46 protein-coding genes and 2 pseudogenes (1 of these 48 cut by a window edge) are annotated in these 57394 nt (G+C 72.8%); 19 read left to right on the top strand and 29 right to left on the bottom strand.

The features are described 5' to 3' along the window. Positions 1–235 precede the first annotated feature (235 nt). The 5 genes from ACFYYB_RS19725 to ACFYYB_RS19705 all read left to right on the top strand — a co-directional run bounded on the left by ACFYYB_RS19725 (position 236) and on the right by ACFYYB_RS19705 (position 4493). Positions 236–1084 (top strand): ABC transporter substrate-binding protein, encoded by an 849-nt coding sequence (locus ACFYYB_RS19725; protein ID WP_389436470.1) that lies wholly within the window; start codon positions 236–238, stop codon positions 1082–1084. After that, positions 1051–1881: an amino acid ABC transporter permease gene (locus ACFYYB_RS19720; RefSeq protein ID WP_374213292.1), complete on the top strand. Its 831-nt coding sequence runs from the start codon at positions 1051–1053 to the stop codon at positions 1879–1881. The genes ACFYYB_RS19725 and ACFYYB_RS19720 overlap by 34 nt, the downstream gene beginning before the upstream one ends. A 7-nt stretch (positions 1882–1888) precedes the next feature. Beyond that, positions 1889–2767, top strand: a complete 879-nt coding sequence (locus ACFYYB_RS19715) for an amino acid ABC transporter ATP-binding protein (RefSeq protein WP_389436469.1) — start codon at positions 1889–1891, stop codon at positions 2765–2767. A 234-nt stretch (positions 2768–3001) separates the two neighbouring features. Then, a complete protein-coding gene (locus ACFYYB_RS19710) occupies positions 3002–4135 on the top strand; it encodes a mechanosensitive ion channel family protein (RefSeq protein ID WP_389436468.1) in 1134 nt (377 codons plus the stop codon). A gap of 106 nt (positions 4136–4241) precedes the next feature. Then, complete coding sequence (locus tag ACFYYB_RS19705) at positions 4242–4493, top strand: EF-hand domain-containing protein (RefSeq protein WP_266875230.1); 252 nt, start codon at positions 4242–4244, stop codon at positions 4491–4493. A gap of 72 nt (positions 4494–4565) precedes the next feature. Here ACFYYB_RS19705 and ACFYYB_RS19700 read toward each other — a convergent pair whose 3' ends face one another. The 4 genes from ACFYYB_RS19700 to ACFYYB_RS19685 all read right to left on the bottom strand — a co-directional run bounded on the left by ACFYYB_RS19700 (position 4566) and on the right by ACFYYB_RS19685 (position 8213). Beyond that, entirely contained in the window at positions 4566–5804 is a 1239-nt protein-coding gene (locus ACFYYB_RS19700; protein WP_389436467.1) for a cytochrome P450, read from the bottom strand. A 24-nt stretch (positions 5805–5828) separates the two neighbouring features. Then, positions 5829–7223: an NAD(P)/FAD-dependent oxidoreductase gene (locus tag ACFYYB_RS19695; protein ID WP_389436466.1), complete on the bottom strand. Its 1395-nt coding sequence runs from the start codon at positions 7221–7223 to the stop codon at positions 5829–5831. After that, on the bottom strand, positions 7216–7461 hold the full coding sequence (locus ACFYYB_RS19690) for a ferredoxin (RefSeq protein WP_389437215.1): 246 nt from the start codon (positions 7459–7461) through the stop codon (positions 7216–7218). The genes ACFYYB_RS19695 and ACFYYB_RS19690 overlap by 8 nt, the downstream gene beginning before the upstream one ends. A 107-nt stretch (positions 7462–7568) precedes the next feature. Then, complete coding sequence (locus tag ACFYYB_RS19685; protein ID WP_389436465.1) at positions 7569–8213, bottom strand: hypothetical protein; 645 nt, start codon at positions 8211–8213, stop codon at positions 7569–7571. A 134-nt stretch (positions 8214–8347) separates the two neighbouring features. Between ACFYYB_RS19685 and ACFYYB_RS19680 the strand changes: the two genes are divergently transcribed. From ACFYYB_RS19680 to ACFYYB_RS19670, 3 genes are read left to right on the top strand one after another with little or no spacing between them, the layout of a single operon-like run. Then, positions 8348–8815 (top strand): hypothetical protein, encoded by a 468-nt coding sequence (locus ACFYYB_RS19680; protein WP_389436464.1) that lies wholly within the window; start codon positions 8348–8350, stop codon positions 8813–8815. A gap of 53 nt (positions 8816–8868) precedes the next feature. Further along, positions 8869–9042, top strand: coding sequence for a helix-turn-helix transcriptional regulator (locus tag ACFYYB_RS19675; protein WP_389437214.1), 174 nt, complete (start codon positions 8869–8871; stop codon positions 9040–9042). Then, positions 9039–10010 (top strand): NAD(P)-dependent alcohol dehydrogenase, encoded by a 972-nt coding sequence (locus ACFYYB_RS19670; protein WP_389436463.1) that lies wholly within the window; start codon positions 9039–9041, stop codon positions 10008–10010. The genes ACFYYB_RS19675 and ACFYYB_RS19670 overlap by 4 nt, the downstream gene beginning before the upstream one ends. Here the strand turns inward: ACFYYB_RS19670 and ACFYYB_RS19665 are convergent. The 6 genes from ACFYYB_RS19665 to ACFYYB_RS19640 form a co-directional block, all read right to left on the bottom strand. After that, a complete protein-coding gene (locus tag ACFYYB_RS19665; protein WP_389436462.1) occupies positions 10000–11022 on the bottom strand; it encodes a VanW family protein in 1023 nt (340 codons plus the stop codon). The genes ACFYYB_RS19670 and ACFYYB_RS19665 overlap by 11 nt on opposite strands. Positions 11023–11137: 115 nt before the next feature. Beyond that, a complete protein-coding gene (locus ACFYYB_RS19660; RefSeq protein ID WP_389436461.1) occupies positions 11138–12385 on the bottom strand; it encodes an MFS transporter in 1248 nt (415 codons plus the stop codon). Continuing rightward, the gene (locus tag ACFYYB_RS19655) at positions 12382–13830 is read right to left on the bottom strand and encodes a GH1 family beta-glucosidase (RefSeq protein WP_389436460.1); all 1449 of its coding nucleotides are present in this window, start codon (positions 13828–13830) and stop codon (positions 12382–12384) included. The genes ACFYYB_RS19660 and ACFYYB_RS19655 overlap by 4 nt, the downstream gene beginning before the upstream one ends. 79 nt (positions 13831–13909) lie before the next feature. Next, complete coding sequence (locus tag ACFYYB_RS19650) at positions 13910–14476, bottom strand: DUF305 domain-containing protein (protein WP_389436459.1); 567 nt, start codon at positions 14474–14476, stop codon at positions 13910–13912. Beyond that, complete coding sequence (locus ACFYYB_RS19645; RefSeq protein WP_389436458.1) at positions 14452–15822, bottom strand: DUF1996 domain-containing protein; 1371 nt, start codon at positions 15820–15822, stop codon at positions 14452–14454. Before ACFYYB_RS19645 ends, ACFYYB_RS19650 begins: the two co-directional genes overlap by 25 nt. Before the next feature lie 109 nt (positions 15823–15931). Next, on the bottom strand, positions 15932–17650 hold the full coding sequence (locus ACFYYB_RS19640; RefSeq protein ID WP_389436457.1) for a discoidin domain-containing protein: 1719 nt from the start codon (positions 17648–17650) through the stop codon (positions 15932–15934). A 395-nt stretch (positions 17651–18045) separates the two neighbouring features. Between ACFYYB_RS19640 and ACFYYB_RS19635 the strand changes: the two genes are divergently transcribed. Then, a complete protein-coding gene (locus ACFYYB_RS19635) occupies positions 18046–19038 on the top strand; it encodes a LacI family DNA-binding transcriptional regulator (RefSeq protein ID WP_389436456.1) in 993 nt (330 codons plus the stop codon). A gap of 33 nt (positions 19039–19071) precedes the next feature. On the opposite strand, the gene ACFYYB_RS19630 is transcribed toward ACFYYB_RS19635, so the two are convergent. The 9 genes and pseudogenes from ACFYYB_RS19630 to ACFYYB_RS19590 all read right to left on the bottom strand — a co-directional run bounded on the left by ACFYYB_RS19630 (position 19072) and on the right by ACFYYB_RS19590 (position 29221). Then, a complete protein-coding gene (locus ACFYYB_RS19630; RefSeq protein WP_389436455.1) occupies positions 19072–19911 on the bottom strand; it encodes a PaaX family transcriptional regulator C-terminal domain-containing protein in 840 nt (279 codons plus the stop codon). A gap of 62 nt (positions 19912–19973) precedes the next feature. Further along, positions 19974–20717: an Asp/Glu racemase gene (locus tag ACFYYB_RS19625; protein WP_389437213.1), complete on the bottom strand. Its 744-nt coding sequence runs from the start codon at positions 20715–20717 to the stop codon at positions 19974–19976. Between the two features lie 150 nt (positions 20718–20867). Then, complete coding sequence (locus tag ACFYYB_RS19620) at positions 20868–21782, bottom strand: fumarylacetoacetate hydrolase family protein (RefSeq protein WP_389436454.1); 915 nt, start codon at positions 21780–21782, stop codon at positions 20868–20870. Positions 21783–21881: 99 nt separating this feature from the next. After that, positions 21882–22994 carry a cupin domain-containing protein gene (locus tag ACFYYB_RS19615; RefSeq protein WP_389436453.1) on the bottom strand — a complete coding sequence of 371 codons (1113 nt, stop codon included), beginning with the start codon at positions 22992–22994 and terminating at the stop codon, positions 21882–21884. Continuing rightward, positions 22991–24040: a carbon-nitrogen hydrolase family protein gene (locus ACFYYB_RS19610; RefSeq protein ID WP_389436452.1), complete on the bottom strand. Its 1050-nt coding sequence runs from the start codon at positions 24038–24040 to the stop codon at positions 22991–22993. Before ACFYYB_RS19610 ends, ACFYYB_RS19615 begins: the two co-directional genes overlap by 4 nt. Positions 24041–24058: 18 nt before the next feature. Continuing rightward, the gene (locus ACFYYB_RS19605; RefSeq protein ID WP_389436451.1) at positions 24059–26350 is read right to left on the bottom strand and encodes an FAD-dependent monooxygenase; all 2292 of its coding nucleotides are present in this window, start codon (positions 26348–26350) and stop codon (positions 24059–24061) included. After that, a pseudogene (locus ACFYYB_RS19600) lies at positions 26341–26751 on the bottom strand (acyl-CoA thioesterase); the annotation flags it as partial. The pseudogene ACFYYB_RS19600 and the gene ACFYYB_RS19605, both read right to left, overlap by 10 nt. Before the next feature lie 162 nt (positions 26752–26913). Then, a pseudogene (locus tag ACFYYB_RS19595) lies at positions 26914–28569 on the bottom strand (AMP-binding protein); the annotation flags it as partial. Positions 28570–28732: 163 nt separating this feature from the next. After that, on the bottom strand, positions 28733–29221 hold the full coding sequence (locus ACFYYB_RS19590) for an ATP-binding protein (protein WP_389436450.1): 489 nt from the start codon (positions 29219–29221) through the stop codon (positions 28733–28735). 275 nt (positions 29222–29496) lie between these two features. Between ACFYYB_RS19590 and ACFYYB_RS19585 the strand changes: the two genes are divergently transcribed. Beyond that, positions 29497–30456: an alpha/beta hydrolase fold domain-containing protein gene (locus tag ACFYYB_RS19585; RefSeq protein WP_389436449.1), complete on the top strand. Its 960-nt coding sequence runs from the start codon at positions 29497–29499 to the stop codon at positions 30454–30456. 73 nt (positions 30457–30529) lie between these two features. On the opposite strand, the gene ACFYYB_RS19580 is transcribed toward ACFYYB_RS19585, so the two are convergent. From ACFYYB_RS19580 to ACFYYB_RS19560, 5 genes are all read right to left on the bottom strand, one after another. After that, a complete protein-coding gene (locus ACFYYB_RS19580) occupies positions 30530–31918 on the bottom strand; it encodes a hypothetical protein (RefSeq protein ID WP_389436448.1) in 1389 nt (462 codons plus the stop codon). A 547-nt stretch (positions 31919–32465) separates the two neighbouring features. Then, positions 32466–32630 (bottom strand): hypothetical protein, encoded by a 165-nt coding sequence (locus tag ACFYYB_RS19575; RefSeq protein ID WP_389436447.1) that lies wholly within the window; start codon positions 32628–32630, stop codon positions 32466–32468. A 132-nt stretch (positions 32631–32762) separates the two neighbouring features. Continuing rightward, positions 32763–33770 (bottom strand): LacI family DNA-binding transcriptional regulator, encoded by a 1008-nt coding sequence (locus ACFYYB_RS19570; protein ID WP_389436446.1) that lies wholly within the window; start codon positions 33768–33770, stop codon positions 32763–32765. Positions 33771–33871: 101 nt separating this feature from the next. Beyond that, the gene (locus tag ACFYYB_RS19565) at positions 33872–35422 is read right to left on the bottom strand and encodes a carboxylesterase/lipase family protein (RefSeq protein WP_389436445.1); all 1551 of its coding nucleotides are present in this window, start codon (positions 35420–35422) and stop codon (positions 33872–33874) included. A gap of 210 nt (positions 35423–35632) precedes the next feature. Further along, entirely contained in the window at positions 35633–36355 is a 723-nt protein-coding gene (locus ACFYYB_RS19560) for a phosphatase PAP2 family protein (RefSeq protein WP_389436443.1), read from the bottom strand. A 1170-nt stretch (positions 36356–37525) separates the two neighbouring features. Here ACFYYB_RS19560 and ACFYYB_RS19555 point away from each other — a divergent pair. The 5 genes from ACFYYB_RS19555 to ACFYYB_RS19535 all read left to right on the top strand — a co-directional run bounded on the left by ACFYYB_RS19555 (position 37526) and on the right by ACFYYB_RS19535 (position 45117). Next, complete coding sequence (locus ACFYYB_RS19555) at positions 37526–38785, top strand: MFS transporter (protein WP_389436442.1); 1260 nt, start codon at positions 37526–37528, stop codon at positions 38783–38785. Between the two features lie 218 nt (positions 38786–39003). Further along, a complete protein-coding gene (surE, locus tag ACFYYB_RS19550; RefSeq protein ID WP_389436441.1) occupies positions 39004–39930 on the top strand; it encodes a 5'/3'-nucleotidase SurE in 927 nt (308 codons plus the stop codon). 89 nt (positions 39931–40019) lie between these two features. Beyond that, on the top strand, positions 40020–41651 hold the full coding sequence (locus tag ACFYYB_RS19545; RefSeq protein WP_389436440.1) for a carboxylesterase/lipase family protein: 1632 nt from the start codon (positions 40020–40022) through the stop codon (positions 41649–41651). 302 nt (positions 41652–41953) lie between these two features. Continuing rightward, positions 41954–43627: a hypothetical protein gene (locus tag ACFYYB_RS19540; RefSeq protein ID WP_389436439.1), complete on the top strand. Its 1674-nt coding sequence runs from the start codon at positions 41954–41956 to the stop codon at positions 43625–43627. A 17-nt stretch (positions 43628–43644) separates the two neighbouring features. Next, entirely contained in the window at positions 43645–45117 is a 1473-nt protein-coding gene (locus tag ACFYYB_RS19535; RefSeq protein ID WP_389436438.1) for a hypothetical protein, read from the top strand. Positions 45118–45173: 56 nt separating this feature from the next. Here the strand turns inward: ACFYYB_RS19535 and ACFYYB_RS19530 are convergent, their stop codons facing one another. After that, positions 45174–45956 carry a lysophospholipid acyltransferase family protein gene (locus ACFYYB_RS19530; RefSeq protein ID WP_389436437.1) on the bottom strand — a complete coding sequence of 261 codons (783 nt, stop codon included), beginning with the start codon at positions 45954–45956 and terminating at the stop codon, positions 45174–45176. Between the two features lie 76 nt (positions 45957–46032). Between ACFYYB_RS19530 and ACFYYB_RS19525 the strand changes: the two genes are divergently transcribed. After that, positions 46033–46296: a phosphopantetheine-binding protein gene (locus ACFYYB_RS19525; RefSeq protein ID WP_389436436.1), complete on the top strand. Its 264-nt coding sequence runs from the start codon at positions 46033–46035 to the stop codon at positions 46294–46296. Positions 46297–46305: 9 nt separating this feature from the next. Beyond that, positions 46306–46998, top strand: a complete 693-nt coding sequence (locus ACFYYB_RS19520; RefSeq protein ID WP_389436435.1) for a nucleotidyltransferase domain-containing protein — start codon at positions 46306–46308, stop codon at positions 46996–46998. Between the two features lie 86 nt (positions 46999–47084). Here ACFYYB_RS19520 and ACFYYB_RS19515 read toward each other — a convergent pair whose 3' ends face one another. Continuing rightward, positions 47085–48023 carry an ion transporter gene (locus ACFYYB_RS19515; RefSeq protein ID WP_389436434.1) on the bottom strand — a complete coding sequence of 313 codons (939 nt, stop codon included), beginning with the start codon at positions 48021–48023 and terminating at the stop codon, positions 47085–47087. 228 nt (positions 48024–48251) lie between these two features. Here ACFYYB_RS19515 and ACFYYB_RS19510 point away from each other — a divergent pair, with 228 nt between their 5' ends. After that, complete coding sequence (locus tag ACFYYB_RS19510) at positions 48252–49577, top strand: CoA transferase (RefSeq protein WP_389436433.1); 1326 nt, start codon at positions 48252–48254, stop codon at positions 49575–49577. 241 nt (positions 49578–49818) lie between these two features. Here the strand turns inward: ACFYYB_RS19510 and ACFYYB_RS19505 are convergent, their stop codons facing one another. Beyond that, complete coding sequence (locus ACFYYB_RS19505) at positions 49819–51846, bottom strand: putative Ig domain-containing protein (RefSeq protein WP_389436432.1); 2028 nt, start codon at positions 51844–51846, stop codon at positions 49819–49821. Positions 51847–52418: 572 nt separating this feature from the next. Here ACFYYB_RS19505 and ACFYYB_RS19500 point away from each other — a divergent pair. Next, on the top strand, positions 52419–55313 hold the full coding sequence (locus tag ACFYYB_RS19500; RefSeq protein WP_389436431.1) for a LuxR C-terminal-related transcriptional regulator: 2895 nt from the start codon (positions 52419–52421) through the stop codon (positions 55311–55313). 55 nt (positions 55314–55368) lie between these two features. Here the strand turns inward: ACFYYB_RS19500 and ACFYYB_RS19495 are convergent, their stop codons facing one another. Further along, entirely contained in the window at positions 55369–56814 is a 1446-nt protein-coding gene (locus ACFYYB_RS19495) for a glyceraldehyde-3-phosphate dehydrogenase (protein WP_389436430.1), read from the bottom strand. 83 nt (positions 56815–56897) lie between these two features. After that, on the bottom strand, positions 56898–57394 hold the 3' portion of the coding sequence (locus tag ACFYYB_RS19490) for an NADPH-dependent FMN reductase (protein ID WP_389437212.1). 163 nt of this gene lie beyond the right edge of the window; 497 of the gene's 660 nt are visible here — the last part of the coding sequence; its start codon lies beyond the right edge, outside the window; its stop codon occupies positions 56898–56900.

The following is a 57394-nucleotide window of genomic DNA, read 5'->3' as shown; positions in this document are numbered from 1 at the left end:
GGCATGACGACGGGGCGGGTCCGTACGGACCCGCCCCGTCGTGGGAGGCGGACGGAGTCGTGAGAGATGGACGGACCGGCGTCCCCGGCGTTCGGGCGATCATGGCCGGATCCGCCCTGGCGTCCCCGGAACGCATGGCGGAAGATCCCTCAGCGGGCACTGCCCGTGGCTTACGATCGCCGCGGACGATCCCGTTCCGTGATCGCCGCTCGACCCGCACTCGTGGAGGTCAACCGTGTTCCGGACGGCCAGAGGAAACCGCAAGCACCCCGCAGGCCCCCGAATCCGCGTGGTCGCCGCGGCCGCGGCGGCGGGTGCGTTCCTCGTCGCGGGATGCTCCTCGGGCGACGACGGCCCGAGCGAGGCGGCCGGCGGGGTGCCCGTCGTGGAGAAGGGCAAGCTGACGACCTGCACCCACCTGCCCTATCCGCCGTTCCAGTTCGAGAAGGACGGCAAGGTCGTCGGTTTCGACGTGGCCCTGGTCGACCTGGTGGCGACCCGGCTCAAGGTGGAGCAGAAGATCCTCGACACGCCCTTCGAGAACTTCAAGACCGGTGCCTTCCTGAACTCCGGCGAGTGCGACCTCGCGGCCGCCGGCATGACGATCACCGACGAGCGCAAGAAGAACGTCGACTTCTCCGTCCCCTACTTCGACGCCACGCAGGCGCTGCTCGCCACCAAGAAGAGCGGCGTCACCTCGCTCGCCGACCTCAAGTCGAAGAAGAAGAAGCTGGGCGCCCAGGCCGAGACCACCGGCGAGAGCTACGCCAAGGCCCAGGGCTTCGACCCGGTCGCCTTCGAGAGCTCGGACGCGGTCATCAACGGGCTGCGCACCGGCCAGGTGGACGCGGTGGTCATCGACTACCCCGTGGTCCAGGGCTGGCTCAAGGACCCCAAGAACGCGGCCGAGTTCACCCTCGGACAGAACATCGAGACGGGCGAGCAGTACGGCTTCTCGGTGAAGAAGGGCAACACCGCCCTGGTGGCCGCGATCGACAAGGCGATCACCGACGCCAAGGCCGACGGCACCTACAAGAAGCTCTACGAGCAGTGGATCGGCCCGCTGCCCCAGACCACCCCGTGACCTCCCGGCTGACCCGGCGCCAGCGCCGCCGGGTCTCGCAGGGACTGCAGTACGCGCTCTTCGTCGCGGTCCTGGTGCTGATCGCCGTCTCCGCGGACTGGGGCAGGCTGCAGAACCAGTTCGCCCAGAAGGACCTGGCGCTGCGGCTCTTCCCGGAGATCATCACCACGGCCCTGCGCAACACGGTGATCTACACGACGTCCGGGTTCCTCCTGGGCCTGGTCCTCGGCCTGGTCATCGCCATGATGAGACTGTCCTCCGTGGCCCCCTACCGGTGGGTCGCGAGCGTCTACATCGAGCTGTTCCGGGGGCTGCCGGCCCTGCTGATCTTCATCTTCGTGGGCGTGGCGGTGCCCCTGGCGTTCCCCGGTACGGAGATCCCCGGCGGAACGTACGGCAAGGTCGCGATCGGTCTGGGACTCGTGGCCGCCGCCTACATGGCGGAAACGATTCGGGCCGGCATCCAGGCCGTACCCAAGGGGCAGATGGAGGCGGCCCGTTCGCTGGGCTTCTCCCACGCGCGCGCCATGGTCTCGATCGTCATCCCGCAGGCCTTCCGCATCGTCATCCCGCCCCTCACCAACGAACTCGTCCTGCTGTTCAAGGACTCCTCGCTCGTCCTGTTCCTCGGTGTGACGCTCTCGGAGCGCGAACTGACGAAATTCGGGCGGGATCTCGCCAGCCAGACCGCCAACTCCACCCCGATCCTGGTCGCGGGCCTGTGCTACCTCCTGGTGACCGTGCCACTGAGCTTCGTGGTGCGCCGCCTGGAGGCCCGCGCGGACAAGGCCGTGTGAGGTAGACATGCCACAGGAGGCTCCAGCGGTGGACAGCACGGCCACGGACGGCCCGGAGATCGAGATCCGGGGACTGCACAAGTCCTTCGGAGCCCACCACGTCCTGCGCGGCATCGACCTCGACATCGCCCGCGGCGAGGTGGTGTGCGTGATCGGGCCATCCGGCTCGGGGAAATCGACACTGCTGCGCTGCGTGAACCTGCTCGAAGAGCCCAGCGAGGGCCGGGTCTTCGTCGGCGGCACCGAAGTCACCGACCCGGACGTCGACATCGACGCCGTACGCCGCCGCATCGGGATGGTCTTCCAGCAGTTCAACCTCTTCCCGCACCTGAGCGTGCGCGACAACCTCGCCCTGCCCCAGCGCCGCGTCCTGGGCCGGGGCAGGGCCGAGGCCGAGGCCTTGGCCGAGAAGAACCTCGCCCGTGTCGGCCTCTCCGACAAGTCCGGCGCGTACCCCGCCCAGCTGTCCGGCGGCCAGCAGCAGCGGGTGGCGATCGCCCGAGCCCTGTCGATGGGGCCGGAGGTGATGCTCTTCGACGAGCCGACCTCGGCACTGGACCCCGAACTCGTCGGCGAGGTACTGGCGGTGATGCGGGTCCTGGCGGACGAGGGCATGACGATGATGGTCGTCACCCACGAGATGAGCTTCGCCCGCGAGGTCGCGGACCGGGTCGTCTTCATGGACGGCGGAGTCGTCGTCGAGCACGGGCCGGCCGCCCAGGTGGTGGGGGATCCCCGCGAGGAGCGGACCAGGGAGTTCCTCAACCGGATCCTGGACCCGGCGGCGACCGGAGCACCCGGTGTACCCGAGGCGCCCGGAGCCCCTGGGGCGCCCGGAGCCCCCGGGGCCGGCGGCGAAGGCGGGCAACAGGGCGGCGGCGCCTGACCACTCCGAGCACCTGACCACGTCGGGCATCCGCCGGGGCCCACCTGCGCCACCGTCTTGATCATGGGGCAGGATGGCACCCCGTTCCGTACGCGCACGCGTGCGCGAACGCGGCCCCACGCACGACGAACTGACAGGTGACAAGGTGATCAGGCCCACACCCACACCCCTCATCCGGCGGCCCGCAGGCACAGCCGCCGCCGCCCCGGTCCGGCGAGTGACGGAGGGCGTCCGTTGACCCGGGACCTCGTCCTGCACGACTGGCTTATCGCGGGCATAGCCCTGGCCGCGGGCGGACTCGCCGGACTGCTCCTGCGCGCCCTCGTGCGGTGGCTGGCCAAGCACGCGCTCAGGACCCGCTGGAGCGGCGACGACATCATCGTCGACGCGCTGCGCACCCTCGCACCCGCGGCGGCCGTCATCGCCGGCGCTGCCGTGGCCGCCTCGACGCTGCCCCTGGGCCCGCGGGTCTCCGGGTGGGTGAACCAGTCGCTGACCGCACTGCTGATCCTCGTGGCCACCGTCGGTGCGGCCCGCGTCGTGGCCGGACTCGTCCAGTCCGTGGCCCAGGCGCGGACGGGAGTGGCCGGATCGGCCACCATATTCGTCAACATCACGCGCGTCCTGGTGCTCGCGATGGGTCTGCTCGTCGCCCTCGAAACCGTGGGCGTGTCCATCGCGCCCCTGCTCACCGCACTCGGCGTGGGTGGCCTCGCCGTCGCCCTGGCGCTGCAGGACACCCTCGCCAACCTCTTCGCGGGCGTCCACATCCTCGCCTCGAAGACGGTGCAGCCCGGTGACTACATCCGTCTGACGAGCGGCGAGGAGGGATACGTCGTCGACATCAACTGGCGCAACACCGTGGTCCGCAACCTGTCGAACAACCTGGTGATCATTCCCAACGGGCGGCTCGCGCGCACCAACATGACCAACTTCACCCAGCCCGAGCAGCAGTTGTCGATCATGGTCCAGGTGGGAGTGGGCTACGAGAGCGACCTGGAGCACGTGGAGCGGGTGACCCTCGAGGTGGTCGACGGGGTGATGGCGGACATCAACGGCGCCGTTCCCGACCACGAAGGAGCCGTGCGCTTCCACACCTTCGCGGACTCCCGGATCAACTTCACGGTGATCCTCGGCGTCGGCGAGTTCAGCGACCAGTACCGGATCAAGCACGAGTTCATCAAGCGGCTGCACAGCCGGTTCCGGGCGGAGGGCATCTCGATCCCCGCCCCCACGCGGACGGTCGCGCTCCACCAGCAGGACCTGCGGTCCGAGCCGCTCGCAGGGGTCCCTCCGCTCTCCCCCGTGCCACCGGTCCCGCATCAGCGCGAGGCGCCCGTCACGGCCCTGGCGGAGGGCGTGCGGTAGCGGGGGACACCGGCGCCGGGGGGCGGGGAGGCGGGTCATAAGCTGACGCCCCGGGGCCCGCGCCCCGTCGTCGCCCGCACAGCGCCGCCCATCGAAAGGACCTGTCATGAGTGAGAAGGCCCGCAAGCTCTTCGACGCGCTCGACCTGAACAGCGACGGGGTGCTGACCAGGGTCGAGGTGATCACGGCCCTGCGCAGCAAGGGCCCCACCCTCGCGGCCCAGGGCGATCTGCCCTTCTGGGCCGTGGGCGACGTCGACACCTCCTCGGCCCTCTTCGACCGGGCGAACGCGGACGGCGACGACGTGCTGACCTTCGAGGAGTTCGAGCGCGAGGTCGACCGCCGCTTCGGCTGGTAGCCGCGAGCGGGCCCCGGACCAGGGACGGTCCGGGGCCCGCTCGGGCCTGCTCAGGGCCTGCTCAGTGCCGGTTCAGGCGCGGATCCCGTCGCAGGCGATCCGCAGGTGCCGGGGCCCGCGCAGCACCGCGTTCTGCCGGTAGGGCGGCGGATCCTCCAGCAGCCGGGGGTTCTCCAGCCGCCGGGCCAGCTCGGTCAGCGCCAGCTGGGCCTCCAGCCGTGCCAGCGGGGCGCCGAAGCAGCTGTGGATGCCGCTGCCCAGCCCCAGGTGCTGGATGTCCTTGCGGTACGGGTCGAAGCGGTCCGGGTTCTCGAAGCGGTTCGGGTCCCGGTTGCCGGAGGCCAGGATCAGCCACATCGAGGAGCCCTTCGGAATGGTGATCCCGCCGACCTCGATGTCCACCAACGGCGTTCGCTGCGGCAGCAGTTGAACCGGCGGCTCGAACCGCAGCAGTTCCTCCACCAGCGGCACGGCGAGGCCGGGCTCCTGTCGCAGGTTCGCCAGCACGTCGGGGTTGCGCAGCAGGGTCAGCATCCCGTTGGTGATCAGGTTGACCGTGGTCTCGTGGCCGGCGATCAGCAGCAGGGCCGCCGTGCTGAGCAGCTCCATCGTGGACATGGACTCGTCCGGGCCGTGTCCCACGGCCAGTTGGGAGAGCATGTCCTCGCCGGGGTCCTTCCGGCGCTGCTCGATCAGCCCGGCCAGGTACATGCCCAGTTCCATGCGGGAGTCGTGGGTCTTGCGCTGCCGCTCGGCCGGATCCGCGTCCGGATCGGGGTCCAGGCTGGCGGCGAGGGTGTCGGCCCAGACGTGGAACTTGGGCTCGTCCTCGCGCGGTACGCCGAGCAGCTGGCAGATCATCGTCACCGGGAACGGGTACGCGAACTGGTCGACCAGGTCGATGTCCTCCGTGTTCCCGAGGTTGTCGATGAGACCGCTGACGATGTCCTTCAGCCCGCCCCGCATCCCGTCCACGCGGTGCGGGGAGTGCGGCGGCCCGAAGGGCCGGTTGGTCATCCGGCGCAGCCGGTCGTGCTCCGGCGGGTCCAGCTTCAGGAAGCTCGGCGGCAGCGCCGTCTCCTCCGCCTCCCCGCCCTCGGCCAGCGGGTCCCCGGCCGTGGCGGCCAGGTTGCGGGCGTCGGAGCTGAGCCGCGGATCGTGCAGCAGGCTCTGGATGTCGTAGTAGGTGCTGATGACGTAGGGGCCGGTCCCGTCGTGGAAGACGGGGGTCTTGCGCAGCTCCTCGTACAGCGGGTACGGGTTCGCGCGGCTGGAATAGTCCAGGATCTGGCTCAGGATGCCGTGGGCCATGAGGGTCCTCCGGGAACGTGCGGGTCAGTGCCCGGCGGGGGTGAAGGTGGCGATCCGGCGGTCGGCCGGCGAGTACCCGCTGAGGGTGATGGTCGGGCCGTGCGTGGGCACGGAGGGGTCGGGGAAGTCGGCCGGGATCGGCCGCTGCCCGTCGGGGCGGCGGTCCACCGTGGTGAACGGGGGCGGGAACGGCGCCGTGCACTCGATCTGCTTCTCGTAGAACTGCAGCCAGCGCCCGTTGTCGAAGGTGACGGCCCCGATGATCCGGCCCTGGTAGCCGTAGACCCCGGTGAACCGGCGCTCGGCCCGGGATCCCTGGGTGATCATGATCTCGGTGCCCATGGAGGGAACGCCGACGGACTTGATGTTCACCCCGAACTGGGAGGACCAGAAGGCCGGCACCCACAGGTGCGGCCGACGGTCCGTGCTCTCGCTCATCATGTTGTGGGCGGCTGTCTCGGCCTGCGCCACGGCGTTGCCCCAGTGCTCCAGGGAGAGGAACTGGTAGCCGAACAGCGCGTGCGGGGAGCGGGCCACGTCGCCCGCCACGTAGATGTCGTCGGTGACGATCCCGCGCAGGTCGAAGGCCCGGCAGCCCGCGTCGCAGGCGATGCCGCGCGGACCCGCGCCGAGCCCGGAGCCCATCAGCCACTCGGTGTTGCGCTGGGCGCCGAGCCCGACGACCACCACGTCGCATTCCAGCGTGGTGCCGTCGGAGAGGTGCGCGGCGCGGACCCGTCCGGTGGAGTCGCCCTCCAGGGCGGTCACCGAGATCCCGGTCCGCAGGTCCACGCCGTTCTCCCGTTGGAGTTCGGCGGCCACGGCCCCGATCACCCCGCCCAGGGCGCCGACCAGGGGACCGTTGCCGCGTTCGGCGACGGTGACCTCCAGTCCGCGTTCGCGGCACGCCGAGGCGATCTCGGAGCCGGTGAACCCGGCGCCGATGACCAGCACCCGGCGCGGTCCCGCGGCCAGGGCCCGGGCCAGGCCCGCCCCGTCCTCGCGGGTGCGCAGGGTGAAGACCCCGCCGAGCTCGCCCTCGGCCTCGTTCGGCCAGGGCCGGGCCCGGACCCCGGTGGCGATCAGGAGTCGGTCGTACGGGACCTCTTCGCCGTCGGCGAGCTTCACCGTGCGGGCCGCCATGTCGAGCCCGGTGGCCGCGACGCCCAGGCGCCATTCGGCGTCGATGTCGCGACGCCGGGGGAGCCGGGTGCCCTCGGCGTCGGCCTTGCCCAGCAGCACCTGCTTGGACAGCGGCGGCCGGTCGTACGGTTCGTGGGGCTCGTCGCCGATCAGGGTCAGCGAGCCGGCGAAGCCCTTTTCCCGGATGACCTCGGCGGCCCGCAGGCCGGCCAGCGAAGCGCCGACGACCACGATCCGGCCGGAGCGCTTGAGCTGGTCCAGGGTGGTGTCAGCCATCGGAGGCCTCCCCGTGGGAGGCGGCGGCAGGGGCGGTGGAGGCCAGGTCCAGTTCGTCCACGAGGATCGCCTGCACGGGGCAGGCGGCCGCGGCCTGGAGCACGCGCTCGCGCTGGGCCGCCTCGGCCTGCGGATCGTAGAGCAGTCCCTCGTCCCCGTGCATCGCGAAGACGTCGGGGGCGAGGAAGGCGCACTGCGCGTATCCCTGGCACCGGTTGAGATCGACGACGAGCCTCAGCACAGTGTGTCCTTTCGGCGCCCCCCTGGGCTTTCCGAACCAGCCTGCGCGCGATGGTGCTAAGGAGCGCGTCAGGTACCGCCATCGGAGTGATGTGCGGTGGCCCCTCAGGGGGCGGGCCGGGAGCGGCCCCGGCCCGATCGCAGGATGTACACGCTCACGAGCAGGGCCCAGGCCGGGAAGACCAGCTCGGACCAGGGCAGGGAGGACCCCGCCACCAGCAGCACCAGGCCGGCGAGGTACCCGGTCAGGGCCAGCGGGCGCGGGAAGGCGCCGAGCCGGCGGCCGATCGTGGAGGTCGCGAACACGAACACGGCGGCCATCCGCATCCCGTACGTGGTCAGCAGCGTGTAGGCGAAGTGGCGGCCGAACTCCTGGGGCTGATCGGCGTCCAGCACGGTCCCCGCGGCCGCGGCGGCGCCGAAGAGGCAGGCGACGAAGACGATCCCGCTGCCCAGGAACACGCTGGCGACGAACCGGTCCTCCGCTTCGCCGGAATGCTCCCGCAGCGCGCCCATGAACCACAGGAAGGCGATGCCCGCGAAGGGGACCAGCTCCAGCGCTGTGGTCACCGCGTCCCGCTGCCCCGCGGTGACCTCGATGTCGGCCGCGCCGCCTCCCTCCGGCAGGGCGATCCGGGCCAGCACGATGGCCGCCGCCATGAGGGCGGCGAAGAGGATCCCCGCGAGCCCCGCCGCCCTGGGGGTGCTCAGGCTCTGTACCGGGGCCGTCCCCGGTGCTTCTGGTCTCATCCGTCCAGCAAGCCCGGGGTACGGCCGTGGTGCCAGCGGGGCCGCGCGCCCGGGTGACACGGGGCCCGGGCCGCACCCACGAAGGCGGATGTAAGAAATTGTTGACACGAGGTATGGATCCTTTTACCTTCGTGATGTCAAAGTTCTTTTACACGGGAGCAGGTGCGGTCGTGGCCTTCGAGGAGAAGCGCGCATGGATCATGGGGGTGGTCGCGATCGTCGGGTACGCGGTCTACCTGGCCGTCGTCCTGGGCCGGTCGGGCGACGGGACCCCCCTCGCGGAGGTCCCGTACATCACTCCGCTGCTCTGGACGGTCGGCGGGGCCATCGCAGCCGCGATCCTCCTCAACATCGCGGCGGCGCTGACCAGGCCCGGCGAGGCCGACGTCAAGGACCAGCGGGACAAGGAGATCGGCCGCATCGGCGAGCACGCCGGGCAGTCCTTCCTCGCCATCGGCGCCGTGGCCGCGCTGATCCTGTCGATGGCCGGTGCGGACCGCTTCTGGATCTCGAACGCCCTCTACCTGGGCTTCGTCCTCTCGGCGGTGCTCGGCTCGGCCGTCAAGCTCGCCGCCTACCGCCAGGGGTTCCAGTCGTGGTGAAGCCGACCGGCATCACGAACCGGATCAGGATCCTGCGCTTCGAGGCCGGGGAAATGACCCAGGCCGAGCTGGCGGAGCGCATCGGCGTGACCCGCCAGACCGTCATCGCCATCGAGAAGGGCCGCTACTCGCCCTCGCTGGAGACGGCCTTCAGGATCGCGCGCGTCTTCACGGTGTCGCTCGAACAGGTATTCCAATACGGAGATCAGGAAGGGATGGCGCCGTGAAGGCGATCGTGCAGGACGGGTACGGCTCCAGCGAGGTGCTGGAGCTCAGGGACATCGAAACGCCGATACCGGGCAAGGGGGAGGTGCTCATGGCGGTCAGGGCCGCCGGCCTGGACGCGGGGGTCTGGCACCTCATGAGCGGCAAGCCCCACCTGCTGCGGCTCCTCGGGTACGGGCTGCGCGCGCCCAAGGTTCCCGTACGCGGCCGGGAGGTCTCCGGGCGGATCGAGGCGGTCGGCGAGGGGGTGAGCGCCTTCGCGGTGGGGGACGAGGTGTTCGGCATCTGTGAGGGATCCTTCGCGCAGTACGCGACCGCGCGGCAGGACAAGCTGGCGCTCAGGCCCGCGGGGCTGCCCCTGGCCGAGGCGGCGGCCCTCCCGATCTCCGGGCTCACCGCCCTCCAGGCACTGCGCGACGCGGGGCGCGTACGGCCGGGGCAGCGGGTCCTGGTCATCGGCGCCGCGGGCGGGGTCGGCACTTTCGCGGTCCAGCTGGCCAAGGCGTACGGAGCGCACGTCACCGGAGTGTGCAGCACCACCAAGACGGAGCTGGTGCGGGAGCTCGGCGCGGACGAGGTCATCGACTACACCCGCGAGGAGTTCACGGACGGCGTACGCCGCTACGACCTCGTCCTGGACATCGCGGGCAACCGCCCCCTGTCCGTCCTCCGGCGGGCCCTGACCCCACGCGGGACGCTCGTGATCATCGGAGGCGAGGGCGGCGGCCCCTGGCTGGGCGGCATGGGCCGGGTCCTGTGGGCGGCGCTGCTGAACCCCTTCGTCCGGCACGGCCTGAAGGGCTTCGTCTGCGCCGAACGTCAGGCCGACCTGAAGATCCTGGGGCGGCACGTCGACGACGGCACCCTGTCCCCGGCCGTCCACCTCACCTGCCGGCTCGCCGAGGCCCCCGAGGCCATCGACCGGCTCCACCGGGGCGAAGCACGCGGCAAGATCCTGATCACGCCCTAGGCGTGGGTGCCGTTCCGGTGTCGGAGGGGGCGGGTGCGGCGGTCGTACCGGGCGCGGGGGACGTCACGGACGGAGCGGGCGCCGCGGGAGCCGACGGGGTCCCGGGGGAGCCCGACGGGCTCCCGCCCGGAGTGGCCGTGGGGGATTCCGGAGCGCAGACGATCTCGTCGCGCGGGGTGTAGTGCGTACGGAAGGTCTCGCGGCCGACCTCGTGGCCGCCCCGGACGAAGACGCGGTCCACGGAGACGTCGAACCCCTCCAGCGGGGTCTGCGGCTCGCAGGTGGGGCCGGTGACGGTGCGCTTCACCGGAGGCGTGATGTGGGTGCGGGGGCCCTTGGTCGCGCGTACGTCGTCGTACTGCTTCGTGCCGAGCAGGGTGACGGTCACCGAATCGGGAGTGGACGAGGCCCGGACGGTCACGGGGTGCCCCGAGTCGTTCTGCCAGCGCAGGTCGAGCGTGCCCCAGGCGACGGTGGCCTCGCGGCCTTCCGGGTACCGCTCGATGTAGAAGGAGTGCGCCCCGTGCTCCACCGGCTTCAGGCCCGCGAAGAACATGGCGTTGTACATGGTCGTCGCGACCGCGGAGACCCCGCCGCCGGGAGATTTCACGTAACGGCCGTCGTTGATCATGATGCCGTCGACGAAGCCGTTCTCCTTGGTCCGCTCGCCCACCGCCTGGTTGAAGCTCCAGATGTCGCCCTGCTCGACGACGGCGCCGTTGATCAGTTCCACGGCGCGCGCGATGTTGTGGGTGCGGTAGGGCGCGGCGGGATAGGCGACGGTGAAGGTGGAGAGGACCTGCTGCCCGACGGCTGGCGGGGTGGCTGGCGGGGCGGTCGCCGGGGAAGTCGCCGGGGCGGTCGCCGTGGGGCCGGTCGTCCGGTCGGGGGCGGGCGTGCCCGCTGCTGCCGCGGAGCCGGCGGTGAGGCCGCCGAGGCCGAGCACGGCGGCCGTGCCGGCCGATATCAGGGCGATCCGCGTGGTGGCGGCACGGCCGTGGGGGCGTCGCATGTCTCTCCCTGTCGCTTCGGAAACCGAACCACCCAAGTTTGGTCTAAATCGGACCAAAAGGGTGAGAAATGTGCCGGGTCTCACGATGCGGAGGGCCACAGTGGACCACGGAGGGCTACAAAACCGAGCGGATCCGCCTGACCAGCAGCGAGCCCGCCAGGGCCAGCGCTCCCGCCAGTGTGTACAGGGCCGTGTAGCCGCCGAGGTGGGTGACCACCGGGGCCGCGATCACCGGGGCCAGCACCTGCGGCAGCGCGTTGGCGATGTTGATGACGCCCAGATCCTTACCGCGGTCCTCGGCGGTCGGCAGCACGTCCGTGAGCAGGGCGAAGTCCACCGCCGTGTAGACGCCGAAGCCGAGGCCCAGGACGAGCGAGGCGACGACCGCGCCGGTCCAGGTCTGCCAGACGGCGAGCAGCAGTGTGGCCGCCGCGATGACGAGCCCCGACCGGATGACGTAGGACTTCCGGCGGCCGCTGCGGTCGGACCGGATGCCGCTGATCACCACGGTGGAGAGCAGGGTGAGGGCGTTGAGCGCCGTCAGGATCAGGACGCCGGTGTCCGCGTCTCCCCGGTAGCGCACGGCGTCGGTGAGGTAGTAGAGCAGGTACATGGTGCTGATCGAGTACGAGAGGTTCATCAGGAAGCGGGTCAGCCAGGCCCAGCCGAAGTCGGGATGGCGCCGCGGGTCGATCCAGAACCCGGCCAGGAAGCCGCGCCACCGGAAGACCGGCCGGGCGGCCGGGGCGAGCACCGAGTCCCGCCGCATCAGGACGTACGGCACGGCCGCGAGCACCGAGAAGGCCGCGCAGGCCAGGTAGCCGGCGGTGATTCCGCCCGCGACCGTGGCCAGCGCCGTGCCCACCAGGATGCCGATCACCTGGGAGACGCCGAGCCAGCCGCCCACCAGTCCGCGCTGCCGGGCCGGAACCTGGTCGGGGACCGCCGCGGTGAGGGCGGCGAAGGCCGCGTTGAGGGCGAGCTGCACCAGGCACCAGCCGGCGATCACCACCGCGAGGCTCTGCGCGAGCCCGAGGACCACCAGGCCGGCCGCCCCGCCCGTCACCCCGGCGACCACCCAGGGGATGCGGCGGCCCGCGCGCGCCGTCGTACGGTCGGACAGCGCTCCGAAGACGGGATTGGCGACCATCGAGACGGCCGCGCCGAGGCCCGTCACCAGGGCGAGGGTGGACGCCTTGTGGTCCGGGGTGAGTTGCTCGGCCTGACGGGCCAGCAGTAGCTGGAGCGGGCCGAACCAGCCCACCCACACACCGAGGTTGGCGAGGGACAGCGCACTCACCCACCGGCCGCCGGGCGGCACGGCGGTCTCCTCCCGCGCCGAGGCCTTCGGTCCGGCGGTCATCTGCCGCTCTTGATCAGGTCGCGGTACCAGGCGTACGACTCCTTGGGGGTCCGGGCGAGGGTCTCGTAGTCGACGTGGACCAGGCCGAACCGCTGCCGGTAGCCCTCCGCCCATTCGAAGTTGTCGAGGATCGACCAGATGAAGTAGCCGCGCACGTCGGCCCCTTCGGCGATCGCTTCGTGCAGGGCGCGCACGTGGCCCTCGTGGTAGGCGATCCTGCGGGCGTCCTCGATCCGGCCCGTGCCCGGATCCGGCCCGTCCCCGTACGAGCAGCCGTTCTCGGTGATGTACAGCGGCGGCAGCCGGTCGCCGTAGCGCTCGCGCAGGGTGGCGAGCAGTTCGCGCAGGCCGTCCGGGACCACCGGCCAGTCGAAGTCCGTGCGCTCGTACCCCTCGATCTCCCGGAAGCCGAAGGGGAGGCCGGAGGGGATCTCGATCCCGCCGAAGGCGGAGGTCCCGGCCGGGGTGGGGGCGCCGACGAGCATCGGGTTGTAGTAGTTGACCCCGTACCAGTCCAGTGGCGCCGAGATCACCTTGAGGTCCTCGGCCACCGGTCCGGGCAGCAGGGACTCCAGCCCGTCCGGGTAGGCGCCGGTCAGGATCGGGTCCGCGAAGAGGCGGTTGGTCAGGGTGTCGTACAACGCGGCCGCGGCCCGGTCCTCCTCGCTCTCGCCGGCGGCCCACACCGGGCTGTGCGAGGCGGCTATGCCGATGTGACGGGCGCCGGCCGCGCGCAGGGCCTGTACGCCCAGACCGTGGGCCAGGAGCTGGTGGTGGGCGGCGGGCAGGGCGTCGAAGACGAGCTGCTTGCCCGGGGCGTGTTCGCCGAGGCCGTAGCCGAGGAGGGTCACCTCCGCGGGCTCGTTGATGGTGATCCACATGGGCACGCGGTCGGCGAGCCGCTCCGCGACCACCGAGGCGTACGCCGCGAACCGTTCGGCGGTGTCGCGCTCCAGCCAGCCGCCCCGCTCCTCCAGGGCGAGCGGGGTGTCCCAGTGGAAGAGGGTGGGCACCGGATCGATCCCCGCGGCGCACAGCTCGTCGACGAGCCGGTCGTAGAAGTCCAGCCCGGCCCGGTTGACGGCCCCGTGCCCCTCGGGCAGGACCCGGGACCAGGAGACGGAGAACCGGTAGGCGTCCACGCCCAGACCGCTCATCAGGGCCACGTCCTCGCGGTAGCGGCGGTAGTGGTCGGTGGCCACCTCCGCGTGCGAGCCGTCCTTGACCCGGCCCTCCTCCCGGGTGAAGGCGTCCCAGGAGGAGGGCCCCCGGCCGTCGGCGGTCGGGGAGCCCTCGATCTGGAAGGCGGAGGCGGAGACCCCCCAGCGGAACCCGGCCGGGAATCGGGGCGCGGCCGGGGTGCGGGGCGCGGGCGCTGCGGAGGGCGTGGGTGACGCGGGCGGTACGGAGGGCGTGGGTGACGCGGGCGGTACGGGCGCGGGCATGCGGACTCGCTTCGGTCGGGGACGTTCACGGCACTTTCGGGTCCCCGGACCCGCCCTGTCAATGGAAAGTGAACAATTCTCAACTTTTGCCGGAGCGTGCCGCGTCGAGCAGGGCGAGCTCCTCCGAGCCCGCCTTCTCCAGCTCCCCGGCGAGCTCCCGCGCCTCCCCGGCGCCGCCCGAGGCGCGCTCACCCCCGCAGAGCAGCAGGGACTGGGTGAGGTGGGCGCGCAGCGCGGCGGCGAAGACCCGGTCGAATTCCTCTCCAGAGAGCGCTCCCGCCCCGCGCAGGGTCTCGGCGGACACCATGCCCGGCATGTCGTGCCCCTCGTGCGGACGGGTGTCGGGCGCCCCGGACCGGGCCAGCAGCTCGCGCAGCCGGGTCAGTTCGGCCTGCCGCCGGTCCGCCGCCCGCTGCGCGAACCGGGCCAGCGCCGGATCCCCGGCCCGTCCCGGCGCCAGGTCCGTGAGCAGGCGGGCCCGCTCGTCCATGGGGATCATGAGCTGGATCCAGGCGATGTCGGTGGGGTTGAAGGCCGCCGCCCGCGGCGTCCCGGCCACCGGCTGCGCGCCGCAGCCGGCGACCAGGAGCGCCGCGAGCAGGGCCCACGCGGGCCGCCGGGTCAGAACGTTCCGGCGGAGTTGCACTTGGCGCTCTGTACGACGCAGTCCTTCACGCGCTGGCCCAGGGCCGCGTTCTCCCAGGCGTTGAAGAAGTCGCCGTGGATGGAGGAGGCCATGCCCGAGGACAGCGTGAGTCCGTCCGGGCTGCCACTGGTCGGGTAGCCGATCACGAAGGAGACCGAGGGGATGGCCACGGGATAGGCGCCGGAGCACTTGCCGCCGACCGTGGTGAAGGAGACGTGCGACTTGTGGTCGGGGCTGTCGAGGTGCTTGCCGTCCCAGCAGTCCGGGAAGACGAGCTGGTACACGAGCTTCGCGGTCGGTGCGCAGACCGGCCAGTTGCCGTCGGCGCTGCGGCCGGTCTCGCCGCCCTCGCCCGCGCACCAGAACTGGTTCACGGAGCCGGCCGGAGTGGGCACCTGGGACTTGGCGTTGCCCGCGATCATCCGGAATCCCTGCGGGAACGGCACCGTCGCCGTGGGGTCGGGCAGCCGGGAGCCGTAGTAGACGATCATGCCCTCGGGCTCCACGGCCCTGCCGTGGTCGTAGAGGGTCGGAATCCAGTAGCTGGAAAGGTCCTTGGCGGGGGTGCAGCTCGTCGCGGTGTGCGAGGCCAGGGACTCCGCCGTGCTGAAGGCGTCCGTGCTGCGGTTGCCGAAGAAGCTGTGCATGTGGGAAGCCCCCGGCAGGCCCGGAGCCACGATCGGGTCGTCGGGCTTGGAATGGCTGTAGACGCAGGTGGCGTTGAACTCCGGCACCCGGACGGCGTTCGCGGGCACCGGGGCGGGGGTCATCGCCCGGAACCCGGCCAGTTGGGCGTCCCACTTCGCCTGGTCGACCTTCACCCAGCCCGGCGAGGAACCGGCGCCGAACGAGAACCAGTTGATGTTCACGAAGTCCCCGGCCCCGCCGCCGCGCAGGACCGCGAAGAGCGTTTGCGGGCCTGCGGGATGGGTGGCCACATCGGCGGTCCGGGTCGACCAGGTCTGCCAGCCGCCGGTGGCGGTGATCTCGAACTGCGCGAGCAGCGGGCCCGTCACGGACCCGGTGCGCAGCTCGACGGCTCCGGGTCCGCCGACCGCCGAGGCCACCCGGGCCGACACGCTCAGCGGGCCGGAGGCGCCCAGGTCGATGTTGTCGAAGCGCATCCAGTCGCCGTTGGCCAGGTACGCGGCGTTCTGCCCGCCGCCGGTGTCGCCGGTCGTTTCGAGCTGTACGCCGGACTGGGCCGCGTACGACTCGGCCTGCACGAGCACCGTGTCCGCGGCCCGGGCGGGCGCGCTGGTCACCGTGGCGCCGAGGCTCGCGGCCAAGGCGGTGGCCAGGGCGCCCGCGAGAAGGGCGTGGAGCGTGAACCGAGGTTTTCGCATGACGATTCCTTGCCTGCCGATGAGGTGGGGGGAGGGAGGAACGGAGGAAGGGGCAGGGGGCGGGGGGCTGTCCGGTGGAGGAGCGGGCGGACCGGGCAGCCCCCGCCGGTCACTGGTAGACGCGCACGTAGTCGACGAGCATCCGGGCGGGGAACGGCGTGGTGGCGTCCGTCGGACCGGGCCAGTCACCGCCCACCGCGAGGTTGAGGATCATGTACGAGGGGTGGTCGAAGACCCACGGCCCGCGGGAGCGCTCCACCTGGTCCTTGTCGAGGGTGAAGACGGTCCGCCCGTCCAGGCTGTAGACGATGCCCTTGCTGTTCCAGTCGGCGGCCCAGACGTGGTAGTCGGCGGAGAAGTCCGCGTCCCCGGGCAGCTTGTACGGGCCGCCGATCCCGCCGCCGCCGTTGTAGGCGGGGGCGTGGACGGTGGAGTACGAGGTCTTCACGTCCTTGCCGAGGACCTCCATGATGTCGACCTCGCCGTTGTACGGCCACGGCCGCCCGGTCAGGAAGTCGCCGCCCATCATCCAGAACGCCGGCCACAGCCCGTTGCCCTTGGGCACCTTGATCCGTGCCTCGACGCGCCCGTAGGTGAACTGGAACGTGGCCCCGGTGTTCATCCGCGCCGAGGTGTACTGGCAGGTGGTGCTGCCGGTCAGCGGGTCGGGCGGGCAGCCCTTGCCGGGAGTGGCCTGCTTGCGGGCCTCCATGACGAGGTGGCCGGCGCCGTCCGTCGCGGCGTTCTGGTGGTCGGTGTAGTACTGCAGCTCGCCGTTCTGCCCGGTGCCCGGATCCGCCCGCCACTTGGCCGGGTCGGGCGTGCCGGCCGCGGGGCCGTCGAACTCGTCGCTCCACACCAGCCTCGGCGGGTTCGCGGGGTCCGGCGGGAGCGGCGGGGGAGTCACGGGCGCGCCGCCGGTGCCGTACACCTGGAACTCCCACAGGGAGTATCCGTACGGGGTCGCGCGCTCGGTGCCGTACATCCGCACGTACCGCCCGGAGCCCGAGACGGTCAGGGTCTGCTTGAAGCCCGTGCCCGCCGTCGTGGAGTAGACCGGGGTCCAGGCGTTCCCGTCCGGGGAGACCTGGATCTGGAAGGACTTCGCGTAGGCCGGGTCCCACTGGAGGACCACCTTGCTGATCTGGGCGGGGGCCCCGAGGTCCACGGAGATCCAGCCGGGATCCGTCCAGCCGGTGGTGGGGCTGGTCGCCCAACGGGAGGCGGGGTCGCGGTCGAAGGCCCTGGCCGGGGTGCACTCCCAGCAGTTCCCGTCGGCCTGCGAGGAGGAGGCCGCGCCCGTCCTGCCGTACGAGAGGAGCGCGTCACCGCCGCCGCCACCGGTGCCGGGGGTGCCGTAGACCTGGAACTCCCAGAGGGAGTAGCCGTATCCGGTGGCGCGCTGGGTCCCGTACATCCGGACGTAGCGGCCGGCTCCGGAGACGGTCAGGTTCTGGGTGCCACCGGCGCCGGCGGTCGTCCCGTAGAGCGTGGTCCAGTTCGCGGCGTCGTCCGAGACCTGGATCTGGAATGCCTTGGCGTACGCGGCCTCCCAGATGAGGGAGACCCGGCTGATCGTGGCCGCGGACCCCAGGTCCACCTGGATCCACTGCGGGTCCGCGAAGGCGCTGGACCAGCGGGTGCCGCCGTTCCCGTCGACGGCGCTCGCGGGGCTGTAGCCGGGCTCGCTGCCGGAGACGGTGACGGACCGGCCCTGAGACAGCAGGGATTCGGCGGCGCGGGCGGGGGAGGCGGGGAGGGTGCTGAAGGTGAGCAGGGTGAAGGCGACGGCGAAGAGTAAGCCGAGGCGGCGCAGCGACGGAGGCAAGGGGGCTCCTGGAAACGAGGGACCACGAGGGACCACGAGGGGGGAAGCGGAGCGGAAGGGCGAGAGAGCGGGGGAGCGGGGGAGCGCTCCCTGAGGGGTGAGGATGGGGCGGCCCCACAGGACTGTCAAGGTGTCCCGTCATCGGGTGGATACACGGACGACATCGGTTCGTCCACCGATGGAGCGCTCTCTCGGTACCCGCCCACCCCGAGGTGATCCGTGCTGACCAGGGAGGATCCCGGGCGGGTGATCACCTGTCTCCCGGCGCTGACAATCCACAGAGAAACAGGGACTGTTGACAGTCGATCAGGCTCCGGTCCACCATCGCCGGAGAACGCTCCCCGCGGACCGTCCGTCCGACCCGGCGGCGCGCCCGCCGAACGGAACGGGCCGCAATGAGAAGACCCACGCTGGAAGTGGTCGCCGCCCGGGCAGGCGTGTCCCGGTCGAGCGTCTCCCGTGTAGTCAACGGGGAGGCCACGGTCGCGCCCGAGATCCGTGAAGTCGTCATGCGGGCCGTGCGCGAACTGGGCTACGTTCCCAACGCCGCCGCCCGCAACCTGGTCACCCGCCGGACCGACGCGGTGGCCGTGGTCGTCTCCGATCCGCCCCAGGGCGTCGTCTCCGACGACCCCCTCTTCTCCACCGTGGTCCGCGCCGTCAGCCGGGAACTGGAGGCCGCCGGAAAACAGGTCGTGCTCATGCTCGCCGAATCCGACCGGAGCCGGGCCCGGGTCGAGGAGTACGTGGCCGGCGGACACGTGGACGGCGTCATGCTCGTCGCCCTGCACGGAACGGACCCCCTGCCCGCCGCCCTGGCCAGGACGGGCCTGCCGGTCGCCTCGTTCAACCGGACCTGCGCCCCGGACGTGCCGTACGTGGAACTGGACAACGCCGCCGGCGCCGCGCTCGCCGTACGCCACCTCCTGGAACGGGGCCGGCGCCGGATCGCCACGATCACCGGACCGCTGGACCTCTTCGAGGCCCGCGAGCGCCTCGAGGGCTACCGCGCCGCCCTGCGCGGCACCGGCCGCCGGTCCATCGTGGCGCTGGGCGATTTCACCCGCGCCTCCGGAGCCGAGGCGATGCGGCAGCTGCTGGAGGACGACCCGGAACTGGACGCGGTGTTCGCGGCCAACGACCTGATGGCCATCGGCGCCCTGCGCACCCTGCGGCAGGTGGGCCTGCGGGTCCCCGAGGACGTGGCCGTCGTCGGCTTCGACGACATAGAGGCGGCCTCCTACACCGTCCCCGCCCTCACCTCGGTGCGCAGCCCCATGGCCGACCAGGCCAGGGCCACGGTGCGGCTGCTCCTGGGCCTGATCGAGGGCGGCTCCCGGGAGCGGGTGGTCATGCCGAACGACCTGGTGGTCCGGGAATCCTCCTGAGGGAGCGCTCCCGGACGGTCCGGCGGGCGGGGGTCAGACCTCCCCGCCGGCCCCGGAACCCGTCACGTCCTGTACGTGCCGCAGACCCGGCCCCGCCAGGACCTCGTGGAGCTGCTGGAAGACCTGCCGGGCGCCCACGGCGTTCCAGTCCGCGGGGAGCAGTTCGGCGGGCAGGCCCGGATCGAGATAGGGCAGCCGGCGCCACTCGGTGAGCATCGGCACGTAGTGGCGGAAGGCCTCGGCGGCGTCGATGCCGTCCTGCCGGGCGAGCTTCGCCGCGACCGGCGCGTACGACCCGGTGAAGGTGGCGTACTGGGCCTGGATCGCGGGGAAGTCCCACCAGGAGCTCACCGCCTCCGGCAGGTCGCTGAACGCGGCGTAGTCGGCGGCGGCGAACAGGTGGACGTACTCGCTGAGCCCGAGCCGGACGAGCATGTCGCGCGCGTCCTCCAAGAGCCGGCCCGGCGCCAGCCACACGCCGGGGGCGATGTTGCCGAAGCCGAGCCAGGTCAGCCTGGTGCGCAGCTGGTAGCGGTGTGAGCGCTCGGACTCCGGGACGGAGAAGACCGCCATGGCCCAGCCGTCCGCCAGGTCCGCCGGCTCGAGGCTGGCGAAGATGCGCCGGTCACCGGCGTCGAACACGGGGTGGACGGCCGGGCTGAGCCGGTACCCGGTGGCGCCGCGGCGCTCCGGTTCGAGAACACCCTTCTTCTTGAGCCGGGAGATGGCCGAGCGCACGGCCTGGCTCTCCACGCCGAGCTCCGACATGAGCGTGATCAGGTCGGCGACGGAGATCCAGCCGCCGCTCCCGCGCACGAAGGCCCCGTAGACCGTACTGATCAACGAGCTGGGCCTGAGGGGGCTGTCCGGCATGATCACCTTCCCGTGGTGTGGGTGGTGATCCTATCGAGGGGCGGCGGCCGGGCCGCCTCCGGTCACCCCTCGGCCCCCGTCCGCGGGTGCAGGGGGGCCTCCGCGTAGGCGCCGGAGAGGAGGTGGCCGGCGCCGGGGGACACGGCCGGCAGGCCGAGGGAGCGCAACATCTGGTGGGCGGTGCAGACGGCCGCGGAGACCACCGGCTTGCCCAGCAGCTGCTCGGCCTCCTCGATGGCGCCGAGCGAGGGCATCTGCACGCAGGCCGACAGGACGACCGCGTCCGCGTCGGCGTAGTCCAGGGCGCGGGCCAGGCCGGGGAGCCTGGCCGGGTCGTGGGCCGCCACGTCGAGGTTGTTCGGGATCTCCAGGGCCTGGTGGTCGATGACCTCGATGCCCTCGTGGGTGAGGTAGTCGACGACGGTCTGCGTGAGCGGGCGCATGTACGGGGCCAGCAGGGCCACCTTCCTGGCGCCCATCGTGTGCAGCCCGTGGACCAGGGCGCCGGCGCTGGTGACCACGGGGGCCGGGGCCCCGTTCTCCACGGTGCGCGTGTGCAGGCGTTCCTCGGAGGCGCGGTGGTAGCCGAGGCCCATGCTCATGATGGCGACCAGACAGGCGTATCCGAGCACGTCGACCCGGGCGTCCGAGAGTTCCACGGCGCAGCGGTCGGAATCGGCGTCCATGGCCTTGAGCTGCTCCGGCGTCACGTGCGTCATGCGCATGCGGCTGGAATGGAAGGTGAAGCGCTCGTCGGGCGCGATCTCCATGCGGGCCCGCAGGATCGCGGGCACTTCGGTTTCCATGGTGACGTTGGAACTCGGGACGATCTGGCCGATGCGGTAGGTACGGGGCGGCACGGGGGCTCCTCGGTGCTGTGCTGTGCTGTGGCGGGGTGTCGGGGGTGTGCTGCGGGCCGCGGGGTAGGTCGCGGCGGAGGCCGTCGTGGGGCCGGATCAGCGGGCGTCGACGACGGGGTTGGCGAGCGTTCCGATGATCTGGACGGTGGCCTCGACGGTGTCGCCCGGCACGAGGAACTCGGGCGGGACCATGCCGGCCCCGACACCGGAGGGGGAGCCGGTCGCGATGACGTCACCGGGCTCCAGGGTCACGCCCGAGCTGATGTCGGCGATGAGCCGCGCGATGGGGAACAGCATGTGGCGGGTGTTGGACTTCTGCTTGGTGACCCCGTTCACCCGCAGTTCGAGGTCGAGGTCCATCGGGTCCGGCACCTCGTCCGCGGTGACCACGGCCGGGCCGAAGGGGGCGTAGGAGTCCTGGCCCTTGGAGAAGAACCACTGCCCCGAGCGGCGCTGGTCGCGGGCGCTGATGTCGTTGACGATGCTGTAGCCGAAGATGTGGCCGTACGCCTCCTCCTCGGTCACCCGGAAGGCGGTCCTGCCGATCACCACCGCGAGCTCGCACTCCCAGTCGAGCTGCGTCGTGAGGTCCGCGTTGTGCAGGATCGGCGCCCCCGGCCCGGTGACGGCGGTGGCGGGCTTGCTGAACAGCACCGGGCGCGGGGGCAGGTCCTTGTCGGTGTCCAGGCTCCGGCTGGACTCCTCCACGTGCTCCACGTAGTTCAGCCCGACCCCGATGATCTTGCCGGGGCGCAGCGGGGCGCGCAGGGTGACGTCCTGTAGCCGGTGGACGGCCCCGGCGGGCCGGTCCGCGGGGTCGCCGGCCAGCAGGCGGGCGGCCGCCTCGAGGGCGGGGGCGCCGGCCCGGACGAAGGAGAGCAGGTCGGCGGGGAGTTCGACGCCCGCGTGCCGGGCGAGCGTCGCGAGGTCGTACACCAGGCCGTCGGCCTGGGCGCCCAGGCGGTCGGCGGCGGCGGTCATCGGCGCGGTCGTGTAGGTCACCAGTCGCATCGGTGGCTCCTAGAAGAGAAGGGCGTTGTGGGGTGCGGCGGGGTGCGCCGCCGCACCGGGACCGGTGTCAGGGCCGGCGGTCCGGTGCGGCGACGCGGCTCAGGAGGCGGGCTGGTGCCCGCCGTTGTCGGGGTACGCCTCTTCGCGGTGGAAGCCGAGGGAGCGCATCACGGGGAAATCGTTGAAGGAGAACAGGCAGGCGTCCTCGGAGGGATCGAGGTTGCGGTGCTCGTGCCAGGCCCAGGACGGGACGCAGAACACGTCGCCCTGCTTCCACTCGAAGCGCTGCCCGGCGATCACCGACACCCCGTGGCCCTTGGCCGCCGTGTAGATCACCGACCCGGTGTGGCGGTGGGCCTTGGTGGCCTCGTCCGGGCGCAGCAGCTGCATGTGGGCGCTCATCGTGGGCATCACCGAGCCGCCGGTCACCGGGTTGGTGTACTCCGCGATGACACCGTCGTACGGGGAGCCGCCGGTCGCCGAGGCCAGGGCGCGCAAGGCCTCGTAGGTCTGCTCCCACGGGTAGGCCAGCAGCGGGGAGTAGGGGCGGGTCCACTTCTGCGAGCCGTACGGGAGCAGGTTCGCGGCGTAGGTCAGGACCGAGGAGTTCACCACCTTCCCCGGCCGCTGGTACAGCTCGGGGTGGACCTCGTAGAACCCGGCGTCCAGGGCGTTGACCAGCGGGATGTCGAGGCCGTCCTGCCAGATCACCGGGGCGTCGGCGGAGTCGTTGCCGTGCTCGTGCCATGTGCCGTTCGGGGTGATCGCGAAGTCGCCCGGGCCGACCTTCAGCTTCTGGCCGTCCACGATCGTCCACGCCCCGGTGCCCTCGTGCACGAAGCGCAGCGCCGCCGCCTGGTGGCGGTGGGCGGTCATGGCCTCGCCGGGACCCATGATCTGCAGACCGGTGTAGAGCAGTCCGGCGGCGGCGCTGACGTCCCGGCGGCCGGGGTTGACCAGCATCACGACGCGGCGGCCCGCGTCGTCGGCCCGGACCAGGCCGAGCGCCTTGTGGACCAGCGGCCGCAGCTCCTCGTAACGCCACAGCACGGGAACGGACTTGGGCTGCGGGTACCAGGGCTCGATGTCGTTGGCCACCGTCCACAGCGCACCCGCCTCCAGGGCTTCGAGCTCGCCGTAATAAGCGGTGAGTTCAGGGGTGTCGGACACCCGGGCGCGGCCGAGCGCGGTGTCGTCCTGGTCGGTGGTCATGCGTCCTCCTCGGGGGTGGCGATGGGGCCGGGAACGGGGGCGGCGGTGTGCGGGACCGTGAAGGTGACCGGCTGCCGCGGCCGGTTGTCCACTTCGAGACGGAAGACGTCGAAGCGGTTGTAGTGCCCGGTGATGTCGTGCATCTGCTTGGGCTGGATGCACCGGTTCAGGTCGATCTCGGCGTAGACGATGCCCTCGACGTCGACGAGCGGCTCCGTGACCGGGCGGCCGTCGGGGCCGAAGATGCCCGACAGGGCGCTGCGCGGCCGGGCGAACAGGGCCCGGACCGCCTCGTCCTCACCGGCGACCGCGTCGACGATCTCGGGGGAGACGGTGGAGCAGGCGACGACGGAGAAGACCTTGCCCTCGAAGCTGTGGGCCGCGGTGCGGACGGCGATGGCCTCGGCCATGTCGTAGTCGGTGGGCGCCACGGGCAGGGCGATGTAGCAGGCCGCGTGCACCAGTTCGCCCTGCGCCAGGAGCGTGAAACGGGCCAGGGTGTTGGTGTTCTCCCCGCACGCGAGGGCGCCGACCGGGCCGACGGGCGTCTGGTGGACGCGCAGGGAACTGCCGTCGCCGCCGGTCCAGGTGAGCTTCTCCGCCCAGGTGGGCACCAGCTTGCGGTGCACGCCCAGCAGCTCGCCGTCGGGACCGATGGTCAGCAGCGTGTTGTAGAGCACGCCCAGGCTGTGCGGGGCGCGTTCGTTGACGCCGATGACCAGGACGACCCCGTACTGACGGGCCGCCGCGCGCAGGGTGTCGACGTGCGGGCCGGGGACGTCGATGGAGGCGCGCTGCAGGCGCTCGAACCAGGGCGAGCCCTGGACCGGGTTCATCGTCCAGTTCCAGTACGGGTATCCGGGGACGAACGCCTCGGGGAAGACGACGAGTTCGGCGCCCTTCCCGGCCGCCTCCGCGATCAGGGCGACGGCCTTGTCGACGGTGGCGGCGGGATCGAGGTAGACGGGGGCGGCCTGTACGGCGGCCGCGGTGAAACGGGGCAGGTCGTTCGGGGGGCGGGTGTTTCGGGTCTCGCGGGTGTCCATGGGCTTCGGCCGTTCCGTTCAGAGGGCCGGCGCGGCGACGCGCGGCAGCCATCGCTGGTGCACCGGTGCGGCGGGCCGCCGCAGCAGTTCGAGGCGGGGCGGCACCCGGTCGGTGCGCGCCGCCGGCGGCCGGGCGCTGCCGGCCCGCCAGGACCGGGCCCACGGCGCGGCCGGTCCGCGGTACCCCTGGGCCGCGGCCGCGTGCAGGGTCCACAGGGGGTCGTGGAGCTGGGCGCGGCCCACGGCGCACAGGTCGGCGCGGCCCGCCAGGATCACCGAGTTGACGTCGTCGTAGGTGGAGATCGCACCGACGGCGATGGTCGCCACCCCGGTGGTGTTGCGGATCAGGTCCGCGTACGGGGTCTGGTAGCTGCGGCCGAAGGCCGGCCGCTCGTGGGAGACGACCTCGCCGGTCGAGACGTCGATGGCGTCGGCGCCCGCCGCGGCCAGGGCGCGCGCGATGTGCACGGCGTCCGCCTCGTCGAGGCCGCCCTCGGCCCAGTCGGCGGCCGAGATCCGGACCAGGAGAGCCTTCCCGGCCGGCCACACCGTCCTTACCGCGCCCAGCACTTCGAGCGGGAAGCGCAGCCGGTTCGCGACCGGACCGCCGTACTCGTCGGTCCGCCGGTTGGTCAGCGGGGAAAGAAAGCCGGACATCAAATTGCCGTGCCCGTACTGGAGTTCCAGGACCTCGAAGCCGGCCCGGTCGGCGCGCTCGGCCGCGCGCACGAAGTCCCTGACGACCAGGTCCATATCGGCGCGGTTCGCCTCCCGGGGCACCTGGCCGCCCTCGGCCCAGGGCAGCGGGGAGGCGGCGAGCAGTGCTCCGCCGGCGGCCCGGCGGCCGGCGTGGGTGAGCTGGATGCCGAGACAGGTGTCGGACTGGCCGTGCGCGAAGGCGGTGATCCGCCGCCAGGCGGCCTCCTGCTCGTCGGTCCACAGGCCGGGGCAGCCCGCGTCGGTCCGGCCGTCGGCGCTGACCGCCGTCATTCCGGCGAGGACCAGGGCCGCGCCGCCGAGCGACTGGGTACCCAGATGGACGAGGTCGAAGTCGCCCGGGACTCCCTCGACGGCCGTGGACAGGGCGATGGGCGGTACGACGATCCGGTTGCGCAGGCGCAGGCCGCCGAGCCGGAAGGGCCGGAACATGGGCGGCACCGGCGCCGAGGCGTTGACGGCGGTGGTGAACTCCTCGTCGCGCACCCGCAGGTTGTCGTAGGTGACGCGGCGGCTGCGGGTCAGCAGGTTGAAGGCGAACTGGTGCGGATCCTGGCCGGTGTAGCGGTCGATGTTCTCGAACCACTCCAGGCTGGCCTGCGCCGCCCGCTGGGTGGACTCCACCACGGGCCTGCGCTCGTCCTCGTAGGCGGCCAGCGCGCTCTCCACACCGGGGTGCTCGTGCAGGCAGGCGGCCAGCGCGAGGGCGTCCTCCATGGCGAGCTTGGTGCCGGAACCGATGGAGAAGTGGGCCGTGTGGGCGGCGTCCCCGAGCAGCACGGTGTTGCCGTGGCGCCAGGTGCGGTTGCGCACGGTGGTGAAGCGCAGCCACTTGGAGTTGTTGGGGATGAGCCGGTGGCCGTCCAGGTGCTCGGCGAGGATCTGCTCGCAGCGGCGGATCCCCTCCTCGTCACTGGCGCCGGGCGCCGGGTCCGCCCCGGCCGCCCCGGCGAAACCGCCGCGCTGCCAGGTCTCCTCGTCCATCTCGACGATGAAGGTCGAGCGGGTGTCGTCGTACGGGTACGCGTGCACCTGGAGGGTGCCGAAGTCCCGCTCCTCGACGATGAAGGTGAAGGCCTCGAAGACCTTGTCGGTGCCCAGCCACATGTAGCGGCCCGCGCGCTCGTCGAGATCGGCGCCGAAGGTGTCGGCGTAGGCGGCCCGGGTGGCCGAGCGCACGCCGTCGCAGGCGACCACCAGGTCGTACTCGGAGGCCAGTTGCCGCGGCGAGGGGGACTGCGTGCGGTAGCGGACGTCCACCTCCAGGGCGGCGCAGCGGTCCTGGAGGATCTGCAGCAGCCGGCGCCGGCCCAGCGCGGCGAAACCGTGCCCGCCGGAGGTCAGGGTCCGGCCGCGGTGACGGACGTCGATGTCGCTCCAGCGGGCGAACTCCGCCGACATCGCGGCGTGTACGACGGGATCGGCCTGGGCGATGCCGTCGAGGGTCTCGTCGGAGAAGACCACCCCGAAGCCGAAGGTGTCGTCGGGAGCGTTGCGCTCCCAGACGGTCACCTCCCAGTGCGGGGAGATCTGCTTGGCCAGGGCGGCGAAGTACAGGCCGCCCGGCCCGCCTCCGATGACTGCTATGCGCACGGGGCGCCTCCTCGGTTGTTCTCGATCAGTTCGGGGGCCTGCCGGCCGGCCTTCGTGAGCACCTCGCGGACCTCGGCGGGCCAGGGAGCGCTCCCGGTGGCGCGGGCGGCGGAGTGGGCGATGACCATCCGGCCGGTGGCTGCCTCCGTGCCTTCGGAGCCCTCCGTGCCGTCGGCGCCCTTCGGGCCCGGTTCACCGCGGACGGTGAAGGCGTAGTGGAGGGAACTCGCGCCGACCTTGGTGACGCGCAGCTCCGTCCGCACGGCCTCGCCGAACCAGAGCCGGGCCCGGTAGTCGGCCTCGAAGTGGACGCGGGGCGTGCTGCCGAAGAGGTGCGACAGGCCCAGGCGGCGCAGCAGCACGGCCTCGGCCGCCTCGACCCAGCGGATCACGGTGGAGTGGTGGTAGTGGCCCGCGGCGTCGGTGTCGGTCCACTCGACCCGGCGCTCGACGACGACGCTGGGCAGGTCCGGCACCCGCGCCTCGGGACACCCGGCGGAGCACCCGCCGTCGTCCGCTTCCGCTGCGGCGGCAGCGACGGGAACGGGGACGGGGGCGGCCTCGGCCGGTTCCCCGCCCCGGGCGCGGAGTTCCCCGCGCCGGAGCTTGCCGGTCTCCGTACGGGGAAGCTCGGTGACGAACTCCACCGCACGCGGGTACTTGAACGGGGCGATCGTCGCCTTGACGTGCTCCTGGAGCTCGCGGACCGTCTCCGGGACGTCCGGGACGCCCGGGCGCAGCACCACGTAGGCCTTGACGAGCATGCCGCGGCGTTCGTCGGGGACCCCGACCACACCGCAGTCCGCCACGTGGGGATGGTCGGCCAGCGCCTTCTCGACCTCGGGACCGGCGATGTTGTACCCCGAGGAGACGATCATGTCGTCGCTGCGCGCCACGTACCAGAAGTAGCCCTCGGCGTCGCGGACGTAGGTGTCGCCCGTGATGTTCCAGCCGCCCCGGACGTACGTGGACTGGCGCGGGTCGTCCAGGTAGCGGCAGCCGGTGGGTCCGGTGACGGCCAGGAGACCGGGCCGGCCGTCGGGAACGGGTTCCCCGTTCGCGTCCACCACGGCGGCCCGGTAGCCCGGTACCGGCCGGCCCGTGGAGCCGGGCCGGATGTCCTCGTCGGCCGCCGAGATGAACACGTGGAGCATCTCGGTGGCGCCGATGCCGTCGATGATGCGCAGCCCGGTGGCGGCGTGGAACTCCTCCCACACGGCTGCGGGCAGGGGTTCGCCCGCCGAGACGCAGCGGCGCAGCCCGGCGAGCCGGCCCGCCGCACCCGCGGCCAGGATCGCGCGGTAGGCGGTGGGCGCCGTGAACAGGACGGTCACCCCGTGTGCGGCGACCAGGTCGGCCAACTGCTGCGGCGTCGCGGACTCGACGAGCAGGGTGGCGGCCCCGACGCGCAAGGGGAAGACCACCAGCCCGCCGAGCCCGAAGGTGAACGCGAGCGGCGGGGTGCCGGTGAACACGTCGTCGGGCCGCGGGCGCAGGACGTGCCGGGAGAAGGTGTCGGCGTTGGCGAGCACGTCCCGGTGGAAGTGCAGGGTCGCCTTGGGGCGCCCGGTGGTGCCGGAGGTGAAGGCGATCAGGGCCACGTCGTCCGCGGCGGTGTCCACGGTGGTGAAGACACCGGCCTTGGAGGCGCAGCGGACGGTGAGGTCGTCCTCGCCGGAGCCGCCGTACGCGAGCACCCGCGGGGCCGTGTACTCGGCGCCGCCCGGTTCGGCATCGGGGGTGAAGCCGACCGCCGCCTCGATCTCCTCGAGGTAGCGGTGGTCGCATAGGGCGACGGCGGGTTGGCTGATCCGGCACAGCGCGGCGATCTCGGTGGCGCGGAGCAGCGGCACCGTGGTGACGGCCACGCCACCGGCCTTGAGCACGCCGAACCAGGCGGCGACGAGCCAAGGGGTGTTCGGGCCGCGCAGCAGTACGCGGTTGCCGGGGACGATGCCCAGGTCCTCGGTGAGCACCTGGGCGACCTGGTCGGCACGCTGCCGCAGTTCGCCGTAGGTCCAGCGTTCCTCGGCGGTCAGCAGACAGGGGCGGTCGGGGCCCCAGCGCTCGACGGCGTCGTCGAGGAGGCTGCGGGCGCAATTGAGCCGGTCCGGATAGTCCAACTCCGGCAGGTCGAAGTGGAGTTCGGGCCAGAGGTCGAACGGCGGGAGCCGGTCGCGGCAGAAGGTATCGGCGTGCGCCGAAGGGGAGAGCTCCATGGGGCGGCACCTCATTCAGGGAGCAGCGGGGGAGATGGGGCAAGTATCTCGATAAATTGGCGGCCGTCAATTCCTCGCCATATTCATGTGAGCCAATCGTCCCCCCGACCGGTCTTCTCGCCCCCCTCGCCCCCCCTCGCCCCCTCGGCCCCGCTGGGTTCCGTCAGGCGGCCGGCACGCGCACGCGCACGGATTTGCCGAACTCATCCGCCTGGACGCTGAGTCGGCCGCCGACCTCGGTGGCCATCAGGTGCACGATCAGCAGGCCGCGCCCGTCCTCGGAGTCCTGGTCCACCTCGCCCCGCGGGTGCGGCAGCCGGGGGAGCGAGGGGGATCCGTCGGCGACCTCCAGCAGGAGCCAGCCCCCGCGCAGGGAGACCTCGACGCGCAGGCGGCCCGCGCCGCCGGCGTGCAGGACGACGTTCCCGACCAGCTCGCTCGCGGCCAGCAGCAGGACGTCCGCGATCTCGGCGGACACCTCCCAGCCCTCGAGTACCGAGCGCACGCGGGAGCGGATCAGTGGAACGGTCGCCGCGGTGGGCTCCGCGGCCCAGCGGCCGAAGCCGCGGGCCCGGGGGGCGGGGGCGGTGACGGGGGCGGGGGTGTCCGGGCTCGCGGTGGACCGGATGGCGGGGGGCGTGGAGGTGAGCATGGCGTGCTCCCGGAGGGGAAGGCGACGACATTTGCGCGGTGGCTCGTGTAACTGCCGGGGAACTGAGACTGCCCGTGCTCTTGTGGTCTGCGGAAACGCGTCGCTAGAGTCGTGATTACACGTGTAACACGCTAGGCCTCCTCCCGGGCCCGCGCAAGCATTTCGGACATACGTTACGAAGCCTTGTCCGTACCGCTCGCGAGGCCGGGGCCGGATCCGCCGACCCGCACCTGGACCCGTCGGCCCCCTGGGCCGAGCAGATTGGAAGGGCCGCAATGACCCAATCGCCCCCCGCCGCGATCGATACGGTGGACATGACCTGGCCGCCGCCGCCGTTCCGGACCCCCGTGTCCCCCGTCGTGGACGCGGACGGGGTCCGCCGCTTCGAGGGGATCACCTACGCGACCTCGCCCGGCTACCGTCCCCGGCTGCTCGACGTCCACGTACCCGCAGGCGAGGGCCCCTTCCCGGTGGTGGTGTGGATCCACGGCGGCGGCTGGCTGGACGGCGACCGGCGCTACCCGCCGCCGACCGTGCCCGTCGAGCTGCTGCACGGGTCGGTGCTGGGGGCGGGGCTGGCCCTCGTCTCGATCGACTACCGGCACAGCCTGGAGGCCCCCTTCCCGGCCCAGCTGCACGACGTGAAGGCCGCGATCCGCTACGTCCGGCAGTTCGCCACCGAGCTGGGCCTCGACCCTGACCGGCTCGGTGTCTGGGGCGAGTCCGCCGGTGGCCACCTGGCGGCCCTCGCCGGGGTCGTCGGCGCGGACACCCCGGACGCCGCGGCGCTGGAGGGCACCCACGGAGTGGGCGCCGGCGACACCGCCGTACGGGCCGTCGTCGACTGGTACGGGGTCTCCGACCTGGTCACCCTCTCCGAGCACCCCATGCCGGCGTTCCCGCCGCTCCCCGGCGGAGACGAGTTCCCCGACCCGTACGAAGCCCTGCTGGGCGCGTCCGTCGCGGAGAGCCTGGAGCTGGCGCGGGCCGCGAGCCCGGTCACGTACGCCGTCGAGGGCTCCGACCCGCCGCCGTTCCTCCTGGTCCACGGAACCCTCGACGGCCTGGTCCCGTACAGCCAGAGCGAGGAACTCGCCGCGGCCCTCACGAAGGCCGGGGGCGAGGTGCTCCTGACCCCGGTGGAAGACGCGGACCACATCTTCCTCGGCTCGCCCGACATCGGCCGCATCGTCGCCGACAGCGTGGCCTTCCTCGCCCGCCACCTGGGGGTCTGAGGCTCGTAGGGGGGAAGCGACGGCCCCGGCCGCGGCACCTGCCGCGGCCGGGGCCGTCGTCGCCGGAGCGCCGTCAGTCGGTGCAGCCGGGGACGGCCGCGGCCGGGCCGCAGTTGTTCGGGCGATTGGCGCGGACGGCGTCACCCTTCAGCGTGAGGACCCCGGAGGCCTTGAAGATGCCGCCGCCGTCACCCGCCCGGTTGTGCGTGAGGGTGTTCTCCTCCAGCGTCGTGCTGCCCAGCCCCTCGGGCCCGCCGGCAGCGTAGAGGCCGCCGCCCTGCGCGGTGCCGCCCTTCGCGACGGCCGTGTTGCGCAGGACCTTGTTGCGCTTGGCCGTCAGGCTGCCGCCGTCAGGATTGTCGAGGCCGCCGCCCTGAGCCGTGCCGCCCGGTGCGTCGGCGGTGTTGCCGGTGATCTGGCTGTCGGCCAGGTCGAGTGTCCCGAAGGGGCCCACCCGGACGCCGCCGCCGCGCGCGGTCCCGTTCTCCGCGACGGCCCGGTTGCCGCTGATCTTCACCCCGGTCACGGTCATCAGGGCGTTGTTGGCGATGCCGCCGCCCTGGGCCGTACCGTGCGGGCTGTCCGAGGTGTTGTCCGTGATGCCGCCGCCGGTGATGGTCATCCGGCCCGGCTCCGGGATGCCGTTGGAGACGGCGGCGCGCGCGAACCCGCCCCGCGCGAAGGCGCGGTTCTTGCTGACGACCGTGTCCCGAACGGTCGTCTCCGCGAAGCTGATGATGCCGGCCCCGAACGCGAAGCTCTGGGTGTTCTCGGTGACGGTGGCCGTGTTCCCGGTCAGCCGGGAATCGGTGACCGTGAGCGGACCGTCGTTGGCGATGGCGCCTCCCGCGGCGCCGCTGCCGAGGTCGGAGCCGCTGTAGATGACGTGGTTTCCGCTCACCTCGGTCCCGCTCACGCTGCCGGTGCCGGGGTTGTCGATGCCGCCGCCCTGGGCGAACACGTCCGAGCGGGACGTGTTCCCGGTGATCTTGCTGCGGGTCACGCTCATCTTTCCGGTGTTGGAGATGCCGCCGCCGCAGGCCAGGCCCGGCGGGTCGGGGAAAGCGGGGCAGTCCGTGGCGAAGCCGCCGCTGATCGTGGTGCGGTCGAGCGTGAGGTTCCCCGCCGGGCCGACGAGCAGGATCCGGAACTTCGGCACCTTGTGCCCTCGCTCGTCCCGCTTGATCGTGGCGCCGCGCCCGTCGATGCTGATTTCGCTGGTGATCACCGGCAGCCCGTTGCCGGGATTCACCGGGTCCGGAGCCGTCAGCTTGTACGTGCACGCGTGCGCCAGCTGCAGGGTGTCCGGCCCGGGCGAGCCGTTCGCGGTGGTGATCGCGGCGACCAGATCGGGAACCGAGCAGGGAACCTGCACCGTGGCGGCGTGGGCGGCCGGGGCGGGGACCGCCACCAACGCGCCCGCCACGAGGCCGAGGACGGCCGGGACATGCCGACGAGACATCGGGGGGACTCCTCTTTCTGCGCTCCGGGACCGGCCGTCAGGGCGCCGCGGCCGACCGAGCCCAGCCGAACACGGGCGCCCGCGCTCGGCTCCCCGGCTTGATCCATACAGGCGCGCGGACCCCCCGGACGGAGCACGAGGACGTACGGACATGAGATGAGGTACGGACATGAGGTGACGTCCTGACATGAGATGACGTACGGACATGAGGTGACGGCCTGACACTTCGCCGCGCCGCGGCTGGTTCCCCTCGAGAAGAAGACGGGAGCGCTGGAGCGGCCGCGGAGTGCCGAATCGTGGAGCGTCATGGCAGCATCGACGGATGATCAACGCCGAGGACCTGGTCGGCAGGCGTCTGCTGAAGGTGACGACGTCCTGGCACCACTACCAGGAGACCGAGCCCTCCCTCCTGCACATGTGGCTCCACATGGAGGGCCTTGGCCCCGTCCGGTTCCACACACCGGGCGACGGGTTGTCCATGGAGATCGACCAGCCTCACGGCCCTTACGGCATGGACGAATACGGCCACACCACGGTCGAGGACGACCTACCCGACTTCCCCATGGCCCGGTTCGTCGGCCGGCGGATCCTCTCCGTCCGGGAGATCCACTACCAGCGCGACCACTACGACTTCGCCATCGGCGTCACCGTCCGGTTTCCCGGCGGCACCATCCGCATCCTCAACCTCGCGGACGAGATCGTCTTGGCCCACGACCAGCACCTGGCCCGGTTGAGGCGCATCTCCACGAGGCGGCGACGCACACGATCCGGGACGCCTCGCCGTGAGTCGGCACGAACTCGGGGGCCGGTCCGGCCGGTCCCCGAGTTCGTCGGTGGGCGGTGCTCAGGTGGTTTCGCGCTGGACCAGGATCGCCTCTATGTCCGGTACGGGCGCCGTGGTGCCCGTTTCGATCAGGTCGTGCACGGCGTCGGCGACCATGGCCGGGGAGGCCAGTTGGAGGCGGATCGAGGTCAGCGGGGGTTCCTGGAGCGCGGAGAGGAGCAGGTCGTCGGAGCCCATGACCGCCACGTCCTGCGGTACGGAGATCCCCTCGGCCCGTAGGGCGTGGAGGAGCAGGGCGGCGTACTCGTCGTTGTACGCGAAGACGGAGTCCAGCCCGAGGCTCCGCCAGCGCCGGGCCAGCGCGGTCGCGGACTCCCGGGTGTAGGCGAGTTCCACCGGAGTCACCGTGGCCATGTGGCGGGCGGCCACCGATTCGGCGCCGGTGAGCCTCGGCTCGGCGAAAAGGCCGAGGCCGCGTTCCTGGGGCATGACCACGCCGATACGGGTCCGGCCGCGGGCGATCAGGTGCTCGGCGGCGGTGCTCCCGATGAGGGCGTGGTCGAAGCCGATGGTGTGCACGCCCGGCACGGGGCGGGCGGCGAAGGCGATCAGCCCCCGTACGCCGGCGCGCCGGAGCAGATCGGCGGCCTGCGCCGTGAGGCGGTCGCCGTCGAGGGCGATGACGGCCGCCGGCCGCAGTTCGGCCCAGGCGCGGGCGGCGTCGAGGGAATTGTCGAACCGTCCGGCGTGCAGGACCGCGGTGTAGCCGTGCCGCTCCAGCTCGCTGTGCAGGTCGTCGACCCAGTCGCTGACGAGGCGGCCGACCGCGGAGATCGACGAGGGCATCAGGACGAGGTTGCTGCGGCCGGCGCGCAGGGACCGGGCCGCGGCGTGCGGTACGTAGCCCAGCTGCCGCGCGGCGTCGAGGACGCGCGCGCGGGCGGCTTCGCCGACGCGGTGGCCCTGGGTGTCGTTGAGGACGAAGGAGACCGTGGCGCGGGACACCCCGGCGAGGCGGGCCACGTCGGCGCTGGTCGGGGACGCCTGAACAGGAGTGTCTTTTGCCATGACGTCGATCGACGCTCCTCTTGATCGGCTCGATCCTTCCCTTCGAAGGTTACACGAGTTAGATCAAGGGAGCGCAGGCCCGCCCGGATGGGCGGGCAGGCCTATTCGGGCTGCGAGAGCGCTCCCTCGTGCAGGCGCAGGGAATCCCCGGCGAGGTCGTCGAGCACGCCGACCACGGTGTCGAAGCGCATGGTGGTGCGGGTGTCCTTCTCGTACGGGTTCCAGGTCGGCATGGCCGGATGGTTCGGGTCGCCGGTGCGGACGAAGGCGATCCAGGCCTCGTGCATGGTGTGCGCGAGCCCGTCGCGGACGGCGGGGTCGAGCCCGGCCGTCAGGGGAGCGTGGGTCCACTGGTCGAAGTTGGCGAAGGCGAAGGGAAGTTCGAGGCAGTGGGCGGCTCCGAGCCGGCCGTCATGGGCGGCTGCCGGGAGGTCGAACTGATAGGCCCACACCGGATGCCCGGACGCGGCCCGCGCCTCGGCCAGCCGGAGGGCGGGCACGCGGAAGAGTTCATCGGTGATGAGGTCCATCAGGACGCCGGCGGGCCCGCCCCCCGGGCGGGCGCGCTCGTACGCCGCGTACGCGCCGGGGGCGGCTTCGGGGCCGAAGGTGTCCGCGATCCGGGCGGTCACCTGCTCCCGGTCGGCCGCGGCGTAGGCCTCGTTCAGGGCGAATCCGAAGTTGGCCTCCTCCCGCGTCCAGCCGATCATCACCTCGATGTCCGCGGCGGCGCCGTCCAGCAGGGCCCGGGCCGGGTGGCGGGGCAGGGTGACGCCGTCGATCACGGGCAGGAACGGCGTGGGCCAGTACCCCCACCGCGTCGTCAGGGCGAAGAGCCCGCCCATGGCGGCGATCAGCTCGGGCCACGGCAGGGTGCGCAGCTCGGCGAGGGTCTTGACCCCGGCGAGCTCCAGGTACGCGGTGGTGCGCTCCCGGTAGGCGTCGGGGGTGGGCAGGTCCAGCCCGAACGGCGGGCTCATCAGGATCACCCGGCGGATCAGTCCTCGGGCCTCGGGCAGTCCGGCGAGGGCGGCCGTGGACACCGCGCCGCCCGACTGGCCCGCGACGGTGATCGCGTCGGGGTCGCCGCCGAAGGCGGAGATGTTGTCCCGTACCCAGCGCAGGGCGGCGAGCTGGTCGCTCAGCCAGTGGTTGGCGCCGGAGCCGTCGGGCTCGTCCTCGGTGCCGGTGAGGAGATAACCGAGCGGACCGATGCGGTAGTTGATGCTGACGACTACCAGGTCCCCGTCGCGGGAGAAGGTCGCGCCGGAGTAGTTCGGCAGTGACCCGGAGCCCGAGACGAAGCCGCCGCCGTGGATCCAGACCAGCACCGGTCGGCGGGCGTCGTCGACCGCGGGGGTCCAGATGTCGAGCGTCAGGCAGTCCTCGTCGAAGGGCGGCGAACCGTGCCCGCCGAGGACGGGGTCACCGCCCTCCATGTACATCTGCGGGGCGCTGGGCCCGTCGGCGGTCGCGTCCCGGGCACCGCTCCACCCCGGATGCGGCCGCGCGGGCCGCCAGCGCAGCTCGCCGACCGGGGGTGCGGCGTAGGGAACGGCCCGGAAGACGGTCAGCCCGTCCTCGACCGAGCCGAGGAGCGAGCCCGCGGGCGGATGCGCCATGGGGTGACCGGGGCCTGGGGTGGGTGCCATGAGTCGATCCTTCCTGGTCCGCGCGCCGAACGCGTGCCGACCCGTCGAGAATATGGCGGAAATTCGCCGATCGTCAATGTTTCGCGATAATCGGGTTGGCTGGTCGGGCCCCGCGAACCGGCGAGGGCGGGCGGCCGTGCCTGTTGCGTCCGGCCGCCGCGCCCGTGGCCAAGTGGGCGGGGAATCCCTCCCTTGCGGGAGGGGAGGGCGTCACATCCAGAGGGTGTCGGACGCCATGCGTTCCGCCTCCGTCTCCAGCAGGGGCGCGAACGCCCGCCACAGGAGCAGGCAGGCGCCCACGGCCGCCAGGGCGCCCGCGAAGGTGTCGCTGAGCCACTGGGCGTGCTGCCAGGTGCGGCTCCACATCATGGCGCCGGTGTAGGCCCCGCCGAACAGCCACCACCAGCGCCGGCCGCCCGGCGGGAACAGCACCACCGCGGCGGCGATCACCAGGGCCACCGCACTGAAGACCTGGCCGGACGGGTATGAGCCGTCGTTGACCAGGGTCCAGGTGTGCGGAGGGCGCGGCCGGTCGGCCAGCTGTTTGAGCGGCAGCACCACCAGCATGTTGGCCACGACGGTCGTGGCGAAGACGAAGAGTGCCGACCGCCAGCGCCCGTACATGCACAGGCAGCCCATCAGCAGCAGTGGAACGACCGTGCCCAGCGGCCCGCCCAGGCGGTCGAGCACGGTGGCGAACCCGCTGGCGGTGTCGGCGGGCGAGCCGTTCAGCGAAGCGGCCCACGTGTCGTCGAGTCCCTGGAAGAAGAGCCGTTCGTCCAGGCGCAGGAGCAGTCCCGTCAGCGCGGACAGCAGGGTCAGCGCCACACCCCAGGCGAGGGCGTGGCGGGGTGGAGCCGCGGGGACGGGGCGCCGGGGCGGTCGGGCGGGGAACGGTGGCTGGGTGACGGTGTGGCCGGGGGAACCGGACATGGCGGAACCTTTCGCGGCCGCCTCCCGGGGTGATGGGCCACCTGGGGAGACGCCGGACGGGCGCGAGGCGCGGGGACGGAGGGGGCGGGCGCGGCGAAGCCGACGCGCGGGGAGCCGGATGGTGGTGAGGGGGCGCGGCGAAGCCGACACGGGGAGCGGGGAGCGGGGAGCGGGGAGGGGGGAGGGGGGAGGTGGGGACGGGCGTTGCGAAGTCGACGCGTGGGGAGTGGGGGCAAGCGGGGAGGGGCGCGCCGGGGTCGACGCGCGCGGAGCGGGGGTGCGGAGGGGGCGGGCGTGCTGAAGCCGCCATGTCGAGCGGGGGTGTGCGGAGGATCCGGGTGGCCCGGCCCTCGGGGCGGTGAGCGGCCCGGCCGCCTGGGCCACTCGAGCCGCCCGGTGTTTCGGGCGCCCGGTGGTGTTCGTACGGCCCAGTCCCTCGGGACCCCGAGCGGACCGGCCGGCTGAGGCGCGCGAGCCGCGAGCCGCCCGGTGTGTCCGAGCGCCTCGTGGTGCCCGTAGGGCCGGTGAGGCCCGAGCTGCTCCGGGTGGCCCGCCGCCCGGAGTGCCGCCCTGGGTGGGCCGGCCGGGTGGTCGCCGAGCCGGAGGGGTGGGTGGGCTCCGGCCGGGGGTGGTGGCTGGGTCGGTGCGGAGTATTGCGGAAGCGTGACCGCCGCCACAAGGGCAAGAGGGTTCTCGGCCGGGTCGGAGTCGTCCAGAGGCTGCATTTGGATGGTTACACGTGATCCACCTGGACTTCGTCCATGGGTCACGATCTGAACGGAGGGCTGCGCCAACCCTTGGCGAGACCGGGGAACGGGTGCTACACAGTGTCCAAGCACCTGAAGTGACACGTGTAACAACACCTCGCATCGTGTCGGCCACCCGGCGCCCCACAGCACGGCACCGCACCCACCGCACTGCCTCCCCGCCGCACCGCCTCACCGCCCCGCCGCACTGCATCCCCCACCGCAGCGCGTCCCCCGCCCCGCCCCGCAGGCACCGCACGCACCGCGCCGAGCAATCGCACCGCGTCAGCCGCCTCGCGCTCGGCGTGGCACCTCCCGGCGATGCCCTCCGGGGCGACAGCCCCTCCGCGTCGCCGCCCTCCCCGCGCACCGCACCGGCGGTCCCCCCGCGCCACCTCCCCGCTCCGTCCCCCGAGGAGTCGTCATGGCTACGAACGAGATCATCGACCCGCCCGTCCCGGCGGTTCCCGAACCCGAACCCTCCCGCGGACGCGGGCTCCTGCTCCTCCTCCTGGTCGCGAACTCCGCGATGATGGCCGTCTACATGGGCGTCGGCTCCGTCCTCCTGCCCACCCAGATCGAGGCGATCGCCGGTGACGACAAGGTGGCCGTGCTGGGCCTGATCGGCGGCATCAGCGCGATCTTCGCCACCGCGTTCAACCCGATCGCGGGCGCGCTCTCCGACCGCAGCGGCCGTCGCAACCCCTGGGTCCTGGGCGGCGCGATCGGCTCGCTCGTGGGACTCGCCGTCCTCGGGAGCGTGAGTACCGCGCTGCTCGTCGGGATCGGCTGGTGCCTGGTCCAGGCGACCATGAACATCTATCAGGCGGCCGTCACCGCGATCGTGCCCGACCGGGTGCCCGCCGCCCGCCGCGGGACCGCGTCCGCGCTGGTGGGACTGGGCCTGCCCATCGGCGGCACGGTCGGCGTGCTGATCGCCTCCCAGACCTCGGAGCACCTGCGCACCGGGTACCTCGTCTTCGGCGGGGTCATCGCCGGCGCCGCGCTCCTGCTGACCAGCTTCTGCCGGGACGTACCGAGATCCGAGCCGGATCCGGAGGCGCCCGCCGCCCCCAAGGGCGCCCAGCTCAAGGCCTTCCTGTCCGCGCTCGCCAACCACGACTTCCGGTGGGCCTTCATCGGGCGCGCCCTGATGGTCCTCGGGTACTTCTCGGTGGTCGGCTACCAGCTCTACATCCTGGGTGACCACATCGCGCTCCCCGCCGGGCTCACCCCGCCCGCCGCGATGGCGATCCTCACCCCCGTGTCGATGGTCGCCATGGCCGTTTCCACGGTGGTCGGCGGACTGCTGTCCGACCGCTGGAACCGCCGCAAGGTGTTCGTCGGAGTCTCGGCGGCCCTCGCCGGGCTGGTCATGGTGGTCCCCGTCGTCAGCCCGACGTGGACGGGCATGCTCGTCTTCAGCGCGCTCAACGGCCTCGCCTTCGGATGCTTCATGGCCGTCGACACCGCGCTCGTCACCCTGGTGCTGCCGCGGGCCGAGGACGCCGCCCGGGACATGGGCGTACTGAACATCGCGAACGCCGGGCCCCAGATCATCGCCCCGTTCGTGGCCTCCGCCGTGGTCACCACCCTGGGCGGCTACACCCCGCTGTTCCTGGTCGGGGGAGCGCTCTCGCTGATCGGCGCGCTGGCGATCCTCCCCATCCGCAGCGTGCGCTGACCCCGCCGGCCCCGTCGCCGCCAGGTCCGTCCTCGCTGGCCTCGCACCCGCCGGGCCCCGCACCCGCAACCTCCGGGCCGCCCCTCCCGGGCGGCGGCCCGGCCCGCACTCCGGCGGGCTCGCGCCGAGGGTCGCGAGCCCGCCGGGCACCACCCTTACCGACCCTCACCCCGTCCAGTTCCTCCTCCCCTTCTCCTCCCTCTCCAAAGGAGCGTTCCGTGCAACGCAAGCGAGTTCTGCCGTTGGCCGCCCTGCTGCTCTGCGCGCCGGCCCTCGCCGGTACGGTGCCCGCCGCCGCGGCCGAGCCGCAGGCCGGACCGGCGCCCGCACCGGTGCCCGCGGCCCCGCTGCGGATCCTGCTCACCAACGACGACGGCTACAACGCGCCCGGCATCCGCCTGGCCTTCGCGCGGCTGACCGCCGCCGGACACGACGTCACCATCGTGGCTCCGCTGACCAATCAGAGCGGCGCCGGCACCAAGACGTCCAACGCCCCGTCCATCGCCGTCCGCCACCCCGAGCCGAAGGTGTGGGCGGTCGACGGATCCCCCGGCGACTCGGTGAACTTCGGTCTCTCCGAGGTGTTCGAGGGGCGGGCGCCCGATCTCGTCGTGTCGGGCACCAACTTCGGTCCGAACCTGGCCGCGATCACCAACCACTCCGGCACGGTCGGCGGCGCCATCGCCGGACTGGACGCCGGCGTGCCCGCCATCGCCCTGAGCACCGGCGGGCTCGCGGCTCCCGACCCGGTGACCACGGTCAACGCGATGGGGCCGACCGTCGACTTCGCGGTCAAGCTGATCGACCGGCTCCGCGCGCGGGCCCGCTCCGGCCTGCTGCTGCCCAAGGGTGTCGGCCTCAACGTCAACCACCCGGTCATCGGCGCGGACGGCAAGGGCACCCCGGCCGGGGTGGCCACCACCTTCCAGGACGCGCAGGCGCTCCTGAAGGCCGACTACACCGACGCCGGCGACGGCACCTGGAAGGTCGGCGTGACGGTGGACCTGAAGACGCCCGCCCGGGGCAGCGACGTGGAAGCCGTGGGCGCCGGGAAGATCGCCGTCAGCCCGATGAACGCCGACTGGAACACCGGACCGCTCGACTTCGCCGTCACCGCGACCCTGCTCGCCGGGCTCCGCCCGTAGGTCTCCCCGCACCAGCCGGCCTTCCGGAGGCGGGGCGGGCGTCCCGCGCTCAGCCCCGCCCCCGGATCGCCCCGAACCCAGGAGTACGGATGACACGGCCTTCGCACCGGACCACCCGGCTTTTCACGCCGAGATCCTTACTCGGCACGGTACTCGGCCTCACCACGCTGATCGCCGCCGCGCTCCCGGCGGCGGCCTCTCCCGGAATGCCTGCCGATGCCGTTGCGGACGCCTCGCCCCGCCCGGTCGTCTCCGTCGCGCAGGGAGCGCTCCGCGGCCGCGCCCACGACGGAGCGCAGGAGTTCCTCGGCGTCCCCTACGCCGCCGCGCCGGTCGGGGAGAACCGGCTGCGGGCTCCACAGCCGCCCCGGCGCTGGCGCGGAGTGCGCGAAGCCGCCGAACAGGCCCCTGCCTGCCTACAGTTCTCGCCGTTCGGGCTGAGCGACCCCTCGGCCGTCAGCGAGGACTGCCTGTACCTGGACGTGTACCGGCCCGGCCGGGCCCGAGCCGGGGCCCGGCTGCCGGTGATCCTCTGGATCCACGGGGGCGCGTACAGCCAGGGCACCGGGACGCAGTTCGGCGGACGCACGATGGCGGAGCTGACCGGCTCCCTCGTGATCAGCATCAACTACCGTCTCGGTCAGCTGGGTTACCTGGGCCTGCCCGAACTGGGGCGGCAGAACGCGCTGCGCTCCGGCTCCTTCGGGCTGATGGATCAGATCCAGGCACTGCGCTGGACGCGGGAGAACAGCGCGGCCTTCGGCGGGGACCCGGGCAACGTCACGGTCTCGGGCCAGTCCGCGGGCAGCGGTTCGGTGTGCGGACTGCTGGCCGCCCCGTCCGCGGCCGGGCTGTTCCACCGGGCCGTGCTGCAGAGCGGGCCGTGCACTCTGCTGCGCACCCCTGACGCCGCGCGGGCCGAGTCCGAGGCGCGCGAGTTCGCCGCGAGCGCGGGCTGCCCCGACGTGGCCGGGATCTCGGCCTGCCTGCGTGCCGCTTCCGGGCGGTCGCTGGTGGACGCGGCCCGTACACGGGCCACTTCGGGCCCCGCGTCGGGGGACGGGCTGCTCCCGCGCGATCCGGCCACGGCGATCGCGGCCGGATCCTGGAACAAGGTCCCGGTCCTGATCGGCAGCACCCGCTCCGAGGCGCGCTTCTTCGTGGCGCTGACCCAGCCGGCGCTGACGGCCGAGCAGTACGCGCGGCAGGTCCTCGCGGGCTACGGCGCGTCCGGACCGGAGATCCTGGCCCGCTACCCGGTGGCCGCGTACGGCTCCCCGTACCTGGCGCTCTCGGCGGTCATGACCGATGGGACCTTCGCCTGCGAAACCGCCCGGACGGCGCAGGTGTTCGCCCGTCAAGTACCCACGTTCGCGTACGAGTTCGATGACCCCGACTCGCCGACCCTGGCGGGCGCCCAGGTCCCGGACCTGGACGAGTCGAACGCGCACAGCGCCGAACTGGCCTACCTGCACGATTTCACGATGGGGGAGCGCTCCCTGACCTCCGTCCAAGTAGCCCTGGCGACCCGGATGAAGCGCTACTGGGGCGCCTTCGCCCGCCACGGTGTCCCCGTGGTCCCGGGCCAGACCCCCTGGCCGACGACCGGACCGGGCGGCACGGTACTGACCCTGGCGCCCACGGGGGACAGGATCGACCGGACGTTCGAGGCCGAGCACCAATGCGGCTTCTGGCGCGACCAGCCCTCCCGGCCGCTCTGACGGGAGACGAGACCCGGTGGTCCGTACGGGGGGTGATCCGCGCCCGCGTCAATGCGTGAGCGCGGAGCTCATCCTTTGGGGATCACCGAATGGGCGGCGGCCCGGGGGGTGCCGCCAAGCCGCCGGATGCCCGGAGGGCCACGGCCCTCCGGGCATCCGGCGGTCCACCGCGTCCACGGCACGGGTGCGAGCCGTACGGCGACGGGGGATCGCCGAGCGGAACGGACCGCGCACGGTGCCAGCATGCCCGTTCGGGCAACGGAACCAGGCGAAGCCGTTGCGCAGGCACGGGAGGTGGGAACGTGGCCGCACCAGCGGTGGACACGGCAGCTCGCTCGACACCCGCGGGGCACGGGTCCGCGAGCGCGGAGGCCGGGCGTGAGGCAGGGCTCGAGGCAGAGCGTGAGGCAGAGCGCGAGGCCGGTCGGTCGACGGCGCGCGAGGCCGAGCAGGAGACAGGGCGCCGGTCGGCGCAGCCGGCCGCGCCGGTGAAGGCCGCGGGCCCGGCGAAGGCGGCAGGGGCCGCCGCACCCGTACGGGCCCCGGAGCCCGCGCAAACCCCCGAGCCCGTACGGGGCCCGGGGCCCGAGGGTGCCGTTGACCCCGCGGAAGCGGGCCGGCCGGCCCCGTCCCGCACGGATCCGGACCTGCTGCTCGCGGCGTCGGTCCTGCTCGCGGACGCCGCCCTCACGGCGAAGCAGGCCGCCGCCGAGCTGACGGGCGCGCTCAGCAGCCGGCAGTTGGGGCTGGAGGCGCTGCGCCGCCCCGGCTGGGCGCTCGGCGCGGTGGTGTCCTGCGCCCGGGCGCTGACCAGCCCGACGGGGCTCGGATTCGGGGCCAACGGCGGACTGGCCGGGGAACTGGCTCGGATCGCGGGGAACATGACGTACCGCCGTCCGGCCGCCGTGGCGATGGCCGTGGACGCCTTCGCCCTGCGGATCAGGGCGATCGCCTCCGACCACCCCAACCTGGACTCGCCGCTCGCCCGGCGGCTGACCGACGCCATGGTCGAGGGCAACCGGCTGGAGGCGCTGCGCGCCCTGTACGCGCTCGTCGAGCGCCTCGGGGTCACCCGGGCCCTGACCACCCTGAGCCCCGTGATCATGGAGCTGTCGGCCCTGCTGGGACTGCTCGACGAGAACCCCGTCAACGACGGCTTCTCCTGGGTGACGCTCGCCGGCGGAGTCCCGTCGACCGACCCCTTCTTCGGGTTGCCGAGCAGCCTGCTGAAGTACCTCAACCCCGGACCCGGCCGCGCCGAGCGCGCGGACGCGGACTCCATCCTGGCGAAGGTGCTGGCCACGTCCGGCAACGACATCGTCAGCTACGTCAACGACATCGGGGCCCTGGGCAATCACGGACTGGTGCTGTTGCGCCGGGTCGAATGCGCCGACGGCGCCGTGCGCTACGTCCTGCTGCTGCCCGGCACGAGCTTCGCCCTCCTGAGCAACAGCACCCCCCAGGACCTGGTGGGGGCGTTCGACGGACTCCTGCACACCGACACCACCTACACCCGGGCCGCGCGCAAGCTGCTGCTGCGCGCCGGGGTGCCGGCCGGAGCGGAGGTCATGTTCGTCGGGCACAGCCTCGGCGGGATGACCGCGATGAACCTCGCCTCGGACGTCGAGGTGTCCTCCCGCTACCGGATCACGCACGTGATCGCGGTGGGCTCGCCCATCGACGGCAAGCGCCCCGCCGACCACACCACTCAGGTGATCAGCCTGGTCAACAACCACGACGTGATCCCGATGATCGACGGCCGCGGCCCCGCCTCGCCCAACGACATCCCCGACAGCTGGGTGGAGTTGGCCTGGCTGGACGAGTCGTACGACTACCCGCTCTCGCACGCCCCACAGGCCTACTCGGACACCCTGCGCGGCCCGATGGCGCACCACCGGGAGAAGGTCAACGCGCTGATCGGCGCCTACGACGGCCGGATCGTCGGCAACCAGCCCTACATGCTGCGCGACAAGTGAGCACGGGAGACACTGAGATGACCTCCGAACACGGCGACGGCGCCGAACACGGCGCGACCACCACGAAGACCGCGCCGCGATCCCCCGAGAGTGTCCGGGCCCTGGAGAACGCCGTGTTCAGCGCGGCCATGTTCGCCCAGCGGCTGCCCTGGACCGATACCGCGGCCCGCGCGCTGGGCCTGGACGCGCTGACCCGTGAAGGGGTGCGGCGCACTCTGCTGGACCACCTGCGGCGCACCCGCTCCGGCCGGCCGGTACGGCTGCGCACCCCCTTCGGGAACTTCCTCGTACCGCTGGCCCCCGCCGCGTCCGAGGCCCTGTTGCTCCGGGCCGAGGAGGAAGGGGTGTTGGAGCCCGTCGCGGGGCTCACGGACGCCGGGGACCGCTACGGGCTGTCGCCGCACACGGAGCTGACATGGGAGGTCATCGCGCCGGGCGACGAGCTGGCCGCCCTCGTGGCCCGGGACGTCGACGAGGCCGTGGCCGGCCGGCGCGGGGACGGCACCCTGGAGCCACAGGCCTGGGGCGAGGCGATGGGACGGCTGGGCCGGCGCCTGGTGGTGGGCGAACCGGCCGCCGAGGACACCCTGCTGAGCGAGATCGTCGCCCGGACACCGGCAGCGCGGGGCCGGGGCGCCCGCGCGGAGCTGACGGCCGCCCTGCGGCGCAGGACGGCCGGCTATCTGGAGAGTCCCGATCCGGCCTCCCTGGTCGGACGGCTCGTCGGGGCGGGAGCGAGCGCCGACACCGTGGTCGCGGCGGTGGCCCACGTACTGGCCCTGGTCGCCGAGGCCGCCACGAGCACGACCCTCCAGGCGCTGGCCCTGTACGCGGTGGAGGCGGCGGAGACCCCGGAGGAGGCCGTGGACCGGGCGCTGCGCCACTATCCGCCGGTGGCCGCGGCCGTGCACCGGGTGAAGGCGCCGTTCGTCTGGGAGGGCCTGGCGATCGGCGCCGGTACGGAGATCCTGTGCGCGCCGGGCTGGCTGTCGCGGGCGAAGGACGGCGCGGGCCCGGGCGTTTGGCCCTCCGCGCTGTGCGGTGGGCCCGGCACGTGTGCGGCGACGCGGTTCGCGGTGCTCGTCGCCGCGGAACTCGTACGGGCCGTCACCGGGGTCTCCAGGCCTTCCGTGGTCCACCCGAAGCTGACCGCGGGGCGGCTGCCGGCCACGCTCGACGCGCGCTCGCTGCTCGTGTCCCTGGGGGAACTCCCCGGCGGCCGGGGCGACCGTCGGGTGACGGTCGGCAGGCCGGCGGCGCTGCCGACCGCGGTCCGCGGCTGCACGCCCGCGTCCTACGGGGCCCTGGCGCAGGCCAGCGCCGAGCGGTTGGCGGCGCACGCGGAGAGCCTGGCGGTCTGCGCCGGAGCGGAGGGCTGGAACCGGGACGAGGCGGAGGAGCGCTTCCGCATGGTCCTGCTGGACCACGCCCAGCGGTGCGCCCGGGCGGCCGACGGCGTACGGCAGGCGGCGAACCGGTTGGCGGACTGACGGCCGGGCCGGGATGACGGCCGGCCGTCATCCCGGTCGTCGCAAGGGCGGCCGTGCTACCAGAAGGGCGTCTCGCGCCTGCCGCGCTCCCTGTCCACCAGGGACTGCACGGCTTCCTGGGCCTCGGCGCACAGCAGGCCGGCCGCGGCCCTGCGGGCCGAGTACGACTGCGGCCGTGGCGGTGCGGGGATCGGTTCGCCCACGGTGATGAGCCACTTCGAGGGCAGGGGGAGGAGCGTGGTCAGCGGGAAGTAGGGGAGGTCGAACAGGCGGGCCAGGGCCGGGATCTCACCGAACTTGGGATACGCCTCCTCGGCCCCGATCACGCACACGGGGACCACGGGTGCCCCGGCCTGGACGGCGGTCGCCGCGAACCCGGGGCCGAACGGTCGCAGCCGGTAGCGGTTTCGGAAGGGCTTTTCGAGGCCGGAGATTCCCTCGGGGAACACTCCCACGAGTTCCCCTGCGGTCAGGTGTTCCAGTCCGAGCGTCGGATCAAGGGGAAAGGCGCCCATTTTCCGGGCGTACGAGCCGATCACCGGGAATCGAAAAGCAAGAGAGGCGGCCGGTACGTGCAAAGGCCGGTTCAGGACCCGCGTGAGTGATTTGACGAGGATGAAAGCGTCGAGCCCCCAAGCACCCGAATGATTGGCCACGATCACGGCGGGCCCTTTAGCCGGAATGTTCTCCCAACCGGTCATTTCGAGTCGGAAGTAGTCCTCCATCAGCCAGTCGAGCAGCCTGTCCCAGGCGGTTTCCCCGGCCTCGCCGAGCCACTCCCTGGCGTAACGGAACTCGGCCGTTCCCGCCTCCATCACATCGGTCACACTGTCCGACACGAGTATTCTCCCTTTTCCCGCCGGTCTTCGGCGCCACCTTGGCGCACGGGCCGCCAGAGCGCAAACAGGAGTAGTCATGACCACGTCCGCACCAGAATCCACGATCGGTCTGATCACTGAAATCATCATCGCGATGGGAGAATCCCCCTCCGAGGAAGTTCATGCCGGAGCCCGGATGCAGGACCTGCTGACCGACTCCCTCATGGTGGTGGAAATGGCCATCTCCCTGCACGACAGACTGGCCGTCAAGGTCGACGAGGAGGAAGTCCGCGACCTCACCCTCGCCGAGTTCGCCGCGGTGCTCGACGCCCGGCTCCGGGACGCAGCCGCCCCTCGCTAGGCTGGCCCGATGACCGCAGAACTGCCCCCGGGCGGCGTGGAGATCACTCAGGCCGAGGCGGAAGCCAGGTGGGCGCACGCCTGGACCCCCGCCGAGGTGGCGGCCCGGCTCGCCGGGGTCCCGGCCCCTTGGTACGTCGCCGGGGGCTGGGCCGTCGACCTCTTCACGGGCGGGCCGCCCCGGCACCACGGCGACCTGGAGATCGCCGTCCCCGCGGCGAGCTTCCCCGAGATCCTGGCCAGGTTCCCGGAGTTCGTCTTCGACGTGGTGGCGCACGACCGGCTCTGGGAGCTCACGCCCGAGGTCTCGGGACTCACCCACCAGACCTGGCTGCGCGATCCGGCGACCGGGAACTTCCTGGTGGACGTGTTCCGCGAGCCGCACGACGGCGAGACCTGGATCTACCGCCGCGACCCGTCCGTCCGGCTGCCGTACACCGCCGTCGTCAGCCGGACACCGGACGGGATCCCCTACCTCGCGCCCGAGCTGGCCCTGCTGTTCAAGGCCAAGGCCGTCCGTCCCAAGGACCAGCGGGACTTCGCCCGCGCCCTCCCCCTGCTGGACGACACCCGGCGCGCGAGGCTGGCCGCTCTCGTCGAGCGGGAGCATCCGGGGCACGCCTGGCTGGCGGACCTCCGGCCGGGCGGTGCCCGACCGGCCGGGGGCCCTCCCGCCGGGTCGAACAGCTCGGACGACTCCTAGAACTCCTGCGGTTCCTGCGGTTCCTGCGGTGCCTACGACTCCGGCGATTCCGACGGCTCGGCCCGGTCCGACGGTCCCCGCCGGTCCTAGCGGGCGCCCGCCGAAGCGTGGGCCGGTGTCGCGGAGGCCGCCGCCATCCCCGCCGACGTGGAGTGCACGGTGTCGAGCTGGGCCTCCATGTCGTCGAGCGCGCTGCGCACCGCCGCGATCCGCAGCAGGAGCTCGTCTGCCGCGTCCGGCGGCGACTGTGTCGCCAGCAGCGCGGCCCGCTTCTCCTCCTTCTCGGCCTCCTCCTCCATCTCTCGTGCTTCCTCAAGGGCGTTGAGGACCACGCCGATCAGCACGTTGACCAGCACGAAGGATCCGAAGAGCACGTAGGAGGCGTAGTAGAGGAGGCTCAGCGGGGAGATGGCCAGCCCCGCGTGGACGGCGTCCCCGAGCCCTTCGAGCGTCATCAGCAGGAACAGGGTCAGTGCCGCCCGGCCGATGGACCCGTAGTGCTGCGGGTCGTGGTGGGCGAAGCAGATCCAGCCGATCATCGCGTACACGTAGACGATCAGCGCGCCCACGAACAGGAAGCTGACGGTGCCCGGCAGGCTGCGGCCCACCGCGACCAGCAGGACTCGCAGCTGGGGCATGAACCGTGCGGTGCGCAGGACCCGCGCCAGCCGCAGCAGCCGCAGGAGCGTGGTGTTCTCCCGGAGGAACGGGATGAAGGCCGAGGAGACGACCAGCAAGTCGAATACGTTCCAGGGGTCTTGGAAGAAAGCTTTCGGCCGGTCGGCGTGAGCGCCCAGGCGGATCAGCATCTCCAGGGTGAAGGCGATCACGCAGAAACGCTCGGTCGCCGACAGCAGGCCGCTGTACTCGGCGGACAGGCCGCTGTACGTCTCGGCGCCCAGAAGTGCGGCGTTGAAGAGGATCACCGCGAAAACGGTGAGCGAGAACGCGGGCGCCTCGCACACGTCACGGCAGTGTGCGGCAAGCCTTCCACGCCAGGTGTCCACCGCGGTCGGGTCGGTCATCGTGCTCCCTCGTACGGGCCACCGGCCGCCCCCGGCCCGCACGCGCCGGCTGCGCCGCGACGGAAGACGAGGCAGCCGAGGCGATGTTCATGTTCCGCGTCGTGTAACGCCGTACGAGGGAAATCGAGACGCCCTGGAGCGCTACATCGCCCGATCGGGGACCGGCCCGCCGCGCGAGGGCCCCGGCCCACCCGGCGGCGGCCGCGGTGCGGCGGGCAGGATGGGGCCATGACGAGTCGTGACGATGGGACCGGACAGGCATGGGCCGCCCTGGGCGGCCCCGGGGAGCTGGCGGGACGGGTCGGCTACCGGGGGCCCGACGGGCTGGGGGACGGGCCGCTGCCCGTACGCGAACTCGCGCGGGCCACGGTGGGCGTGTGCGCCCTGGCCGCCGCCGAGCTGGCCGCCGTACGGGCCGGCGGCGGTGCGGACGACGTGGCTCCGCTGCTGGTCGACGAAGGGGCCGTGGCCACGGCGTTCGTCAGCGAGCGCCACCTGCTGGTGGACGGCCGGCGACCCGTGACGTTCGCGCCGCTGTCGGGCTTCTGGCGCGCCGCCGACGGGTGGGTGCGTACGCACGCCAACTACCCGCACCACGAAACCGCCTTGGTACGGGTCCTGGCGGCCGGTACCCGGGACGGCGTGGCCCGGGCGATCGCCGGGCGGCGGGCCGTGGACGTCCAGGAGGAGGTCTATGCGGCGGGCGGGCTGGCCGTGGCGGTGACCCAGGAGTACGGCGCGCCGCAACCCCTCGTGGAACGCACCGCCTCGGGCGGGCGCGGGCGGCCCCTCGGCGCGCTCGCCGCAGGCACCGGACGGCCGCTGGAGGGGGTACGGGTGCTCGACCTGACCCGGGTCATCGCCGGGCCGGTGGCCACCAGGACCCTAGGGCTGCTCGGCGCGGACGTGCTGCGGATCGACTCCCCGCGACTCCCGGAGTCGGACGACGCCTACGCGGACACGGGGTTCGGGAAGCGGTCGGCGCTCCTCGACCTAGGGGAGACGGGGGACCGGGCGGTCTTCGACGGCCTCCTGGCCGGGGCGGACGTGGTGGTGACCGGATACCGGCCGGGAGCACTGGAGCGGTACGGGCTGGACGCGGAGGAACTGCTGTCGCACCGGCCGGGGCTGGTGGTGGCCGAACTGTGCGCGTGGGGCCGACGGGGTCCCTGGGCGGGGCGCCGGGGGTTCGACTCGCTGGTGCAGGCCGGGTACGGGATCTCCGCGGCCTGCGGGGACGGGCGCGCCCCCGGGGTGCTGCCGGCCCAGGCACTGGACCACGGGACGGGGTACCTGGTCGCCGCCGGAGTCCTACGGGCCCTCGCGGAGGGCGGTGGCCAGGCCCTGCGGTTCTCCCTGGCGGGAACGGCGTCGTGGCTGGTCCGCGAGGTCCCGGCGGCCGGCGCCGCCGAACCGGGGTACGCCCCGGAGCCGTGGCTGCGGGAGACCGCGTCGGGGTACGGACCGCTGCGGTACGCGGCTTCGCCGCTCGGGGGCCTCGGATGGGACCGGGGGCCTTCCCGCTGGGGGACCGACCGGGCCGCCTGGCTCTGATCCGGACCCGGGGGCCGGCACCGACAGCGGGGCCGACGCCGGTGCGGGGCCCCGGCCAGGGTGTCGGCCGGGGCCCCGCGGGTGGTGCCGACCGCCTCCGGGATGTGGAGGGACGGCATGGGCGGATCGGGTCGAGCGGATCGCACGAAGCGGATCGAACCGATCGGATCGAACGGATCGGATCGGGCGGAGCGCGTGAGGTCGCTGGTCAGGGCAACGGCTCACGCGCTCCGGAGCCGGCCTAGAAGTAGACGTTCCAGGTGACGCTGACCGAGGAGGACTTGCCCGCCGCGTCGGTCACGGTGAGGGTGCTGCCGCCGAAGCCCCAGGTGGTGGGGGAGCCGGTGATGACACCCGTGGCGGCGTTGACGCTCAGGCCCGCGGGCAGGCCCGTGGCCTTGAAGGCGTAGGGCGCGGTGCCGCCGGTGGCCTTGAGGGCGAGGCTGACGGGCTTGCCGATGTAGACGGTCTGGTTGCCCGGGTTCGTCAGGACGGGGCTGGTGCCGGTGACGGTGCTGACGGTCCAGGAGAACGCCGCGGACGCGGTCTTGCCGGCGTTGTCGGTGGCGGTGACGGTCACGTTGGAGGTTCCGGCCGTGCTGGCGGTACCGGTGATGGTGCCGGTCGTGGAGCCGATGCTCAGGCCGGCGGGCAGACCCGTCGCGGACCAGGCGTAGGGGGCGGTGCCACCGGCGGCCTTGACCGTCAGGTTGGCCGCGGCGCCGACGGCGGAGCTCTGGCTGCCGGGGTTGGTCACGGACAGGGCGGTGCCGGCCGTGGTGATGGTCCAGGAGAAGGAGGTGGAGCCGGTCTTGCCGGCGTTGTCGGTCGCGGTGACGGTCACGTTGGAGGTTCCGGCCGTAGTGGGGACGCCGGTGATGCCGCCGGTGTCGGAGGCGATGGCCAGGCCGGCGGGCAGGCCCGTGGCGGACCAGGTGTAGGGGGCCGTGCCCCCCTCGGCGGTGTTCTTCAGCTCGGCTATCCGAGCGCCGATGACGCCGTTCTGGGCCGAGACCGCCGAGACGGTGACGTTGCCGGGCTGCGGGTTGGAGGTGGTCAGGGCCAGCTTGAACTTGGTCAGGGCCTCGATCACCGGCTGGAAGATGGTGAACTTCTCGCCGCTGCCCGAGGTACAGGTGGCACTGCCGCCGCCGGAGTGCAGGCCGACGGCCTTGCCACCGGTCGCCGTGACGTACGAACCGCCGGAGTCGCCACCGGCCGAGCAGGCGCTGGAGTACGACAGGCCGTCGATGACGACGCTGCCGTAGTCCACCTTCTGGTTGACCTTGGTGACCTCACCGCACTGCATGTTGGTGGTCTGGCCGGAGCGGCAGATCGCGGTGCCGACGATGGCCTCGGCCGAGCCGGTGACCGTGACGTCGGGCTTCGCCGTGTAACCCGACACCCTCGGGGCGAGGTTCCATCCCGCCTGGTCGACGTCGACCAGGCCGAAGTCGCCCTCGGAGCTGTTGATGCTGCTCTTGCCGTCCTTGTTGGACGTACCCATGCGGGTCCCGTCCTTGCCGTACACCGGCTGGTTGACGTCGTTGGTGCAGTGGCCGGCCGTCAGGAACGTCTTGCTGCCGTCCGCGGTCCGGCTGGCGGCGAACCCGATCGAGCAAGGGCTCTCGGAGCCCGGCACCCACTTCTCGCCGCCGACCACGTCGCCGCCCTGCTGGCGCGGGCTGCCGGAGGTCTCGGTGACGTGGACGATGCCGCCCAGGGCGCCGAGGCGGGCGACGAAGGCGTCGGTGGACGCGTTGCGCGCCGTGCGGTCGACCGTGACGTCGATCCGGTTGTTCCGGACGTCAGGACCCCAGGACACCACACCCGCGATCCCCGACCCGATGTCGCGGGTCACGGTCCGGGCGGTGGCTGCCAGTTCGGCGGGGCTGTAGCGGGCCGTCCGGGCCACGGCGCCCGCGTCCCGCACCACCGCGGCGTCCGCCGCGCCGGAGACGGCCGCGTTGAGCCGGCCCGTGGAGGAGTCGAACCACAGGCCCGCCACCCGGTCGCCGATCCGGCCCCGGATGAGGGTGGCCGCCTTGCCGGCCGCGGTCTCGTCCGCGATCCGGTCCCGGACCTGCGCCGCGGAGAGGTGGAGGTCGCGCTGCATGGCCTCGAGGACCTGCGGGGACACGGACGGTCCGGGCTGCGCGGCCGGGGTGGCCTGAGCGGGCAGGGCGCCGAGGCCACCGAGCGCGACGACGGCGGTGACCGAGGCGGCCGCAACAGAGGCCCACGTGGACCTGTTTGGCAGATTTCGCACGGAAATCCCTTCATGGGGGGCGGACCGGAGGGGTATGCCGGTACGGATGGGCGTCCCGTGGGGGAGCACGGGACCCGTTCACGTCCCCGGAGCGCGGAGGTCGGGGAGCCGCGTCTGCGCACTCCGGGGTGGCCAACAGAGTGATCCCGGGCCGGTACCGCGAGCATCGGAGGAATCCCTTGCTGCGATGTCGCACGCCTCCGGCGTCCGTTGCGCCACCCTGTGCCCCAACCCGCCCGGCCCCGGCTCGCGTTGTCCCCCGCGTCGGCCGGGGCCGGGGCTCGCGCGCGCGGCGCGGGCGGCGGCCCGCGCGGCGCGCGCGACGGCGTCCCGGGCCCGTCGCGCCGGGCCCGGGACGCTGTACGGCGGGCCGCCCGGACCGCGCCCCCGCTCCTCCCGTGGAGGGTGCGGTGCTCCGGGTCTGCCACCCCGCACCCGGAGCTGGAACGGCCCGCCGTCGCACCACCATCGCCGGGAGCGGCACCCCTTGGCATCAGGGGAAACCCTTGATCCCCCGGCCCGGCGGCACCCGGCGTTGTCACGCGCACCGACGCCGCCTACGGTGCCTCCTCGTGACGCCAGACACTGATTGGGACGACCCCGCGGAAACCCCCGCGGGCAACCCTGCGGACAGCCCCGCGCCGGTCGCGGGGGGCCGGTACGCGGTCCCGGGCGCGGCCGGACGCGCGGCCGCGCTGCTGGAGCGGGAGGGACGGGTGGCGCTCGCCGGCCCCTGGGGCGCGGGCAAGACCACCGTCCTGAAGGAGGTGCTGCGCACCCTGGCCCCGGCCTCGGGAGCCGCAGGCGGCTCCGGCTCCGGCGCCGCACGTACGGTGCTGCGCGTCACCGCGGTCGAAGAGGACCGCGGCCACGTCTTCGGCGCGCTCGCCCAGATGCTGTCCCACTGCGGCCCGGCCCACCTCGCGGTGCTCTCCGCCCGGCAAAACGAGGTGGTCGACCGGATCCTGCACCGGGGCGCCGACGAACCGCTCGCCGCATCCGAGCAGTTGCCCGCGCGCCTCGCGGTGACCGCGCTGCTGGCTTCGGGCCGCTGGATCCTGGCCGTGGACGGGGCCCAGTGGCTCGATCCGGCCAGTGCCGACGTCCTCGGCTACGCCCTGCGCACCCTCGCCGCTCCCGGACTCACCGCGATCGTCACCGAACGCGTCCACGGCCGGGCGCAGGCCGCGGCCCGGCTGCTCGGCGGGCATCCCGTCCAGGTCGACGTGGACCCGCTCGACGCGGAGGAGACGGCCGCGCTGCTCGACGCGCACGGTCTGCCCACCCGCTGGGCCGGCCCCCTGCAGAGCCATTGCGGCGGCCACCCCCTGCTGACCTCCGTGTCCTGTACGGCGCTCGCGCGGCTGCCCGCTTCCCAGCGGCACCGGCCCGCCATGGCCGGGCAGGCGGTCGACGCGGCCGGCGCCTGGCTGCGCTCCACGCTCGGCGACGACGCCCGGCACACCCTGATGCTCGCCGCCCTGACGAGCCGGCCCTCGCTGCCGCTCCTCCTGCGGGCGGGCCGCTCCGACGCCGAAGAACACTTGGCCCAGGCGCAGGCCGCCGGGGTGCTGAGCGTGGACCCGGCGAGCGCCGTCCACTTCACGGCGGCCGCCCTCGCCCGGGCCGCCGCCCGATCCGGGGCCCGGCCGCTGCGCGCGGCCGCCCACCTGACGCTCGCGCGGGCCGTCGGAGACCCCGTGCACGAGGTGCGCCACCGGGCCCTGGCCGCGGACCTGCCCGACCAGGGACTCGCCGAGGACACCGAGACCGCCGCGACCACCGCCCGCGAGGCCGGCGAACGGGCCCTGGCCGCCGAGCTGTTCCTCCTGGCCGCCGAACTCACTCCGCCGGCCCGCTCCGCCACGCGCATCCGCAGGCTCTCGTGCGCCGCCCAGGAGGCGGCCTGCGCCGGCTCCGTCGACATCGCGCGGCAAGCGGCCGACGCGCTGACCGCCAGCAGGGCCGAGCCCACCGACCAGGTCACCGCGCTGCTCGCCGTCGTCGACGCCCACGGCCAGGCCATCTCCGATCTGGAGCCGCTGCTCGCGCGCTGCCGGGAACTCGCGGCGGGCCACCCCGACCTGCTCGCCGCCGTCGAGCTCCGTGCGGCCATCGCCGCCAACGTCGCCCACGCGGCCCCGGAGCGGGCCCTGCGCGCGGCCGGCCGGGCCGCCGAACTCGCCGCCGCCGGAGGCCACCGGCCCCTGCAGGCGGCCGCCCTGACCATGCGGGCCCGGATGGAACGCGTCCTCGGCACCGCCGACGCGCCGGGCACCCTCGCCGAGGCCCTCGCCCTCGGGATCCCGGCCCAGCACTCCGGCATCCGCAACAGCGCCCAGTACCTCGCCGCCCGGCACGCCGTCTTCGACGACCGGCTGGCCGAAGCGCGCGAACGGCTCGTGGAACTGCTCGCGCTCGCCGAGCACGAGGGCGACGCCGAGGACCTGGTCGACATCTGGCGCAGCCTCGCCGAGGTCGACACCCGCCTCGGGGCCTGCGCCCCGGCGCTCGCGTGGGCCGATCAGGCCGTACGGCTGTCCACGGAGGCCGGGCTGTCCATGGGCCCCGCCTGGTACACCGCGGCGCTGACGCAGAGCGCCGCCGGATCCTTCGCGGCGGCCCTGCGCACCGCCTCGTGCGGGGCCCGCGCCTCACAGGAGGAGGGCGACGGACTGTACGTGTCGCGCAACCTCTGGGTCATGGGCGCGGTCCAGCTGCACAGCGGGGACGTCGCCGACGCCGTGGCCTCCCTCACGGCCGTCGCCGAGGCCGAGCGGCACGTCCCGTCCGCCGATCCCGGCATGTTCCGCTGGCAGCCGGACGCCGTGGAGGCCTTCACCTGCGCGGGCCGCCTCGACCTGGCCCGCGAACTGCTGGAGCGCGCGCGGCCCGTCGCCGGCGCGGCCGGGGCCGACTCGGGACCGGGGGCGGCGCTGGACCGGGCCCACGGGATCCTGCTGGCCCGCGACGGCGCCGTGGAGGAGGCGAGCGGCCTGTTGCACCGCACGGCGGCCGCCTTCGAACGGCTGGGACTGCCCCTGGAGCAGGCCCGTACGCTGCTCGCCCTGGGCCGGGTCGAGCGGGCCCGCCGACGCCAGGCGGCGGCCCGTACGGCCTGGGAGGCGGCCCGGACCGTCTTCGACGACACAGGCGCCCGCCCCTGGCAGGAGCTCACCCGGGAGCTCCTCGACCGGGCGGGCGGATCGGCTCCGGCACCGGGCCAGGCCGCGGGACCCGCGGCGGGCGGGAGCAGGCTGACCGAGTCCGAGTCGCGCCTGGCGGACCTCATCTGTCAGGGCGCCACCAACCAGCAGGCCGCCCAGCACATGTTCATCTCGGTGAAGACCGTCGAGGGCATGCTGAGCCGCGTCTACCGCAAGCTCGGCGTCCGCTCGCGCACCCAGCTCGCCGCGGCCCGCGCCGCCGCGCCCCCGGCCCCGGACACGCGGACGCCCCCCGAGTGACCTGGGGTCACTCGGGGGGCGTCCGGTGGAACCGGTCCTACGGGGCCTCGGGCGATCAGGCCGCCGGCGCCGGGTAGGTCGGGTACTCGACGCCGGACACGTGCTGGACCACGCGGATGACCTGGCAGGAGTAGCCGAACTCGTTGTCGTACCACAGGTAGAGGATGGCGTTGTCGCCGTCCACCTTGGTGGCGCCCGCGTCGACGATCGAGGAGTGGCGCGAACCGACGAAGTCCATGGAGACCGCGTCGGGAGCGGTGGTGAAGTCGATCTGGCGCTTGAGCGGCGAGTGCAGCGAGACGTCGCGGAGGTAGTCGAGGACCTCTTCGCGGGTGGTCTCACGGCCCAGGCGCAGGCTCAGGATCGCGATCGAGACGTCCGGGACGGGGACGCGGATCGAGCTGCCGGTGATCGGCGCCTTGAGGTCCGGCAGCGCCTTGGCGACGGCGGAGGCGGCGCCGGTCTCGGTGATGACCATGTTCAGCGGCGCGGAGCGGCCACGGCGGTCGGCCTTGTGGTAGTTGTCCAGCAGGTTCTGGTCGTTCGTGAACGAGTGGACGGTCTCCACGTGACCGCGCAGGACACCGTACTCGTCGTCCATGGCCTTGAGCGGCGGGACGATCGCGTTGGTGGTGCAGGAGGCGCAGGACAGGATCTGCTCGTCCGGCTTGATCGTGTCGTGGTTGACCCCGTGCACGATGTTCGGGACGTCGCCCTTGCCCGGAGCCGTCAGGACGACCTTGTCGATACCGGGGCGCAGGTGCTTGGACAGCCCCTCGCGGTCGCGCCACTTTCCGGTGTTGTCGATCAGGATGGCGTCCTTGATGCCGTACGCCGTGTAGTCGACCTCGGACGGGTCGTTGGCGTAGATCACCTTGATCTCGTTGCCGTTGGCGACGATCGTGCTGGTCGCCTCGTCCACGGTGATCGTGCCCTGGAACTGGCCGTGGATCGAGTCGCGGCGCAGCAGCGAGGCGCGCTTGACCAGGTCGGCCTCACCGCCCCCGCGGACCACGATGGCACGCAGGCGCAGGCCGTTGCCGGAGCCGGCCTTCTCGATCAGCAGGCGGGCGACGAGGCGGCCGATGCGGCCGAAGCCGTAGAGGACGACGTCGCGGCCGTCGCCGCGCTCGATCTTGTTGGCACCCGTGGCACCGGCTACGGCGAGGGCGGTGAACTCCGCCACCGAGAGGCCGCGCTCGTCGGTCGCGTACGTCGCGGCGAGCATGCCGAGGTCGATCTGCGACGGACCGAGGTCCAGCGTGGTGAGCGCCTGCAGGAACGGCAGGGTCTCGGTGACCGAGAGCTCCTCGCCGTCGATCTGCCGGGCGAATCGGTGGGTCTTGAGAATGCTGACCACGGACTTGTTCACCAAGGAGCGGCTGTGGAGCAGGATCGTGACGTCCCGCTCGCGGTGCAGCTTCCCGATGATCGGGATCATCGACTCCGCGATCTCCTCGCGGTTCTTCCAGTTGGTGAACGAGTCGTCTTTGACAGTCACAGATCATTATCTTTCGAGCTAGGCGGCGCTCATATGCTAACCCGTGCCCGATTCGGGACTTCAGGCACCCCCTGAGCAGCCCCTCAGCCCTCGGCGCGCTGGGTCACGGGAGCGGTGCTCTCGTCGCCCAGGAACTCGTACCAGCGGCGCTGGAGGCACAGGTAGCGGGTGTCCGCCTCGGCGAGCGCGAGGAAGGAATCGACCGTGTCGCCCAGCCGTCCGCGCAGGCTCGGATCGGTCAGCTCGCCGTCCTCGCCGAAGGCCGAGTGCGCCATGGCGAGACTGAACATGTCGGGGTACACCCGGGCCCCGAGGTGTTCCAGCGGGACCCGCAGCGCCCAGAGCCCGCGGTTCCCGCCGACCATCGACGGGGAGGCGGACACCAGCAGGGTCTGCTTGTCCTTGAAGGGCTGCGGCCGGAACCGGGACACCCAGTCGACGGCGTTCTTCAGGACGCCGGGCACGGAGGCGTTGTACTCGGGCGAGGCGATCACCAGGGCCTGCGCCGCGAGCAGCCGCTCGCGCAGGGCCGCCGCCCCGGCGGGCGGGCCTTCCGCCTGCTCGGCGTCGCCGTCGTAGG

Source organism: Streptomyces sp. NPDC002886 (assembly GCF_042888445.1).
In the GTDB taxonomy this organism is placed as follows: Bacteria; Actinomycetota; Actinomycetes; order Streptomycetales; family Streptomycetaceae; genus Streptomyces.
The sequence above is the reverse complement of the archived record's forward strand: the minus strand, read 5'-3'. Positions and strand labels throughout refer to the sequence as shown.

Coding starts and splice junctions, on each gene's coding strand:
- ACFYYB_RS19680 (WP_389436464.1), top strand. CDS start 8,348: ATGTCAAAGTTCTTTTACACGGGAGCAGGTGCGGTCGTGGCCTTCGAG.
- ACFYYB_RS19655 (WP_389436460.1), bottom strand. CDS start 13,830: ATGCCCGCGCCCGTACCGCCCGCGTCACCCACGCCCTCCGTACCGCCC.
- ACFYYB_RS19625 (WP_389437213.1), bottom strand. CDS start 20,717: ATGGAAACCGAAGTGCCCGCGATCCTGCGGGCCCGCATGGAGATCGCG.
- ACFYYB_RS19715 (WP_389436469.1), top strand. CDS start 1,889: ATGCCACAGGAGGCTCCAGCGGTGGACAGCACGGCCACGGACGGCCCG.
- ACFYYB_RS19515 (WP_389436434.1), bottom strand. CDS start 48,023: ATGACCGACCCGACCGCGGTGGACACCTGGCGTGGAAGGCTTGCCGCA.
- ACFYYB_RS19615 (WP_389436453.1), bottom strand. CDS start 22,994: ATGACCACCGACCAGGACGACACCGCGCTCGGCCGCGCCCGGGTGTCC.
- ACFYYB_RS19585 (WP_389436449.1), top strand. CDS start 29,497: ATGACCCAATCGCCCCCCGCCGCGATCGATACGGTGGACATGACCTGG.
- ACFYYB_RS19545 (WP_389436440.1), top strand. CDS start 40,020: ATGACACGGCCTTCGCACCGGACCACCCGGCTTTTCACGCCGAGATCC.
- ACFYYB_RS19685 (WP_389436465.1), bottom strand. CDS start 8,213: ATGAGACCAGAAGCACCGGGGACGGCCCCGGTACAGAGCCTGAGCACC.
- ACFYYB_RS19570 (WP_389436446.1), bottom strand. CDS start 33,770: ATGGCAAAAGACACTCCTGTTCAGGCGTCCCCGACCAGCGCCGACGTG.
- ACFYYB_RS19620 (WP_389436454.1), bottom strand. CDS start 21,782: ATGCGACTGGTGACCTACACGACCGCGCCGATGACCGCCGCCGCCGAC.
- ACFYYB_RS19610 (WP_389436452.1), bottom strand. CDS start 24,040: ATGGACACCCGCGAGACCCGAAACACCCGCCCCCCGAACGACCTGCCC.
- ACFYYB_RS19525 (WP_389436436.1), top strand. CDS start 46,033: ATGACCACGTCCGCACCAGAATCCACGATCGGTCTGATCACTGAAATC.
- ACFYYB_RS19555 (WP_389436442.1), top strand. CDS start 37,526: ATGGCTACGAACGAGATCATCGACCCGCCCGTCCCGGCGGTTCCCGAA.
- ACFYYB_RS19660 (WP_389436461.1), bottom strand. CDS start 12,385: ATGACCGCCGGACCGAAGGCCTCGGCGCGGGAGGAGACCGCCGTGCCG.
- ACFYYB_RS19695 (WP_389436466.1), bottom strand. CDS start 7,223: ATGGCTGACACCACCCTGGACCAGCTCAAGCGCTCCGGCCGGATCGTG.
- ACFYYB_RS19635 (WP_389436456.1), top strand. CDS start 18,046: ATGAGAAGACCCACGCTGGAAGTGGTCGCCGCCCGGGCAGGCGTGTCC.
- ACFYYB_RS19705 (WP_266875230.1), top strand. CDS start 4,242: ATGAGTGAGAAGGCCCGCAAGCTCTTCGACGCGCTCGACCTGAACAGC.
- ACFYYB_RS19645 (WP_389436458.1), bottom strand. CDS start 15,822: ATGCGAAAACCTCGGTTCACGCTCCACGCCCTTCTCGCGGGCGCCCTG.
- ACFYYB_RS19580 (WP_389436448.1), bottom strand. CDS start 31,918: ATGTCTCGTCGGCATGTCCCGGCCGTCCTCGGCCTCGTGGCGGGCGCG.
- ACFYYB_RS19700 (WP_389436467.1), bottom strand. CDS start 5,804: ATGGCCCACGGCATCCTGAGCCAGATCCTGGACTATTCCAGCCGCGCG.
- ACFYYB_RS19535 (WP_389436438.1), top strand. CDS start 43,645: ATGACCTCCGAACACGGCGACGGCGCCGAACACGGCGCGACCACCACG.
- ACFYYB_RS19590 (WP_389436450.1), bottom strand. CDS start 29,221: ATGCTCACCTCCACGCCCCCCGCCATCCGGTCCACCGCGAGCCCGGAC.
- ACFYYB_RS19510 (WP_389436433.1), top strand. CDS start 48,252: ATGACGAGTCGTGACGATGGGACCGGACAGGCATGGGCCGCCCTGGGC.
- ACFYYB_RS19665 (WP_389436462.1), bottom strand. CDS start 11,022: ATGCGACGCCCCCACGGCCGTGCCGCCACCACGCGGATCGCCCTGATA.
- ACFYYB_RS19565 (WP_389436445.1), bottom strand. CDS start 35,422: ATGGCACCCACCCCAGGCCCCGGTCACCCCATGGCGCATCCGCCCGCG.
- ACFYYB_RS19560 (WP_389436443.1), bottom strand. CDS start 36,355: ATGTCCGGTTCCCCCGGCCACACCGTCACCCAGCCACCGTTCCCCGCC.
- ACFYYB_RS19675 (WP_389437214.1), top strand. CDS start 8,869: ATGACCCAGGCCGAGCTGGCGGAGCGCATCGGCGTGACCCGCCAGACC.
- ACFYYB_RS19520 (WP_389436435.1), top strand. CDS start 46,306: ATGACCGCAGAACTGCCCCCGGGCGGCGTGGAGATCACTCAGGCCGAG.
- ACFYYB_RS19630 (WP_389436455.1), bottom strand. CDS start 19,911: ATGCCGGACAGCCCCCTCAGGCCCAGCTCGTTGATCAGTACGGTCTAC.